General features: G+C 38.7%; 54 protein-coding genes and 2 pseudogenes (1 of these 56 running past the window's edge). 37 read left to right on the top strand and 19 right to left on the bottom strand.

The genetic code is table 11. The features are described from left to right. The 8 genes from DI076_RS20185 to DI076_RS16910 form a co-directional block, all read left to right on the top strand. On the top strand, window positions 1–483 hold a 483-nt coding region (locus DI076_RS20185; RefSeq protein WP_167396549.1), incomplete at its 5' end, for a hypothetical protein. Next, complete coding sequence (locus DI076_RS16885; protein WP_167396550.1) at window positions 458–805, top strand: hypothetical protein; 348 nt, start codon at window positions 458–460, stop codon at window positions 803–805. The genes DI076_RS20185 and DI076_RS16885, both read left to right, overlap by 26 nt. Before the next feature lie 112 nt (window positions 806–917). Then, window positions 918–1,655, top strand: coding sequence for an ankyrin repeat domain-containing protein (locus DI076_RS16890; protein ID WP_245918526.1), 738 nt, complete (start codon window positions 918–920; stop codon window positions 1,653–1,655). A gap of 49 nt (window positions 1,656–1,704) precedes the next feature. Then, complete coding sequence (locus tag DI076_RS16895) at window positions 1,705–1,896, top strand: hypothetical protein (RefSeq protein WP_135358397.1); 192 nt, start codon at window positions 1,705–1,707, stop codon at window positions 1,894–1,896. Then, window positions 1,893–2,132, top strand: coding sequence for a hypothetical protein (locus DI076_RS20360; RefSeq protein ID WP_245918529.1), 240 nt, complete (start codon window positions 1,893–1,895; stop codon window positions 2,130–2,132). The genes DI076_RS16895 and DI076_RS20360 overlap by 4 nt, the downstream gene beginning before the upstream one ends. 6 nt (window positions 2,133–2,138) lie before the next feature. Further along, the gene (locus DI076_RS16900) at window positions 2,139–2,648 is read left to right on the top strand and encodes a hypothetical protein (protein ID WP_245918531.1); all 510 of its coding nucleotides are present in this window, start codon (window positions 2,139–2,141) and stop codon (window positions 2,646–2,648) included. An 18-nt stretch (window positions 2,649–2,666) separates the two neighbouring features. Continuing rightward, on the top strand, window positions 2,667–4,673 hold the full coding sequence (locus DI076_RS16905; protein ID WP_108961048.1) for a hypothetical protein: 2,007 nt from the start codon (window positions 2,667–2,669) through the stop codon (window positions 4,671–4,673). Window positions 4,674–4,915: 242 nt separating this feature from the next. Then, on the top strand, window positions 4,916–5,566 hold the full coding sequence (locus DI076_RS16910; protein WP_108961049.1) for a hypothetical protein: 651 nt from the start codon (window positions 4,916–4,918) through the stop codon (window positions 5,564–5,566). 452 nt (window positions 5,567–6,018) lie between these two features. On the opposite strand, the pseudogene DI076_RS16915 reads toward DI076_RS16910, so the two are convergent. Further along, a pseudogene (locus DI076_RS16915) lies at window positions 6,019–6,474 on the bottom strand (zinc-binding dehydrogenase); the annotation flags it as partial. Between the two features lie 424 nt (window positions 6,475–6,898). Between DI076_RS16915 and DI076_RS16920 the strand changes: the two are divergent. Then, complete coding sequence (locus DI076_RS16920; protein WP_167396551.1) at window positions 6,899–10,942, top strand: PAS domain-containing protein; 4,044 nt, start codon at window positions 6,899–6,901, stop codon at window positions 10,940–10,942. Window positions 10,943–11,009: 67 nt separating this feature from the next. Here DI076_RS16920 and DI076_RS16925 read toward each other — a convergent pair whose 3' ends face one another. Beyond that, entirely contained in the window at window positions 11,010–12,032 is a 1,023-nt protein-coding gene (locus DI076_RS16925; protein WP_108961051.1) for a zinc-dependent alcohol dehydrogenase family protein, read from the bottom strand. A gap of 92 nt (window positions 12,033–12,124) precedes the next feature. Here DI076_RS16925 and DI076_RS16930 point away from each other — a divergent pair, with 92 nt between their 5' ends. The 3 genes from DI076_RS16930 to DI076_RS16940 are packed head-to-tail and all read left to right on the top strand — an operon-like array spanning window position 12,125 to window position 14,875. After that, on the top strand, window positions 12,125–12,934 hold the full coding sequence (locus tag DI076_RS16930) for an SDR family NAD(P)-dependent oxidoreductase (RefSeq protein ID WP_108961052.1): 810 nt from the start codon (window positions 12,125–12,127) through the stop codon (window positions 12,932–12,934). 34 nt (window positions 12,935–12,968) lie between these two features. Continuing rightward, a complete protein-coding gene (locus tag DI076_RS16935; protein ID WP_108961053.1) occupies window positions 12,969–13,787 on the top strand; it encodes a DUF1295 domain-containing protein in 819 nt (272 codons plus the stop codon). Between the two features lie 17 nt (window positions 13,788–13,804). Next, entirely contained in the window at window positions 13,805–14,875 is a 1,071-nt protein-coding gene (locus tag DI076_RS16940; RefSeq protein WP_108961054.1) for an SAM-dependent methyltransferase, read from the top strand. Here DI076_RS16940 and DI076_RS16945 read toward each other — a convergent pair. Next, window positions 14,854–16,449 (bottom strand): DEAD/DEAH box helicase, encoded by a 1,596-nt coding sequence (locus DI076_RS16945; RefSeq protein ID WP_108961268.1) that lies wholly within the window; start codon window positions 16,447–16,449, stop codon window positions 14,854–14,856. The two genes, DI076_RS16940 and DI076_RS16945, sit on opposite strands and share 22 nt — an antisense overlap. A gap of 69 nt (window positions 16,450–16,518) precedes the next feature. After that, window positions 16,519–18,180, bottom strand: a complete 1,662-nt coding sequence (locus DI076_RS16950) for a hybrid sensor histidine kinase/response regulator (RefSeq protein ID WP_108961055.1) — start codon at window positions 18,178–18,180, stop codon at window positions 16,519–16,521. A 116-nt stretch (window positions 18,181–18,296) separates the two neighbouring features. Here DI076_RS16950 and msrB point away from each other — a divergent pair, with 116 nt between their 5' ends. After that, the gene (gene msrB / locus DI076_RS16955; RefSeq protein ID WP_282432608.1) at window positions 18,297–18,776 is read left to right on the top strand and encodes a peptide-methionine (R)-S-oxide reductase MsrB; all 480 of its coding nucleotides are present in this window, start codon (window positions 18,297–18,299) and stop codon (window positions 18,774–18,776) included. 3 nt (window positions 18,777–18,779) lie between these two features. Here the strand turns inward: msrB and DI076_RS16960 are convergent, their stop codons facing one another. The 4 genes from DI076_RS16960 to DI076_RS16975 all read right to left on the bottom strand — a co-directional run bounded on the left by DI076_RS16960 (window position 18,780) and on the right by DI076_RS16975 (window position 21,452). Then, window positions 18,780–19,565, bottom strand: coding sequence for a nucleotidyltransferase family protein (locus DI076_RS16960; RefSeq protein WP_108961057.1), 786 nt, complete (start codon window positions 19,563–19,565; stop codon window positions 18,780–18,782). A 3-nt stretch (window positions 19,566–19,568) separates the two neighbouring features. Beyond that, entirely contained in the window at window positions 19,569–19,775 is a 207-nt protein-coding gene (locus tag DI076_RS16965; protein ID WP_004787999.1) for a hypothetical protein, read from the bottom strand. A gap of 83 nt (window positions 19,776–19,858) precedes the next feature. Beyond that, complete coding sequence (locus DI076_RS16970) at window positions 19,859–20,404, bottom strand: hypothetical protein (RefSeq protein ID WP_108961058.1); 546 nt, start codon at window positions 20,402–20,404, stop codon at window positions 19,859–19,861. Beyond that, window positions 20,388–21,452 (bottom strand): KamA family radical SAM protein, encoded by a 1,065-nt coding sequence (locus DI076_RS16975; RefSeq protein ID WP_108961059.1) that lies wholly within the window; start codon window positions 21,450–21,452, stop codon window positions 20,388–20,390. Before DI076_RS16975 ends, DI076_RS16970 begins: the two co-directional genes overlap by 17 nt. A 68-nt stretch (window positions 21,453–21,520) precedes the next feature. On the opposite strand from DI076_RS16975, the gene efp reads away from it, so the two are divergent. The 5 genes from efp to DI076_RS17000 are packed head-to-tail and all read left to right on the top strand — an operon-like array spanning window position 21,521 to window position 25,999. Further along, window positions 21,521–22,087: an elongation factor P gene (gene efp, locus DI076_RS16980; RefSeq protein ID WP_100715848.1), complete on the top strand. Its 567-nt coding sequence runs from the start codon at window positions 21,521–21,523 to the stop codon at window positions 22,085–22,087. A 2-nt stretch (window positions 22,088–22,089) separates the two neighbouring features. Next, the gene (gene mtnB / locus DI076_RS16985) at window positions 22,090–22,719 is read left to right on the top strand and encodes a methylthioribulose 1-phosphate dehydratase (protein WP_108961060.1); all 630 of its coding nucleotides are present in this window, start codon (window positions 22,090–22,092) and stop codon (window positions 22,717–22,719) included. Next, complete coding sequence (locus DI076_RS16990) at window positions 22,716–23,438, top strand: SDR family oxidoreductase (protein ID WP_108961061.1); 723 nt, start codon at window positions 22,716–22,718, stop codon at window positions 23,436–23,438. Before mtnB ends, DI076_RS16990 begins: the two co-directional genes overlap by 4 nt. Window positions 23,439–23,443: 5 nt before the next feature. Continuing rightward, window positions 23,444–24,181: an SDR family NAD(P)-dependent oxidoreductase gene (locus tag DI076_RS16995; protein ID WP_108961062.1), complete on the top strand. Its 738-nt coding sequence runs from the start codon at window positions 23,444–23,446 to the stop codon at window positions 24,179–24,181. A 3-nt stretch (window positions 24,182–24,184) separates the two neighbouring features. Beyond that, window positions 24,185–25,999 carry a hypothetical protein gene (locus DI076_RS17000; RefSeq protein ID WP_108961063.1) on the top strand — a complete coding sequence of 605 codons (1,815 nt, stop codon included), beginning with the start codon at window positions 24,185–24,187 and terminating at the stop codon, window positions 25,997–25,999. A gap of 3 nt (window positions 26,000–26,002) precedes the next feature. On the opposite strand, the gene DI076_RS17005 is transcribed toward DI076_RS17000, so the two are convergent. The 4 genes from DI076_RS17005 to DI076_RS17020 all read right to left on the bottom strand — a co-directional run bounded on the left by DI076_RS17005 (window position 26,003) and on the right by DI076_RS17020 (window position 31,495). After that, window positions 26,003–26,962, bottom strand: a complete 960-nt coding sequence (locus tag DI076_RS17005; RefSeq protein WP_108961064.1) for a magnesium transporter CorA family protein — start codon at window positions 26,960–26,962, stop codon at window positions 26,003–26,005. Then, entirely contained in the window at window positions 26,962–28,743 is a 1,782-nt protein-coding gene (locus DI076_RS17010) for a M61 family metallopeptidase (protein ID WP_108961065.1), read from the bottom strand. Before DI076_RS17010 ends, DI076_RS17005 begins: the two co-directional genes overlap by 1 nt. Window positions 28,744–29,012: 269 nt before the next feature. After that, the gene (locus DI076_RS17015; RefSeq protein WP_108961066.1) at window positions 29,013–31,088 is read right to left on the bottom strand and encodes a methyl-accepting chemotaxis protein; all 2,076 of its coding nucleotides are present in this window, start codon (window positions 31,086–31,088) and stop codon (window positions 29,013–29,015) included. Between the two features lie 50 nt (window positions 31,089–31,138). After that, window positions 31,139–31,495 carry a VOC family protein gene (locus DI076_RS17020; RefSeq protein ID WP_108961067.1) on the bottom strand — a complete coding sequence of 119 codons (357 nt, stop codon included), beginning with the start codon at window positions 31,493–31,495 and terminating at the stop codon, window positions 31,139–31,141. Window positions 31,496–31,561: 66 nt separating this feature from the next. On the opposite strand from DI076_RS17020, the gene DI076_RS17025 reads away from it, so the two are divergent. Then, complete coding sequence (locus DI076_RS17025; RefSeq protein WP_012476661.1) at window positions 31,562–31,840, top strand: TIGR04454 family lipoprotein; 279 nt, start codon at window positions 31,562–31,564, stop codon at window positions 31,838–31,840. 37 nt (window positions 31,841–31,877) lie between these two features. Here DI076_RS17025 and DI076_RS17030 read toward each other — a convergent pair whose 3' ends face one another. Next, on the bottom strand, window positions 31,878–32,132 hold the full coding sequence (locus DI076_RS17030) for a hypothetical protein (RefSeq protein ID WP_245918534.1): 255 nt from the start codon (window positions 32,130–32,132) through the stop codon (window positions 31,878–31,880). Between the two features lie 65 nt (window positions 32,133–32,197). Between DI076_RS17030 and DI076_RS17035 the strand changes: the two genes are divergently transcribed. From DI076_RS17035 to DI076_RS17090, 12 genes and pseudogenes are all read left to right on the top strand, one after another. Beyond that, complete coding sequence (locus tag DI076_RS17035; RefSeq protein WP_108961069.1) at window positions 32,198–33,118, top strand: DMT family transporter; 921 nt, start codon at window positions 32,198–32,200, stop codon at window positions 33,116–33,118. 53 nt (window positions 33,119–33,171) lie between these two features. Further along, window positions 33,172–34,299, top strand: coding sequence for an Lsa36 family surface (lipo)protein (locus DI076_RS17040; RefSeq protein ID WP_108961070.1), 1,128 nt, complete (start codon window positions 33,172–33,174; stop codon window positions 34,297–34,299). Window positions 34,300–34,373: 74 nt separating this feature from the next. Next, complete coding sequence (locus DI076_RS17045) at window positions 34,374–36,914, top strand: methyl-accepting chemotaxis protein (protein ID WP_108961071.1); 2,541 nt, start codon at window positions 34,374–34,376, stop codon at window positions 36,912–36,914. 98 nt (window positions 36,915–37,012) lie between these two features. Further along, window positions 37,013–37,975: an ArsR/SmtB family transcription factor gene (locus tag DI076_RS17050; protein ID WP_108961072.1), complete on the top strand. Its 963-nt coding sequence runs from the start codon at window positions 37,013–37,015 to the stop codon at window positions 37,973–37,975. A 9-nt stretch (window positions 37,976–37,984) separates the two neighbouring features. After that, the gene (gene ahcY, locus DI076_RS17055; protein ID WP_108961073.1) at window positions 37,985–39,304 is read left to right on the top strand and encodes an adenosylhomocysteinase; all 1,320 of its coding nucleotides are present in this window, start codon (window positions 37,985–37,987) and stop codon (window positions 39,302–39,304) included. Between the two features lie 48 nt (window positions 39,305–39,352). Beyond that, window positions 39,353–39,652, top strand: coding sequence for a ferredoxin family protein (locus tag DI076_RS17060; RefSeq protein WP_002980754.1), 300 nt, complete (start codon window positions 39,353–39,355; stop codon window positions 39,650–39,652). A gap of 78 nt (window positions 39,653–39,730) precedes the next feature. Next, the gene (gene metH, locus DI076_RS17065; RefSeq protein ID WP_108961074.1) at window positions 39,731–43,447 is read left to right on the top strand and encodes a methionine synthase; all 3,717 of its coding nucleotides are present in this window, start codon (window positions 39,731–39,733) and stop codon (window positions 43,445–43,447) included. A gap of 68 nt (window positions 43,448–43,515) precedes the next feature. Next, window positions 43,516–43,809, top strand: a complete 294-nt coding sequence (locus DI076_RS17070) for a hypothetical protein (protein WP_108961075.1) — start codon at window positions 43,516–43,518, stop codon at window positions 43,807–43,809. 233 nt (window positions 43,810–44,042) lie between these two features. Next, window positions 44,043–44,786 (top strand): methylenetetrahydrofolate reductase, encoded by a 744-nt coding sequence (locus DI076_RS17075; RefSeq protein WP_108961076.1) that lies wholly within the window; start codon window positions 44,043–44,045, stop codon window positions 44,784–44,786. A 209-nt stretch (window positions 44,787–44,995) separates the two neighbouring features. After that, entirely contained in the window at window positions 44,996–45,232 is a 237-nt protein-coding gene (locus DI076_RS17080) for a hypothetical protein (protein ID WP_108961077.1), read from the top strand. Beyond that, the gene (locus DI076_RS20480; RefSeq protein WP_108961078.1) at window positions 45,219–45,737 is read left to right on the top strand and encodes a YcxB family protein; all 519 of its coding nucleotides are present in this window, start codon (window positions 45,219–45,221) and stop codon (window positions 45,735–45,737) included. Before DI076_RS17080 ends, DI076_RS20480 begins: the two co-directional genes overlap by 14 nt. Before the next feature lie 345 nt (window positions 45,738–46,082). Continuing rightward, a pseudogene (locus DI076_RS17090) lies at window positions 46,083–46,238 on the top strand (transcriptional regulator); the annotation flags it as partial. A 359-nt stretch (window positions 46,239–46,597) separates the two neighbouring features. Here the strand turns inward: DI076_RS17090 and DI076_RS17095 are convergent. Continuing rightward, a complete protein-coding gene (locus DI076_RS17095; protein ID WP_108961079.1) occupies window positions 46,598–47,422 on the bottom strand; it encodes a hypothetical protein in 825 nt (274 codons plus the stop codon). Window positions 47,423–47,506: 84 nt separating this feature from the next. On the opposite strand from DI076_RS17095, the gene DI076_RS17100 reads away from it, so the two are divergent. Next, window positions 47,507–48,814 carry an ATP-dependent 6-phosphofructokinase gene (locus DI076_RS17100; protein WP_108961080.1) on the top strand — a complete coding sequence of 436 codons (1,308 nt, stop codon included), beginning with the start codon at window positions 47,507–47,509 and terminating at the stop codon, window positions 48,812–48,814. Window positions 48,815–48,824: 10 nt separating this feature from the next. Here the strand turns inward: DI076_RS17100 and DI076_RS17105 are convergent, their stop codons facing one another. The 3 genes from DI076_RS17105 to argB are packed head-to-tail and all read right to left on the bottom strand — an operon-like array spanning window position 48,825 to window position 52,062. Next, complete coding sequence (locus DI076_RS17105) at window positions 48,825–49,415, bottom strand: hypothetical protein (RefSeq protein WP_108961081.1); 591 nt, start codon at window positions 49,413–49,415, stop codon at window positions 48,825–48,827. Between the two features lie 16 nt (window positions 49,416–49,431). Further along, complete coding sequence (locus tag DI076_RS17110; protein ID WP_108961082.1) at window positions 49,432–51,177, bottom strand: SpoIIE family protein phosphatase; 1,746 nt, start codon at window positions 51,175–51,177, stop codon at window positions 49,432–49,434. 6 nt (window positions 51,178–51,183) lie between these two features. Then, window positions 51,184–52,062 carry an acetylglutamate kinase gene (gene argB / locus DI076_RS17115; protein WP_108961083.1) on the bottom strand — a complete coding sequence of 293 codons (879 nt, stop codon included), beginning with the start codon at window positions 52,060–52,062 and terminating at the stop codon, window positions 51,184–51,186. 20 nt (window positions 52,063–52,082) lie between these two features. Between argB and DI076_RS17120 the strand changes: the two genes are divergently transcribed. After that, window positions 52,083–52,898 (top strand): carbon-nitrogen hydrolase family protein, encoded by an 816-nt coding sequence (locus DI076_RS17120; protein ID WP_108961084.1) that lies wholly within the window; start codon window positions 52,083–52,085, stop codon window positions 52,896–52,898. Here DI076_RS17120 and DI076_RS17125 read toward each other — a convergent pair. Together DI076_RS17125 and alr are read right to left on the bottom strand one after the other, a co-directional pair. Beyond that, complete coding sequence (locus DI076_RS17125) at window positions 52,895–53,788, bottom strand: alpha/beta fold hydrolase (RefSeq protein WP_108961085.1); 894 nt, start codon at window positions 53,786–53,788, stop codon at window positions 52,895–52,897. The genes DI076_RS17120 and DI076_RS17125 overlap by 4 nt on opposite strands. An 8-nt stretch (window positions 53,789–53,796) precedes the next feature. Then, complete coding sequence (gene alr, locus DI076_RS17130; RefSeq protein ID WP_108961086.1) at window positions 53,797–54,927, bottom strand: alanine racemase; 1,131 nt, start codon at window positions 54,925–54,927, stop codon at window positions 53,797–53,799. 55 nt (window positions 54,928–54,982) lie between these two features. Between alr and DI076_RS17135 the strand changes: the two genes are divergently transcribed. The 4 genes in view from DI076_RS17135 to DI076_RS17150 are tightly spaced (at most 34 nt apart) and all read left to right on the top strand, a layout consistent with a single transcriptional unit that may run on beyond the window. Beyond that, window positions 54,983–56,185: an aminotransferase class V-fold PLP-dependent enzyme gene (locus tag DI076_RS17135; RefSeq protein WP_108961087.1), complete on the top strand. Its 1,203-nt coding sequence runs from the start codon at window positions 54,983–54,985 to the stop codon at window positions 56,183–56,185. A 6-nt stretch (window positions 56,186–56,191) separates the two neighbouring features. After that, window positions 56,192–57,136: a bile acid:sodium symporter family protein gene (locus DI076_RS17140; protein ID WP_108961088.1), complete on the top strand. Its 945-nt coding sequence runs from the start codon at window positions 56,192–56,194 to the stop codon at window positions 57,134–57,136. Window positions 57,137–57,170: 34 nt separating this feature from the next. After that, on the top strand, window positions 57,171–57,332 hold the full coding sequence (gene rpmG, locus DI076_RS17145; protein ID WP_100715880.1) for a 50S ribosomal protein L33: 162 nt from the start codon (window positions 57,171–57,173) through the stop codon (window positions 57,330–57,332). An 8-nt stretch (window positions 57,333–57,340) separates the two neighbouring features. Continuing rightward, a protein-coding gene (locus tag DI076_RS17150) for a TraR/DksA family transcriptional regulator (RefSeq protein ID WP_108961089.1) crosses the window boundary here: on the top strand, window positions 57,341–57,671 show its 5' portion. The gene runs 134 nt beyond the window's last position; the window shows 331 of its 465 coding nt (coding positions 1–331); its start codon is at window positions 57,341–57,343; its stop codon lies off the right edge, out of view.

Below are 57,671 nucleotides of genomic sequence, written 5' to 3' on the forward strand. Positions count from 1 at the left end.
AGACTCAAATTGTTCCATATTGTTGTATTGTGCACAATACTGTCACAAATCAATTGTTACAAAATCACAAGTAGTTTCAAACGTGTTGTTGTTTCCAGACACTTACAAGAACCTGTTGACCCTCAGGCATTGACTATAGGTTCTAAGAGTGACTATCGAGTTTTCCAAAGAACACCTGTTTGGGATCTTGCATACGCGCTAGCTGTCGGAGATCTTGGGGAAGTGGAAGAACTCGCTAAAAAACACAAAGAAATCATTGATATCATACTGGAACATAGTGGAGATCCCAACCTTCATTCTCATATCAAGTATTCACATACAGACTATAACGGCTATTCGTATACAATCATGGGAGGATACTCTCCCTTATTGTATGCAAAGAATCTTGAAACCTTACAATTGCTTGTGGAGGCAGGGGGGAAATATCCATCATCAAAACAAATATGGTGGAAGTCTCTTGCTTGCAAAATATATGATCTATGATCGGCTGGATTTAGTTCTGTATCTTCTGGAACGTGGTGTCGATTACAAAGGGGTAATGTCTTACACCGGTGGTTCAAATTATGGTAAACCGAACGAGGAAAAGGTTTCACTCTTTTTGGTTGATAAGCTAAGATATAAAGTTTATGGGCTTGATACAAAATGGTACCAAGAAAAAATAAAGATCATTCGATTTTTGGCTTCCCAAGGCATCGATTATTGGAAAACTCCGATCCCTCAAACAATCATAAATAGAATTAGCGAGATGTCTAAAACCAACAACTGGTCTGAGAGGAAAAAAAATGAGTTTATCTCAAAGTATTAAATTGTTTCGAACCACCTCACTGGTGTTCCTTGTTCTACTTTCCTTTTTACTAGAAGGTTGTATTTGGACAAAAACCAAGTCCTATTATTTAAAACTAACAAAGTCGAATGTATTGGACAAAGAGGTTGATAAAAGTCGACTTATCCATTTAGATCCACGACAATTCCAAAACACACCCTTATGGGAATTAGCCAGGTCAATTTATCTCTATGATGACGCTCAGTTAGAAACGTACCTTTCCGAAAATAAATATGATTTGAATGTTCCAAACGATTTTGGCATTCCGATTTTAAGTATGGCAATTTTTTGGGACAGAGAAGGGGCGATACTTCCTTTGCTAGAACATGGTGCGAACCCCAATTTTAAATCGGAATTAAATCCACGGCCCCCTATACTTTTTGCCGCTGCTAGAAATTCCTCTATACTAAAATTACTATTGGAACATGGAGGGGATCCCAATGCAAAGGAAATTTATGATGAAAGTATGATCGACGAGAATCATCCACCTGCGACAGCATTGAGTGTTGCAGCAGAGGATGGGCATTTCAAAAGTGTAGAAATGCTTATTGCTCGAGGTGCTGATGTCAATTTTGGTCATGGTCGTGCCGTAGCCGCTTCAATTACGCATAATCATCTTAGTATTACTTACATGTTGTTACAAAATGGCTTTGATTTAAAAACTGAATTATATCCTACTACCTTTCGAGTTAAATCTATTCAAGAAAGAATGCAAATATATGAGCTAGACAGAAATACTCCTCGTTTTAATGAAAGAGACTTCAATAAGATCGTGGCTTTTCTCAAAGAAAAAGGGATTGTCTACCAACATGTGAAACCAAGTAAAAATTGATAAAATTTGCGATATGCAGTTTGAAAAAATTCTCGTGAAAACAAATGATATGATTCAACCCGGACAAACAATCTCAATCTCTAGTAACAGCGGTCGATCCATCGGAAATCCAGGGGATCAAACACATGTTGAGTTTAGTATTTATGAGAAAGATCCAATCACTGGGAAAATGGGATTTAGAGATCGAGTCCCAACTGAAGCTGATATTCCTCGCTTAAAAAGATTAGGATTGATCCAATGAAAAAAATTCTTTTAATAATAATCTTTTTCTTATATGTGATCAGTTGTAAAAAAGAAGAAAGTTTCTCAGATGTATCGAATCTTCAAAGTACGAAATTAAATTTGGAAAAAATTAAAGCAGACGTCTCAATATCTGAAGGTACGATATTACGAGTTTCAAAAAAGAACTTTGAGAAATTAGAAAGTTATGATTTGGAAGTTCTTTTAGAAGATTTTAACTTTTTTCTTAATAATTGAAATCCCTTGGTTCGTATCAATGGAATTGACAGTTCTTTAATTGCCTTGAATCGGTTTAATGATTCTACAAATTGGTTTCAGTTTTTTCTTGAAAATAATAAGTATGAATATGATATTCAAACTCATTCTTCTTTTGATTCAGCTGGCAGTAATTCAAAAGGTACCATTAAAGAAGTTAAATGTTCGAGTTACACTGCTACATTAATCAAATGTAAATTTTATTTCGAGACATCCAATCCTGAAAACGGAATGCTTCCGATGTCCTGGGCAATTGTGACAATCAAGGACCGAGCCTTAGTAAACGTGGAAGATGATTTAGGTGCTAGTTTTCTTGGATATATTGATACAGATGAGACGACTCCAGAACGGTATCTATCGAATCTCAAAAAAGCCCTAAAAGTGGCTGTGAAAGATCCAGAGATAGGTTTAAAGGATGTGCAGTTGCGCGGTTTTACGATAGAAGAATTGGATTTGTTAACCGATGGATTGGCGTCGCAGGTGAAGGCGGGGAAGTGAGAAACGATATTGCCACAAATGGTCCAAATGGACGAATTGAACTTCGCCGAACAAAACATCAACTCAGCTCAAGATCAAACACAAGCAACCAAAGATGCAAAGATCCAATTAGCAAAAAATGAAGGTTATATACGAGATCAGTTAAAAAAAGAAGGATTCAACGATTCGGATATTACAAAAAAACTAAATGAAATGGGACCTTCTGAAATCAACCAATTGGGTAATCGTATTAGCGAAGCAAACCAAATGCTCAAGGATAGAGAACTGCTTGCGAAGGAAAACTATACAGAAGACGAAATCAATGGTATGACTCCAGAAGATATAGCAGAGAAAGCCGCAAAAATTCGACAAGACCAAGTCTCCATCTTTGATAATTTTGCAGATGCTGGAGTTGCGTTAGGTGGGCTTCTTATGAGTGGTGGGGCAATCGCATTTGGTTTAGCAACTGGGAATTTCCCAAATACAAATCCGAATGCTCCGCAGAATCCAATCCCAACACTTCCAGTGGCTACTGAACCGAAGCCAACAAGAAAAGAGGAAGAGGGGGATTCGCATAATGATCTATACTCTGAGAAAACTAATGACTCCCCTCTCAGTGATTACACAATGGATAGCGGAAATGACGTTCTTTCACAGCCAGCGAAAGATGGTATTCTTAATATACTTGATGGATTCATTCCTGATTTTTCCCTACCAAATCTAGGTCTTGCTGATAACATATTGAATCAAATTGCTTCTTTGTTGGCCCGTGAAGGTTTAGGTTCTCCTATGGCAGGACCAACAGAGAAAACAAGTTTGATAAAACGAATACTCCCATCTCTAAGATTTTCTTTTACGAATTCTGGGAATGGAAATATTCCTGATGATTCTCTTTTCAGTAACAGAGGTGATACACATACTCGTGAAAAGAATAAATTTGGAGAATTTGTATTCACAAAAGATGAAGTAAATGCCTTCAACAAAAGTGATAAAATTAACATTTATGGTTATGAACTTGTTAAGAAGAATATTAATGGAACGGAATACTTTGTTAGAGAGAAGAATGGTGAATTGCAAGCTTTAATCATAAGAGAAGATGGACGTATCATGGAGACCAGTTTCCAAATCAATCGATCTATTTTTGGTACTAGCTATTCAAATGGGAAAATCAAAATTCTTGATGCGGTAGGTAAAGAAATCACGAGTAGCGTAAGCGGATACTATAATCCAAATATCACAGCAAGCGAAGCTTCTTTGAATTTAACTAAAATTGATGACTTAAAGAAAAATATTTTAGATGGATTTTCAAAGGATAGTCGACTAACTACAGAGAAAAAACTCCTCGAATTAAGGCTATTGGGAGCAGATACTTCGGATTTAGAAGGTGTTTTGACCAAAATGAGAGGTAAAGAAATTCCGTTAAAAGGAGCTGCTCTCGTTGAATTTGAAGAGTATAAACGTATGCGTGAGAAAAAGCCTTTATGGGATGAACCGGCTGGCGGGTATAAAACATCAACTGAAGCTCTTTCTTCTGTGAAAATAACTAAGTCAAAAGAAGAATCGAATGCTGAATATTTCAAAAGATTAGGAAACGAAATCCGGGAAGCATCCAAAACTGTTGATCTATCTAATCAACAGAAATTGAATGAACATTTGGCTAGTGTGGCTAAAATGCTAGGATCTAATTTGGATGGAAAAATTGGATATTCAACGGGAGAAGAAGTAAATAATATTCCAGGAGTAAATACTGTCGGATCGGACGGTTTTAGACAGATAGATAACACTGATTGTATTCGTTGGATTGGTGGAGTATTCTCTGCTGCTGGATATACTGGCTTTGGTTCCTTTGCTAATCTAAATACGAACACTTATTTACTCACTGATGATGTTGATCGCATGAATAAAATGATTTCTGATAAGCAAGCTCATGGGAACGGAGTGGAGTATTTAAGACAGGCATCAAATTTATTAGAGAGGACAAGTCCACTCATCGAAAAGGATGTTGGAAAGCAGAAAAAAACGATGGTTTTAAAGTTCCTGATTTAGAAGTTGGTCAAATTGGAATAACAAGAAAGCCTGTACCTAAAGACGGTCCGATGAAATCGGACCATGTGTATATGATTATAGATAAGAGGTTAAACGAAGAGACTCGTCAATTTGAATAGTTGATTTCTGAGAGTTATGAACCTCATGGGCCAGTAACCCGATGGATCAGTCATCCCGGAACGTATCTTCATCGCAGTGAATTTTATAAGGTAAAACCACAAGATCAATAGGAGATATTCTATATGAGGTTGCATACAGAGGTTCTTATAAGATTTTTAATTACTATTGTCGTGCTATCTTTTTCTTGTAAAGAATATATAGCACAACCTAAAAATGAGTTTGAACGGATCAAAACTGAATGTCCTAAAATCGTTCAAGGTGATTTTTATTGGGGGAAGCCCTGTGTAAAAGAAAAACAATCACTCACTTGTGTGAAAGCTTTAAATGAGATTAAAGCAAAAGGAATTGAAGCTTACTTTTTTGGAAAGACATGGGATATCGGCGATTATGGAATGAAGTTTCATATAGATCAAAAGGGTATAATTAAAATTGTAGATCATGGTCCTGATGGTACAATAACGGTCTGGAATCAAAAAGGGAAAATCTATCGTAAAGATGATATTTACTTTTTTGTAAATCCTATTGATCGACTGGGGACGAAAACTGAACAATTTATAATAAAACGTATTGACTGTGAGATAAATAATTTGAATGTCGAAAGGCAAGGAAGCTTTATTTATTTTACATTTGCAAATAATGAGATAAAAGTTTTACGTCATTCCGTAATTGACAACACACCGGTGTATGGGGATTCAAAAACTTTTGTTTTAGCAGAAACGACAAAGCCCATCAAGACATTAGAAGTTTGGCATAAAATATCTTTATTCCTTTGAGTGTAAGTTCAGGGGATAATACTTTTATTAAGATGATTGCAGAATTAACTTCGCAAGCGATATTCCAGCAGAGAACACGGGAGCGAGAATTCAAGCAAACTATTGGTTTGAAATGGTTGGTGCTTAAAACAAATCCAATCTTAACCAAGTGAAGTTTCTCTCACGGTGGCGTGGCCATGGATGGCCGTAGCTCACGAGTCGAAACAGGAAGTTCCGCAGGCAAGGAGTGAGGGATACTGAACGTCAAAGTACTCAGTGAAATTGATGAGCTTCCTGAGTTAAAAGGGAAACGGAATCCGTATTAGGATGGGTGTAAGGTGGGTCTTTGCTTCTGGCAGGAAGAGAAAAGGCAAAGATCCATTTGCCCCAAATGAAAAATAGCAGAAGGATCGCTTAACGAGGATTAGAACAGTCACAATAACAGTAACCGGGACACTGAGTCCATCGAAGTGTCACTCCCAACTCACCACCACTTTCCCAAAATGTTTCCCTGTTTGAAGGTATTCTAAGGCTTCCGGAACTTCTTTCCAACCGAACACTTTGTCCACGACAGGTTTCATTTTGTTTTGTTCGATGGCTCGGTTCATGTGAACAAAGTCACTACGGCTTCCCACAATCACCCCTTGTACTTTCACACCTTGCATGAGGATGGGATAGAGTGATAAACTCGACTCACCACCAGCAAGGACACCAATGAGGGCAATGGTCCCGTAGGGTTTCACACTCATAATCGACTTTTGCATAGTGCCAGCACCACCCACTTCAATGATGAGATCCGCCCCTGCCATTTTGGTATGTTATCGGACATCCCGTTCCCAATTGGATTTTGTACTGTAATTGATGGTTTCATCGGCACCTAAGGTTTTGGCACGAGCCAGTTTTTCATCACTTGAGGAAGTCGCAACCAATGTAGTAACCAATAAAAATTCAATTAATTTCAAGCAAACTAGAAAGGCGGAATCAATGGGGTGAGTCACTTTTAAGGAACGATTGTCATGATTATCTGATATTTTTCGTTTAATAAGTCTGGTAGTAGATTCTAAAATCTATGATCAAAATAATTTGGTGAATGGAGCTAACGATTCGATGAGCTCACTAGAAAGGAAAAGTCAAATTGATAGATTGGTTCGCATCATTTCGTCAGTTTGCGAGGTATCGAATGTTGCGATCATCAAATTCAATCAAGTTAATAAAAAATTAGTCTCTAAATATGGGTTTCACCTTCTAGAGGAAGAAGAAGTTCTTTCCTTATGCCAATCCTTGGAAACAAATAACAAAGTATCTACTCAGATTTTGGAAAAGCTAAACCCAGACTTCTCTGACAAACCAAATTTGATTCCAACTCCTTTCTTTGATTCAATCTCAATGGATTCTGCTAAAGGACAGTGGTTTGGAAAACTATATCTAATCGATTTTCAAAAAGAAATACATCCAATTTCTCCAAACAAACAAGAATCTCTTCACTTATTATTACAAGAAATTGTTGGCATAATCGACACTTCTGATTTTCAATTCTCAGAGAAAGTTCCTTCACCAATATATGAGCATGAATTTGCAAATCAGTTATTGGCTAAAATGGCAGATGGGTTTTCAGTCATTGATTCAAATGGCAAACAAATTCTAGTGAACCAAGCCTTTCTTGGTATGACTGGTTATTCTGAGGAAGAACTAATTGGTCAATTTCCACCTTATCCATACTGGCCAGAAGAAGAACTTGAAAAGATTAACTTGGCATTTACAGAAACATTCACCGCACAAAAAGGAAATTTTGAATTAGTCTTCAAAAGAAAAAGTGGTGAAAGATTCCCAGTTGTGCTCTCGATTGGGACATTAAAAAATTTTGCAGGTAAGACTGATGCATTTTTTGCAAATATAAGAGAAATCACAGATCAAAAACGCAAAGAAAACCAAGTTACAATCGCTTACAAAGAACTAGAAGATATCACAGAAGCAGTAAATGAAAATTCATTAGTCTCGGTTACAGACAAAAATGGTATTTTAATCAAAGTAAACCAAAAGTTTTGCGAATTATCTGGATATTTAGAAACTGAATTAATCGGGAAAAATCACAATATTCTAAATTCAGGGTTCCATAGTGCTGAATTTTGGCGAGAACTATGGAAAACAATTTCACAAGGAAAATATTGGAAAGGCGAAATCAAAAACAAAACAAAAGATGGAAAGGAAATTTGGGTTTCTTCTGTTATCAAACCAATTCTCGATTCCAAAGGACAAATTGTTCGTTATTTATCGATTCATCAAGACATTACAGATGTAAAACTTGCGGAAGTTGCACTGGAAGAGAGCAGATCACGTTATGCATCGATTGTTCAAGTATTACCAGATATTATTTTTCGCGTGAGTAAAGATGGAGTCTATTTGGATTATCATGCAAATGATGTGACAAATTTAATTTTACCACCTGAAAAGTTTTTAAATAAATCAATCCTAGATACATTGCCAGAATTTCATGCGAAACAAGCACTTGAAAAAATAGAGGAAACATTAAGAACCAATAAGTTAGTTACATATGAATATGAATTAGGCGAAGGCAACCAAACTCGTTATTGGGAAGGTCGAATGGTACCAGCTGGTAAAGAGGAGGTATTATTCATTGCAAGAGATATAACAACAAAAACGATCGCATTAAAAGAATTAGAGAGAAATAAAAGTTTTTTAGCTCAAACGAATCATGTTGCGAGAGTAGGTGGTTGGGATTACAACAATCTTACAGGTGAAATCACTTGGTCAGACATCATTTGCGAAATTCATGAACTACCGCATGGTTTTATACCAACTTACAAACAAATGGCCGATTTTTATACAATCGAAAGTTGGTCCAAGTTGGAAAAATCTATTCATCTTGCTATGACAGAAGGAACTCCTTATGACATGGAGTTACAAATCAGAACATCAAAAGGCAAATTGTTATGGGTTAGAGCCATCGGAAATGCTGAAATAAAAGATCAGATTTGTGTTCGATTATTTGGAGTATTACAAGATATAGATATAGAAAAGAAAAACCAGTTACGAATTCAAAAGAGCGAAGAGTCATTAAGACGTGCACAACAAATAGCTAAAATGGGTAGTTGGGAATTGGACTTAAAGACTAATCAAGTTGTTTGGACAGAAGAGTTATATAATATCTATGGATTCGATCCATCAAAACCTCCACCTCCATATGAAGAACAAATGAAATTATTCAAAACTGATAGTTGGGGTATGTTAAAAAGTGCACTAGATAAAACAGCTAAAACAGGAGAACCGTATGAATTAGAACTCGAGACAATCCAAAAAGATTCTAATAAAGGTTGGATGTGGGTCAGAGGAGAAGCTGTAAAAGAAAAGGATAAAATCATCGGACTTAGAGGGATGGCACAGAATATCACGGATAAAAAACTTCGTGAAGAAAAAATCATGGAAACTTCTCTTCGTCTGGATCTCGCAACAAAAGCGGCTAACGTTGGAGTATGGGACTTCGACATAAATGAAAATCGACTTATCTGGGATGACCGGATGTATGTTATTTATGGAATAACTCGTGAGTCTTTTACAGGAGTGTATGAAGCTTGGAAATCCGTTCTTCATCCAGAAGATATAGAAAGAGTTGAATCCGAACTCCAAGAAGCATTGCTTGGCCATCATGAATTTAATACTGAATATCGAATTTTCTGGCCTGATGGATCATTACATCATATTCGTGCATCCGCGATTGTTATATGGAACAATGCTGGTAAAGCCACTAGAATGATTGGAGCGAATTGGGATATTACGATGGAAAAATTATTCCAAGAATCTCTAAAATTAGCAAAAGAAGGAGCAGACAGGGCAAATAAAGCTAAAAGTGAGTTTCTAGCGAATATGAGTCACGAAATTCGAACTCCACTCAATGGAGTAATTGGTTTTACGGATCTCCTAAAAAGTACGGATTTAACTCCTATTCAAAAACAATATGTAGACAATGCGATTATTTCTGGACAGGCATTGTTGGAGATTATCAACGATGTACTAGATTTCTCAAAAATAGAAGCAGGTATGTTGCATCTGGAAATTATTAAAACAGATCTTCTTGACCTGGCTGAAAAATGCATAGATATTATAAAATTCTCCGCATCCAAGAAAAACATAGAAGTGATTCTGGATTTTGATTTTAGTATGCCAAGAATTTGTTTCACCGATCCGGTCCGTCTCAAACAAATTCTTACGAATCTATTAAGCAATGCTGTAAAGTTTACTGAATTTGGTGAAGTTGAATTAAGAATTAACTTTGAATATATAAATGAGAAAGAGGGGAAGTATAAATTTTTTGTTCGAGATACTGGAATTGGTATTACCGAAGAACAGAAAAATAAGTTATTCAAAGCCTTTACACAAGCGGATACATCCACAACGAGAAAATTTGGCGGAACTGGTTTAGGATTGGTAATTTCAGAAATGATTGCAAATAAATTCAATAGTACAATTATCCTGGAAAGTGAACCTGGTGTAGGATCAACATTTTCATTAGAAATTCATTCTGAAATAGTGTTAGGTGAGGTAAATGGTTTTAAGAAAATTGATACATTCAAAAAATGTTTAATCCTGGAAGATAATGATAAATGTAGGATGATTTTGGAGCGTATGATGTCATTATTCCGAATAGATTACGAAACTGCTCCATCTGTTTCTTCAGCTCTCCAAAAAATAAAAAATTCAGGTCCGTTTGATTTGATGATATTTAATTATGATCTTCCTGAATTTAAAGCCCTTGATGGATTAACTTCCATTAAGGAGATTTCTATTTTAAACAAAGAGAAATTAAATATGATACTGATGCAATCAGCATCTAATGAGTTTTCCTTAAATGAAGAATTGCGGAATCTAGGCATTGGTTTAAGTTTACTAAAACCAATTAAGTTAAGAGAGTTATACAATTATTTATACATGGGAAAAATCAAAAATGATGATTCTATTCCCTCTAATATTGCTGAAAATTTAGAACTCAATCATATTAACAAATTTGGTACTGTGTTGATTGTTGATGATATTGCCTTAAATATTCAATTACTTAAAATGATTATTAAGAAAATTACACCGAACCTCAAAATATATGAAGCTAGCAATGGCGCGGATGCCGTTGACACATACAAAAAAATTCTACCTAATTTAGTTTTTATGGATGTTCAGATGCCTGAGATGGATGGTTTTGAAGTCACAAAGAAAATTCGGGAATGGGAACAATCTCAGGGAATTCATTGCCCCATAGTTGCATTAACTGCTGCTGCATTCCGAGAAGATGAAGAAAAGAGTATCTCTGCTGGAATGTCGGGATTCATCACAAAACCCATTGCTTCAATTGAGATTGAAAAAATATTAAGTAGGAATCATCTTTTATAACTTCTGGTAAAAATTCCTAAAACTAAGTTGATAAATAATTTGATTTTCAAATTTTTTACTTAACCACTCACTCCCAACTCACAACCACTTTTCCAAAATGTTTGCCTGTTTGTAGGTATTCTAAGGCTTCCGGAACTTCTTTCCAACCGAACACTTTGTCCACTACAGGTTTCATTTGGTTTTGTTCGATGGCTCGGTTCATGCGCGTAAAGTCACTACGGCTTCCCACAATCACCCCTTGTACTTTCACACCTTGCATGAGGATGGGATAGAGTGATAAACTCGACTCACCACCAGCAAGGACACCGATGAGGGCAATGGTCCCGTAAGGTTTCACACTCATCATCGATTTCTGCATGGTGCCAGCACCACCCACTTCAATGATGAGATCAGCCCCTGCCATTTTGGTATGTTTTCGGACATCCCGTTCCCAATTGGATTTTGTACTGTAATTGATGGTTTCATCAGCACCTAAGGTTTTGGCACGAGCCAGTTTTTCATCACTAGAGGAAGTGATGATGACACGAGCACCCATCATCTTGGCAAATTGTAGGGCAAATAAAGAAACTCCACCCGTGCCAAGGCAAAGTACGTCACTTCCAGGTTCGATCCCACCAAAATTCACTACCGCATTATAAGCGGTAAGGCCAGCACATCCAAGGGTTGCGGCTTCTTTGTCGTTTAAGTGGCTTGGGGTTGATACAAGTCCTTCTTCGGAAAATTTTCCATAATGCGCCAAACAACCGTCATTTGGCCCACCTAAGGTCGAACGCAAATTGTCCATATTGGGTGCTCCATCTAACCACTTTTGGGCAAAGATAGGAAGGACTCGGTCTCCTTTTTTCCAGAGTGTGACCTCAGATCCAACAGCTTCCACAACACCAGCACCATCCGAACAAGGGATGAGTGGGAGTTTTTGCCTTGGGTTGTAAGTCCCTATCACCATTAAATAATCACGATAATTCAGTGAAGTCGCTGTTAGGCGAACAAGTACTTCTTTGGGTGCAAGTGTTTCTGGTATTTCACGATCTGTTTCTTTTAAATTTTGGATCCCAAAATTGCCTTGGATTTCCCATACTTTGTTTCCCATCAAAACTCTACCCACTCAAATTGAAAATTCACTCGTCAGATATTCACCGCAGGTTTTCCTTTGTCGAGTGGGAATTGAAGAGAAAGGGTAATATGAAAAAAGAATTTTGGAACGATACCGTCGTAGTGATCACTGGTGCATCCAGTGGAATCGGAAAGGCCTTACTCGAAGAACTCGCCATTTTCCCATGCCAATTGGTTCTTTTGGCAAGGCGGGCAGGAGACATCCCCGAACCAACGGCAAAACACAAAGACACAATCCTCCATAGGGTCACATGTGACTTGTCCGACCCAAGTTCTGTACAAGATGCCATTGATTGGATCTCCAAACGAATCGAACGTGTGGATGTCCTGTTTAATAACGCAGGCATTACTGCCCATGGTCGGTTTGATTCCCTTTCGATGGAAGTGTACAGGAAGACCTTCGCTACCAATTTTTTTGGTCCCGTCCAGTTCATAAAGGGACTCCTTCCCTTGGTAACCATTGCCAAAGGCAATATTGTCACCACATCCACAGTTTCTGCTTTGTATGGAGTGCCTGGGCGCGCAGCTTACTCTGCCTCCAAGTCAGCACTGCATGCAGCACTCGAATCCCTTCGCATTGAAAGTTTAGATTTGGGAATTGGTGTCTCACTCGTTTGTGTCCCTTATACGGATACGGCACTCCGCACTTCTGGTCTTGATTCTTTCGGAAATCTTCTCACCGAAGCACCAGCAAAAGGCAAACGAAAGTCGGCAAAAGAAGTGGCCCATGTTCTCATGGAGGTTGCAAAGGACAAAGAAGCAAGGCTTGTTACGTTCAATTTGAGCGGTAAGTTTTTGGAATGGATGCGATTTTTCTCTCCCAAGTTTTTAGAAAAAATTCTCTATAAAAAACTCTACGACGACTTCAAAACACATTGAACTCCGTCTAAACCAAGGTAGAGGAAAATCCCACTTGGACAATATTTTAATTCCGTATTTAACGGCTGTTATTTTTACATTTTGTTTTATGACACTCATGTGGTTTTGGGGAAAAACCCGAGACAATTACGCTGTCATTGATGTGGGTTGGGGTCTTGTGATTGCGGGTATCGCCACTGTCCTTTCCTATTTTGGAAAAGGGACTTTGGTTGCAAAGTTAGTTGTCCTCATCCCTGTGTGGGTTTGGGCGATTCGGTTATCGGGTTTTCTTTACTTCACACGGATCCGCACAAACCACCCAGAAGACAAACGTTATGCTGGGTTTCGGAAAGACTATGGCGACAAAGTCCATAGTAAAATGTTTACCAATGTTTTTTTATTACAAGGGGCTTTAGCACTTATATTATCCTTACCCTTTTATTTTGCCTCTCAGTGGAATTTATATCCGAATGTGGGGCTCTTTGGTCCCAATGGAACTCTGATGGTTTGGATTGGTTGGGCACTCTTTCTATTGGGTGTGATTGGCGAAAGCGTAGCTGACAGAGACCTACACAAATTCCTTTCCGTTCAGGCAAACAAAGGTAAGGTGTGTAATCTTGGCCTTTGGAAGTACACAAGACACCCCAATTACTTTTTTGAATGGGTGATTTGGCTAGGGATTGGAGTAATTCCCATCCTTTCCACACCAGAAGCAATGGCTTCTCTTTTCACTCCTGTATTTATGTTTGTGTTGTTACGATTTGTATCTGGTGTCCCATTTGCTGAAAAATATTCACTTCAGTCGAAAGGAGATTTATTTCGCGAGTACATGCGCACCACAAACGCATTTTTCCCTTGGTTTCCAAAACAATAAATAAAAAAGGATAAAACATGAATTTCACTGATTCTAACAAAAAGGAAGAGTCATCTTCGTTTAGTATCAACTCACTTTTAGAAAAGGATATTTTCCCGGATTGGCTCATTCGTTTCCGTATCCGGCAGTTACTTGATCTCCGTATCAAACAAGAACGTAAAGAAAATGCCACGGCACAACTAACGCATAAAATGAATTATGTGAATTCACTTAAAAATTCACCGATAGCAGTGCATACGGATGCCGCAAACGAACAACACTACGAAGTCCCAAGTGAATTTTTTACCTATGTTATGGGACCGAGGATGAAATATTCATCTGGGTATTGGCCAACACTTGATACCAGTTTTGCTGAATCGGAAGAAGAGATGTTACGCATCACTGTGGAACGTGCGGAAATCAAAAATGGGATGCGTGTCCTTGATCTTGGTTGTGGATGGGGCAGTATCTCTCTTTACATTGCTGAAAAATTTCCAAAATGTAAAGTAACGGGTGTTTCCAATTCCCGCACCCAAAAAGAATTCATCGACAAACGTGCCAAAGAACGAGGATTAAAAAACCTCACTATCATCACCAAAGACATGAATGAGTTCACCACAAAAGACAAATTCGATCGCATTGTGTCTGTGGAAATGTTAGAACATATGAAAAATTATGAGAAACTCTTTGAAAAATTATCCAAGTTTCTTGTGGCGGATGGAAAGTTTTTTGTACATATCTTCACACACAAAGAATTTGCCTATCCCTTTGAAGTGATTGATGAAACCGATTGGATGGCGAAGTATTTTTTCACAGGTGGCCAAATGCCTTCTGATGATTTGTTTTTGTATTTCCAAAAAGACTTTCTCATTGAAAACCACTGGGTAGTCAACGGAACGCATTATGCAAGGACATCTGAAGCTTGGTATGAAAACATGATTGAAAACAAGGATAAGCTCTTGCCTATCCTTGCCAGTACTTACGGCGAAAAAGAAAAAACCAAATGGTTTGTTTATTGGAAAGTTTTCTTTCTCGCCTGTGCAGAGTTATGGGGTTATCGAAACGGAGAAGAGTGGTTTGTGAGCCACTACTTGTTTCGAAAACGCTGAGTTTTTTTCCCTGCCGCTTTTACAAACACTCCACCTTCTTTTTTAGAAGAAGAGGGGGTGCTTGAACGGCGGTTATCTCCACCACGTTCTTTTCTTTCTCCGCGTTCACTTCTTTCTCCACGTTCGCTACGATCACTGTTGGACCTTCCACCACGGTAACCACCGCGACTTCCCGATCCACCACCATCATCACGACGACGTCTGCCACCACCAGAACCACCACCAGGAGGCATTTCGCTCCATTCCGCTGGGGTTTTTCCGATTTTTTCAGGGCCACTGATTTTTGCTTTATCGAGTAGATTGGATAGGAGTTTTAAAGCCACAGCACGTTTGTCGTCTAACTTCAAAAGTTTTTCCAATACTTCTTCGGCATCGGCATGGACTTCAGTTTCGACAATTTTGTTCAGGAAATCCTCTTCTCGTCTTGCGTGTACTTCCTTTTTAGTGGGAAGTGCTGCAATTGTTAAGTTCGTTCCCGAAGTTCCTTTTAGTCGGAGAAGGGCTCTTGATTCTCTTGTTGTTACAAGTGTCACAGCCTTACCCGATTTCCCTGCTCGGCCAGTACGACCAATTCGGTGCGTATAACTTTCGCTATCAAAAGGAAGGTGGTAGTTGATCACAAGTGACAAATCTTTTACGTCAAGTCCACGTGCCGCAACGTCTGTTGCCACAAGGATTTTAACTCGGCCATCATGTAGGCTTTTTAAAACTTGTTCTCGTTGTTTTTGGTTTAAGTCTCCGTGAAGAGCTTCAACTGGATATCCTTTGAAACTAAGGGTTGCTTTCAGATCATCAGCTTCTTTTTTCGTTTTTGTGAAAATGATCGCCTTAAATGGGCTTTCAAAATCCAAAATCCGTACAACAGCTGTTTCGCGTTCTGCCTCATCGATTATGTAATATACTTGTTCGATGTTTTTAGAAGATTTCTCTGTTGCTGCAATCTTCACATGAGCTGGGTGCGTTTGGTATTTACTCGCCAATTTTTTAATTGGTTCGGGCATTGTTGCAGAAAATAATAATGTTTGGCGTTTGGTGGGAAGTAAGTTAAAGATGGATTCGATATCATCCATAAATCCCATATCAAGCATTTCATCTGCTTCGTCTAAAATCACCATTGATGGTTTGAAATTTTTAAGTTCCTTACCTTTTAATAGGTCAAGGAGTCTGCCAGGAGTTGCGACAGCAACTTGGGCACCTTTTGCCACTTGAGTGATTTGTTTAGAATAGGAACTACCGCCGTAAATCGTGGTGGTTTTGATTCCTAAATGTTTTCCCAATTTGAACAATTCATCTGATACTTGCAATGCAAGTTCCCGAGTGGGTGTGAGGACGAGCACTTGCATGCCATCTTCTACATTGATTCGGTTCAAACAGGGGAGTCCGTAAGCTGCAGTTTTTCCGGTACCGGTCTGCGCTTGTGCGATTAAATCTTTTCCTTCCAATACGAGCGGAATCGCTTGTTTTTGGATAGGGCTTGGTGATTCGAAGCCTGCTTCAGTGATTCCTTGTAGTATTTCAGGACGTAATCCGAAGGATTGGAAGTCATTTCCAACTTCGGTGTCATTCTTAGTCATGAAAATAGGATACAATAAAAAAACGGCCTAAAAAAGAAAGGGAAAAACTACCATACCTCCCAAGCTGTGTTACGGGTGTTTTTTGGCGATTTCTGCCAAATGGGAGTACAATTCTTCTTTCAAATAGGGTTTTGGCATAAAGTACTCAAACCCAGAGTTTAAAATATGTTCTTTTTCTTCTGGCATACAAAGACCCGTACAGGCAAACAAAATGGGTCTCGTTTTTTCCGAGGAAAGAGCCTTCGCAATTTCTGTCCCATGTTTACCTGGCATCTCAATGTCAAGAAAGGCAATGTCAAATTGGTCCGATCCTAAAATCCTTTCCGTTTCGATCCCGTTATTTGCCTCCACAATATCAAAAGGCAGTGGTTTTAAATAATTCTTCAAAACTTTTCGGTTCAGTTCATTGTCATCTGCGATGAGAACTTTTTTGCGAGTGATAAAATTGGGAAGATAAGAATCTTTTTGGTTTGTAAGGTTTTTTTGTTCAGAGGATAATTCTTCCCGTTTCCAAACGGTAGGAATTTTCACTTTGAATGTACTACCTTCGCCTATTTTAGATTCCACATTGATCTCACCATTCATCTCTTCTAACGAAAGTTTAACGATGGATAAACCAAGGCCGGAACCCGAAATTTCACACCCTTCTGGAACAAATTCATTGTACTTTTGGAAGAGGCGGTCTTTGATCTCTGGTGAAATTCCAGGCCCTGTGTCTCTTATTTCTATTATTAAATTGGCATTTTCATCTGCTTTTGTTTCTAAGTAAACATGACAATCAACAGAACCATGGTGAGTGAATTTGACAGCATTCGCTGTTAGGTTCCAAATGATTTTTTCCAGTTTCCGTTTGTCAGAAAGTAAGTATACTGTTTCTGAAATTTCATTCTTCAATTGGAATTCAATTTTTTTTCGTTTGGTTTCTTGTTTGAAAAAATTATGGTACACATCCAAACATTGGCTTAAATGAAACCACTCGTTATTTAAGACAGATGCGTTTTCTTCTAATCGAGATAACTCAATCGTATCGTTTACTAAATTGAGAATCACGTCCCCTGCATTTTGGATATGGTCTACATAATTAAGAATTGATTCAGACATCGGTTGTTCCCGGATCATTTCCGACATTCCAAGAAGGGAATTTAAAGGATTCCGAATGTCATGGCTAATCGCCGCAATAAAATCTCGTTTGGCTGCGTTTGCTCGTTCAGCCGATCTTTTTTCAATTTCGAGTTTGTCTCTGTCTTTCCGCATTTGCAGAAGTCGAACCGTTTGTTTCCCAAGAAGGCGTAACATGTGTAGTTGTTCTTCGTTCAGTTCTCGTGGTTTGTTATCGATGACACAAAGTGTTCCCAATTTGATTTGGTCATCTAAAGCAAGTGGGATCCCTGCATAAAAAATCACATTGGGATCCCCATTCACGAGTGGATTGTTTTTGAATCGATTGTCACTTTTAGCATTGGGAATGACAAACAATTCGTCTCCCAAAATCGCATGGGAACAAAAGGCTAAGGAACGTGGAGTTTCCCTAGCTTTTAGTCCATGGTGGGATTTAAACCACTGTCTAGTTTCATCGATTAAGCTTACCAAGGAAATGGGGACATTGCAGATCATCGAAGCAAGTTTGGTAATTTCATCGAACATTTCCTCTTCAGGAGTGTCGAGAATCTCAAGGCCTTTTAGGGCTGAGAGTCTTGCGGCCTCATTTTTCGGTAAAGGTGCAATCTGCATAGAGAATTAGACGAATGCATTTTCGGATAAATGAAAGTAAAAAAACAAATTCTTAAAGTCTAACGATCATGAAACGAAATTTAGTGATTTCTTTCCTTTCCATTGTGGTTTTATCAATGTTCACTTCTTTTTGTTGTTCTCCGTCGGCAAAAGAACAGGCAATAAAACCAGAAAATCCCGAGTTACGTAAAAAACTGACCGATCTGCAATACCGTGTAACACAAGAAGACGAAACTGAACCTCCTTTCCAAAATGAATATTGGAACAACCATGAAGAGGGGATTTATGTCGATATTGTTTCCAAAGAACCACTTTTTAGTTCCAAGGACAAATTTGAATCTGGAACTGGATGGCCAAGTTTTACAAAACCACTTGTGAAATCCAATGTCGTTGAAATTGAAGACAATTCGTATGGAATGATACGAACAGAAGTTAGATCAAAAGCGGGAGATTCTCATTTGGGGCATGTTTTTGATGATGGTCCAAAACCCACTGGCAAACGGTATTGTATGAATTCGGCTTCGATGGAATTCATTCCTAAATCAAAACTGAAAGAAAGAGGTTATGAAGCTTTTTTAAAAGATTTTAAACCGTAAAATTTATGCCCAAAGGTTCATCATAAACTCTTCGTCATTTCGTAATGAGATGAGTTTGTATTTGGTTTCGTGGATGTCTTCTCGAGATACATCTCGTTTCCAACGAATGTCCACTTTCAGTTTCCGCACTTTGGTTTGTAATTCGAGTAATTCCCATATTGGTGCTTCTAATTCTTTTCTGTACAAATTGGTAAAGAGAGGAACGAGTTGGTCAGGAGTATCCATTTTCAAAAGTTCAATATGAGTGAGGTCTTCGATATTCTGTAAGGCCCAAATGTGTAATGTGAGTGTTGTGATCCGTTCTAATTGAGCAATTTCATCCTTCGCATTTCGGGTCACTTGTTGTTTGAAAAACCGAATGCGTTTTTCTAAGTATTGGATGAGATCAGATTTTGGGATTTCACGTTCCTTCCACTTGTCCCAATCTGATTTCAGGTCTTCAAAAATCCCCTCTCCAAAAAATACGGAAGAGGCTTCGAGAAGTTGGACCGATCCTGGTTCTGAAATTTTCAGTCGATGGCGAAGGGAATCGGCATCTCCCGCAATCATATTCACAGGAGCCACATCTTCTAATCTTTGTAAGGCTCTGGAAATAGAATCAATGAATTGAGACTTCATTTGGTCTGTCGAATGGGCCACCAGGTAAAAATTTAAGTCGGAGTCTGGGTGGTAATCCCCACGTTCTCTTGACCCATAAAATAGAATTTGGTAGGGTTTTGTGGATGGGATGAGTTCGAGTTCATCCAAGACCTGCGCATAGAGATTCGGGTTTAGTGCTTCAAATTCCATAATTCATTCAAAGTATAATTTCATTCGAGAAAGGTTTTCTAGTATGGCTTTAAAAGCACGATCACGTTCTTCTTTGCCTGGGAAAGGGAGTGATTTTACATTGTTTAAGTCTTGGTAAATGATTTCGATAGAAGGTTGGTTTGGATTTTTTTTGATCGATGCAACATAGTCCAAATTGATCACTTCTGATTCGCCAAGTTTTAACCACATAAAATTTCTCCTCAAAGCCTAACGGTGGCTTTCCATTTGCCTAATCTTTTTTTATCAAAAATCTCCTCTTTCGGAAAAATCGATTAGTACACTTCCAAGGACCCAAGGATCAGGTTATGAAAGGATTTAGCCAATTCTTTGGGTGAATCTGTTTTTTTTGTGGAAGATTCAAAGACGAGTAAAAAACCATTGTGGATTCCTTCCCAACGTAGGTACAATTCTCCCTCTGGCATGTGGTAGACTTGTACACTGCATTTTTTTTGTCCCCATACAAAATAAGAGACCTCGGGATTTTGAGTTTCGTCCTTGAAGAAATAACGGAACTGGGATTGGTTTTCTCTGTCTGTGGAAGACAATCGTAACCATGAAAATTCATTTGTTTCAGAAAATAAAATTTTGTATTGGTTACCGGTTCCAAAAAGCGAGATAGATTCTTTCAGCTCAAAATTTTCTTTGTTCACCCAGACTGCATGATAGGTAAGCCGTAGTTCCTTTGTTAGGGGACGAGTTTCTTTTGATTCTACGGGTTTTGAAACTGTCTCTTTTGGCATTTTGGTTGGACTGGTTGTTTTACAATATAAAATTCCCAATGATAGTAAAATGATTAAATACTTAGTGGCCCACTTCATATTCATCTCCTAGATAATTTTGAAAGAGGTACCCATTCTCTGTTTTTTTTTGTAAATACTCTGGGGATAATAATACTTTCCCACCACCACCAGTTAGGTCTTTTACATAACTTGGGATTGTGATCCCAGAGTGGTATCCTCGGAGTTTACGATAAATCTCAATCCCTTTTTCCATAGGCACAACAAAATCAGAACTCCCAAATACTTCATCACACTGGTGGAGGTAATAAGGTTTGATTCCGATGGATATCAGTTTGTAATTTAAGTCAGATAAAATTTCGGCATCATCATTTATGCCAGATAATAAAACCGATTGGTTAAAAACCGAAACATGTCCTTCTTTTATCATTCGCATAACATAGAATTTCGTTTCTTCTGAAATTTCATTGGGATGGTTAAAATGAGTGACCATGTAGAGTGGGAAGTGTTTGGAAAAAACAGAATTTAAACTTTCGGTGAGACGCATGGGCATGGTCACTGGGTGACGAGAGTGGATTCGGATTTGGTTCAAATGAGGAATTTGTTTGAGTTCGGAAAGTAGAGTATCCAAAGACGAATCGGAAAGGGTGAGTGGGTCACCACCAGAGAGGATCACTTCTCGGAGTTTGGTTTGTGTGCGAAAGTAATCCAAAGCCTTTTCCCATTCCATACGGTTCGGAGTTTCTTCCGGATCGGATACCTTTCGTTTCCTTGTACAAAAACGGCAATACACCGCGCAGACATGAGAGATGTACCAGATCGCACGGTCAGGGTAACGGTGGGTCACACCTTTCACAGGCATATGTGTTTCTTCGGCGAGTGGATCCTCGGTTTCGTTGGGTTTACGAACTAGTTCTCCTGCCCGTGGCAGGATTTGTTTGCGGATGGGACAATGGGGGTTGTTTTTGTCCAATAGTTGTAAATAATAAGGTGTTACTGCAAATTGGAACTGTTCATAGGCGCGTGCAAAGGAATCCCTTTCTTCCTCTGTGAGAGTGATTTCTTTTTCCAAATCCGCTAAGGTAGTGATGCGGTTTTGCAATTGCCATTTCCAATCGGACCAAGTCATGACTTATGACCATACTTCGGTTGACACTAGGCCAAGTCCCTCGGATTTTGTTTACGAGTAACGAAATTATGAACTTAGGCATTACAGAAGTAAAAAAAGGAATGATCCTCAAGATTGAGAATGAGCTTTATTCCGTCGTCAAAACAGAATTTGTGAACCCAGGAAAGGGTTCTGCATTCATCCGCACCAAACTCAAAAACATTGTCCGTGATTCTTCCATTGAAAGAACCTTCAAAGCAGCAGAGAAATTGGAAAGTGTGGATTTGGAACGTCGTAAGATGCAGTATTGTTATGCTGACGGTGACCAAATCATTTTTATGGACGTCAACGATTACGAACAGATCCCTGTTTCCAAAGATTATGTGGAAGACATCCTTCCCTTTATGAAAGAAGAAACACCAGTGGAAGTTTCATTTTACAATGACAAACCAATAGGTGTAACACCTCCTAACTTTGCTATCTTGGAAGTGACTTACGCGGAAGACGGATTAAAAGGTGACACCACTGGTCTTGCTCTCAAACGAGTGACTGTGGAAACGGGTGGCGAAGTCCAAGTTCCGATTTTTATCAAACAGGGGGATACGGTGAAAATCGATCTTCGTGATTTGAGTTACGTGGAGCGCGTTAACAAATAGATTTGGATTTGATCAGTTCTTTACAGGAAATCACCAAACTTTCCCATCTCTATTATTCACGGCAGTGGATGTTTGCCACTGCTGGGAATCTCTCTACCCGAGACAATCTTGCCCACAATCAATTTTGGATCACTGCCTCTGGCAAACACAAAGGAGAACTAAAAGAATCCGATTTTGTTTGTGTATCTACACTTGATGGCAGTCTCGTCCAAACAAATGATGGATTAAAACCATCGGCAGAAACTTCCATCCACCAAGTATTGTATTCCCAGATGCCTGAAGTTGGATCTTGTCTCCATGTCCACACGATTGATTCCAACTTACTCGAGTTTGGTGTCGGAAAAGAAGAAGGATTCAAAGAAATTTCCCTTCCTCCCATCGAAATCATCAAAGCCTTTGGGATTTGGGACGAAAAACCAAACCTGACAATGCCCGTTTTTTATAACCACACACATGTGCCGACCATTGCAAATGAAATCAAACATTACTTAATGAACCATGGAATTCCCAAAGTTCCCTTCCTCCTCATCGAAGGACATGGCCCAACGGTATGGGGGAAAACGATCGCGGAAGCCAACAAACACTTAGAAGCCGTTCATTTTCTTTTGCAAGTGATGGCACGTAGGATATGACAAAAAAGACCCACGTTTTTATATTTGGAATCGGTTCTGGTATTGGTGAGGGTCTTTACAATCGATTCCAAAAAGAAAAGGATCCAAACCGATTTGTATTTGGATTTTCTAGAAAAGGGAAAAAGGAATTATCCTCGTTTACGTTGGGATCCCCTGGCACTTATCAGTTTGATGCAAAAGACAACCAAACATTTGTTCAATTCGAATCATTGTTAAATGGATTGTATAGCGAAAAATCCAAAGATTCTGTTTCCATTCTCGTATACTTCGCGTTAGGTGATGGGGTCTTTGGCCCGATAACGAAACTTTCCGATGCAGATTTACAGTCACATTTAGATTTAAACGTTGTTTCCCTTCTCAAACTTTCCCGCAGTTTTGCCGAGCATTTGCCAAAATTGTCCGAATCTACGTTTGTATTTTTAGGTTCCACTGCTGGGAAACAAGGTTTCCCAGAATCCGCTCTCTATTGTGCTTCCAAACATGCGGTGCTTGGGATCTGTCGGGCCTTACGGGAAGAATGGAAACCCTTTGGTACAAAGGTGGTTCACGTAAGCCTTGGGGCAGTGGCAACCGAGATTTGGGACACAAGACCCGCGTTTGACAAGAAAGACATGGTTTCAGTTTCGGACATTTCCGAGTATTTGTGGTGTATTTCGCAGTTGCCAAAATCTATCTTTGTGGATGACTTATCCATTACCCCAAAGAAAGGAATTTTGTAGGTCCGATGGAACTCAAGGAATCGATTGTTCTTGTGACAGGTGGCAGTGGTGGGATAGGACGTGAGATCGTGAGAACTTTAGTCCTTGCGGGGTTTTCCGTCTGGAATCTCGACAAAGTTCGGCCGAGAGAACCTATTTTACAAGAAACCTACCGAGAAGTGGACCTTTCCGAAACACCATATGTGGTCGAAAGGAGTTTGTCCAAAATCCTGATGGAGTCCTCCGATATGGGGGACATATATGGAATTGTTCATACCGCTGGTTTTGGTGGACCTTACCATCCAATCACGGATGTATCCATTGAAGAGTGGGAATCTATTTTTCGCATCAATCTCACGAGTTTGTATCTGCTTTCTAAAATTGTCCTTCCAATCTTTAAAAAATTAAAATTTGGAAGGATTGTTGCCATTGCATCCTCATTGTCCATCGTAGGATCTGGGAATTCAGTTGCATATTCGGCCTCCAAACACGGATTAGTGGGGTTTATCAAATCGATTGCGGATGAATGGGGAAAATTTGGAATCACCGCCAATGCAATTAGTCCAGGATATGTTGATACAAATATGGGTATCCAAGAAGACCAAATTTCTGATCATAAATCAAAAATCATCAACCAAACACCCGTAAAACGAATTGCGGACCCTTCAGAAATCGCCCGTGTTGTTAATTTTCTTTTGCAAAAAGAATCTGGTTATATCACTGGAGCCAATTGGACCGTTGATGGTGGAATCACAGCCATTTAATTTATGAGAATTTCTCCTCCACACGATCATTTTTTACAACTCACTACCAAAGAAAATTTGGGAAGGTCTTCTGGGATCATCTTACAAAAAGAAGCACTATCCATCATGAAGACTGTAGAAGCCCAAAGTTCCAGGGAAAATATTGAAGCGGGTCATTTGTTTCGTCCTACAGATTCAAATTTTGAAAAACTCAAAATGGATAGAGAAACCGCCCTAGACCAAATGTGGGAACTCATTGACTATGGGCTCGCAACACAACTGTTCGAGATCAAATACGATGCTGATATCGGTGAGTTACGTCTTGTTCCTTTTTTAGTTGGATTGCCTGGTGGCATGCCTCTAGAGGAACCTTATAAACTACTGATTGGACGTTCAACAGAACATTTATACGAATACATTCAAAACAAACGGATCTTAACAGAAGATACTTGGCGTAATGTTTTAAATAAACTAGCTGATATCGATTATAAAGAAGACGAAGGACCAGGTGACGAACTAGATCGTTTACTTGATCCCAAACAATTTCCACTCCAACCTTCTAGCGAAATGTTAAAACGTTCTCGGGGTCTCATAATTGATGAATTGGCAAAAGAATCAAAAGTAATTGTATTACCACATATTGGTTTTTATTTCCTACCTGAATCCGAAGCTGCTAATTTTTTGAATATTGCAAATGAGTATTTGATGACAAAGGTCGAACCACTTGCCAAAGCATTTGATTCCGAAATTCGATTGGCACTCGATCGTTTGTTTGCACCTGGTTCGGGAGATGTGGAAATCAATGAAGTGGAGATCATCCGAGCTAAAGTTGATACTTTGTATGAATTCAAAGAAATCCTTAAAGAAAATGGATTTTATGCTTTTATTCATAACCTAAAAAAAGTAACAGAAATCGCAGTTAAGTTTGCAGAGTTAGAAAAGAAAAAGGAAGTTGATCGATTATTAAAAGTCTATATGAAAATGTTAGACAGTCAATTTGATTTTGATTCAAGACTCCTTCGTATCAATTTAGAAAAAGATGATGAACATAATTTGGTGATCGTTGACTTACTTCGTAAAAATCCAAAAGTATTATCAGCGGAATGGCATGATGCAGATTCTAAAATTGCTGTATTTGTCAATAATAACCAAAACAATATCAAAGAAATCAATACTTTAATTTACCAAAATTATCGGTTCACCACCGAACACATCTTATATCTAAAGGCAATTTTAGAATTAAATGAAAAGGAACTCAAACCAATCTTTAAAGATGAAGAGTTTGTGAAGACCTATGGTAAAAACCTACAAGCGGTGTATTTTAATTACATTCCTTGGTTTTATAAATTATTCTATTTTTTGGGAATCACACCAATCGTAAACTCTGGTTATGCGAAAGCAAAATCAATTCTAACTTTTTTACAAATGGATCGCCAGTTTTTATATCAAAAACGTAGGGAAAACTTCTTTAAGAAAAAACTAAGAGATAGAGAAGAGCGAATTGAGAAAGAGAAAAAACAACAGTTAAAAAAAGCTCTTGTATCTGCGCTTTCAGATGCGTATTTTAATAAAAATTGTTTACCCTCTGTGGATTGGCTTGGAATGAACTATCCTGCTTTTTCTGCAGAAACATTGGAAAAAATGATTCCTGATTTTGCTTTTTTATCCACAACAGGGAAGTCCATTAAACCACATTCTGTGATACTATTCCCGAATTCTCCTGAATTTGATTCTTTGAACAAAAAACTGAAAGATTTACTCAATCAATGGATCCGTGGCGAAATTGATTCACCACAGGAAGACCCAGAATTATTGGCTCAAATTCGAAGTTTGGTTTAAAAATTAATACCAACGTTTGATTCTAAAATAAACTAACATCAGTAAACCGAGAAGTCCCATTGCAGCAATGGCTGAGATAAAACCATATTCCCATTCCAATGTAGGCATATGTCTAAAATTCATTCCATAAATTCCAGCAACAAGAGACATCGGTAACATAATAGCAGTCATAATCGTTAGAATTTTCATGATTTCATTTGTTTTTCGCGTTGAGATGGCAATATGGGCTTCGAGAGCTGATGAAATAGATTCAATATTACTATCCACAAGTTCTAAAATACGAATCGAATGGTCACGTACGTCACGAAAAAAAGCATCCGCTTCATCACTAAAAAAACTATTTTTGATTTTTTCTAAGTCTTCTAAAACTTCTTTGTTTTGTAACATCCCTTTTTTGATAGAGAGTAAACTTGAACGTAAACTATATACGTTACTGATGTCCAAAGACTTTGCATTGCTAAAGATTTGATCCTCAAAATGTTCGATACGTTCTTCGATTTTTTGTGTAATGGCTAACGTGTGATCCGTCTCAATATCCAATATTTTATGTACGATGAACTCATATCCTTTGGATAAAATCTTATTATTTGTTTTCCAGTCCTCAATCATATTCCCAATGCTATCACGATAGTCCAAGGTGAGTGAAATGATTTGGTTTGGAGTAAGGATAAAGTTAAAATTTTTCTGGGTGAGTTGGTTTCGTTCGAAATGGAATCCTCGAAAAATGAAAAATATATAATTGGGAAATTTTTCTAATTTGATCCGGCTATTTGGATTTAGGATGTCCTCAATTGTCAATTGATGGATATTATGTTTTTGGAATAAAAAAGTGAGTTTTTCTTCGTTTTCGGCTGTTAAATGAATCCAATGTTTTGGATGTTTATGAGTAAGTGGAAGTGGGGTATCTAATAAAACTTCTTCCTTGGAAGAAGGAGTAAGGATGTAATTAAATATAGCTGGCATTAGACAATGTTCCTTAAAAAATATTCTCTGAGTTCTTTTTTTTCAGCACTACAATCTTCTGAGACCACGAATTTTCTTGTTTTGTAAAAACCAGATGCGGTCACCATCGTTTCTTTGATTTTCCCAGCTCTGGATAGGATCAAATGAAACTTTTCACCTGGCCTAAGGTTTTTTTCTAATTTTTGTAAGATGGAATTAGTTGCTCGTTTCCCATTAATCGCCAATATTTCATCATCTAACATTAAATCAATGGATTCGTAATTTAACTTATGAAGGATTTTTTGAACATAAAGGTTCCCGTTTTTTTCTTTTGTTTTAAATCCTGTATCACCAACTAAATCCGTTTGTATCCGATGGATTCCAATATGATCCAAATAAACATCGACTGGGATTGGTTTAGGGGATTCAAGATATTCATTAAATTCTAATTTTAAATCTACACCAGTAACTTCTTTTGTCACATCAAAAAACTCTTGTTTGGTGAAACCTCTCTGTTTTTCTTTTACAAAAACTTCATTTAGTTTATGGAATACATGCCTGATTGTCTTTTTATCTTTGGATTCTTGTAATAAGAATAAATTCATACACAATGCAAGGACTCCACCTTTTGTGTAATAAGAAACCGTTATATTATGACTGTTTCCATTCCTTTTATAATATTTAGTCCAAGCAGTGAAAGAAGACTCTTCTAAACTCATCCAAAAATCAGCATCATTGTCTTCCAAAGAAAAGATATCAGATTGGAGTTTGTTTAAATATTCTTCTAAATTTAAGAAACCTGCGTGGTATAAAAAATACGCATCGTAAAAACTTGTAAAACCTTCTGCGATCCAAAGTTCCCGTGTTAAATTTGGTTTTTGGTAATCAAATGGTCCAAGAGCTATTGGGCGAATGCGTTTGATATTCCAAAGGTGAAAATATTCATGGGATAAAAGTTCTAATAATCGTTTGTATTCTTCATCATCGTGAATGAGTTCTGGATTAAAATAATTGATACTGGATGCTTTGTGTTCTAATCCACCATAAGCAGGTAAACTTAAATTCAAAACAAATAGGTAAGATTGGTTAGGACTTTCTTGCATCCATTGGATTTGTGTTTCAGTGATTTTTTGTAAATCGTTAGAGAGTTTTGTTTTGAAGTCGAATGAAACATCTCCTTCAATCAATAATTCATGTTTGGTGGATCCAGCAGTAAAAAATACTGAGTTTTTTTTGCTGAGATGGAATGGTGAATCAAAAAGTTCATCAAAATGATTGGAATAAAATTTATGAAAATTATTTTCGTCTCTTGGTAAACTTGTATAAATGTTTGGAAAAAATTCGGATACTTTAAACTCTACTGTGGTAGGTGTATCCAACCTCCCTTCTGGGTATAAAAAGAGAGCGGGTGGGTTAATGAATCCAAACTCTGTTTCTAAATAGTTGGTTCTGACAGTAAAATCTTCAAATGCATAAATGATATAAGTGATTTCAAATTTTGGAGGCAGGTTGTTTAATTTCCAGCGGTGTAAGTCCACCATTTCCCAAGAAACAGGTTCCTGATTAGTAAAGTTTATGGCTTCAAATTTATGTAAGTGGGTTGCATAATCGCGGATCATGTATGACCCAGGAGTCCAATTAGGTAAACAAAAACAAATTTGATTTTGATTGGTTTCGACTGTCAATCTCACTTGGTAATAGTGTTTGTATAAGTCAAATACACTCACTTCAAATTGTAATTGCAGTGATGGCTTAGACTCTGTTTCCGAGGAGATTGTTTTACCTTCTAACTCTTTTCCCATAGTACACTATCTTGTTTTATTTTAGTTTTAATCAAATGTTTTCTTGACCAAAAATCTGAAGAGTACTAGAAAAGGTTTAGCTAAGGTATAAGCAAAGGAGGTGGTCCATTTGGATAGTAGTTGTTACAACAAAAGATTTTTGACCCGCGAGGTGGCTGGGCAATAACGCCTGTGCTTTGTTGCAAAACCGACCAGACACAGTCTTTCCAAGTTCCGAATGGGTGGTCTCCTTCGGGCATTGCAGTCGCTTGGAAAGCACTTCTTCTCCCTTACACTTCTTTTTCAATCCGAAAGGTTTTTAATAACTCATCCAAAGTATTTGTCACCTGTCCCAATCTTTCTGCATTTTCTGCCATAGAAGAAGATTGGTCTGATAATACTTGAGAGCCATTTGAAATGTTGATTGTCATATTCGCCAATTCGTTAGTTGCCCTTTGTTGTTCTTCCGTTGAAAGTTGGATGGACTTGACTTGTTCTGTGATTTCAACCACTTCTGTGTAAATACTTTCCGTGCGAGAACTTTGGTCTTCTATGAGGGGACCAATTTCATTGGAAGAGATGAAGATGAGTGAAACCTCGTCCGTGATTTTTTTTAATACTTCCACTAATCGTTCTACTTGTTGGTTCCCACGTTCAATGGAGTCCAATGCTTCTTGAGAGAGAGTATTGATTTGGGAAACTGATTCTGCCGATTGGCTTGCTAATTTTGTGATTTCTTCTGCAACCACAGCAAATCCTTTTCCTGATTCTCCAGCTCTTGCAGCTTCGATAGCAGCATTTAATGCAAGTAAACCAGTGCGTTTTGCAATATCGGAAATTACATTGGAAAAAGCAGTGATGGTTTTGGATTTTTCCTGGATTTCTCTGATTGCAAGAGATGTTTCCTTTGCCATAGAACGACCTTCTTCTGCATTTTGATTGGCTCGAACGGAAATCTCTCCAAACGTATTCACTTTTTCTAATATTTTTTTCATTAGGTTTTGAATGTCACCTAACGATTGGTGTATGGTTTCTGTGTTTTCAACTGCACTCAATACATTGCTGTGAATTGTTTCCGAAGATGCATTTAATTCTTCAACAGTGGCACTTGCTTCTTCGGAAGAGGCTGCTTGGTTTTGAGCTAAATCAGTCAGTTCCGTAATTGTATTTTGAATTTTTTCAGTTGTCTCGCTAATTTTACCAGATGATTTTTGGGCAATCCGAATCAGTTTTCGCAAGTGTTCGATCATTTGGTTTAAAGTAACCATGATGCTACCCAATTCATCCATCTGGTCGATTTGTATGAGGTGCCTTAAGTCCCCTGAGGCTACTTTTTTGGTAGATGAATTGATGGATTGGATACGGCGATCAACCAACTTTTGGAAACTAAAGTAAATTGATAAAATGGAAAGTGTTACTCCTAAGATTCCAAGTCCAATGGTCACAAAGATGATGGAATTGAGTGTGGATTGGATTTGGGATTTTGGTACAGAGATGCGGGCAAACCATGGATCATTTTTTTCGATAATGGAGATGGGAACTGCCACATGGAAGTAATCATTAAACTCGTAAATGTTTCTGTCTTTATTTTTGATTCGATCATAAAAATAGGGATCAGCTGCCGATCGAAAATCCAATCCTTCTGAAAGGTGAGTAAAACCATCATATAAAACCAAATGATTGTCTGAGATCAGTGTGATTTTTCCTTCACCATCCGCAAATTTTAATGAATCCAAATATGATTTAATTGTTGTTAGGCTTATATCAATTCCTGCAATCCCTATGAATTTTCCATTTCGTAAAATTGGTTCCATGATGGACACGATGAACATGTCGGTTTTCCCTACCTTATATATGTAAGGTGATGTGATGCTGGTTTGTAAGGTAGTTTTTGGTTTTTGGTAAAATTCTCCCTGAATGGGATCATCAACATTCTTCAATGGTTCTGAGGATAGTTTATCTCCATCTCGAAAGATATAGGGAATGAATCTACCTGTTCCATCATGGTCTTTTGTGTTTTTATAAAGTGAATCTTTCCCATCAAATGCATTGGGTTCAAAACCACAATACGCCGCAAAAGCGATATCGTTTTCTTTGTTTAATGATTTAAGATAATTGATCGCATCTGCCCTAGAAATGATATTCCCATTTTCGTATGACTTACGAAAGGCGAATGTTTTTTTCAAGGGTGACTTGAGAGTGTTCGAGATATCACTAGTGACTTTAGAAGAAATGTATTTTGTATCTTCTTCTAAATTATGTTGTAGAGTTGATCTAACCACCATCGAAAGGACAATCATAATCCCTGCAATGATGATAGAGATGACAGCTAGCGATATCAGTATGATTTTCTTTTTGATCGACATAGATTACCTACAATCAAGTGACGTTTAGAATAGATTTGGGACATGTTTACTCAACTCATTTCTAATGAAGGGGAAAGTTTTTCTGGGTAGGTACTAACACCTAGGCCATTCCCATCAGGATCTTGGAAATACAATGTAAAATCTGTACGCGAAATGATGGTGATGGATCTCAAAAATTCTTTCCATTCTGCTACTTTCGAAGTTTCCAATGTAAATACTAGGTTTTTGGGTGATTCCCTTTTTCCATCTTCCAACATCAAGAGAATGGAACCAAATTGGATCCAGACAGAACGGATGGATCCAGATTCATAAAAATGTTCCTTTATGAGGGTAGAGCCTGGAATCTTCAGGTAAAAGGCCGCTAATTGGCTTGGATGGGTCGTTCCTATGGCAATGTGATGGATCATTTTTTTGTTTTCAAATCCCTTTGTAAAAAAGAAACTATCAGGAAATCTATTTCATCGGAGTTTTTCATGAAAAAATCTCTTATCCTTGCGCTCGCTCTCGGGCTATTTTTGGCGAATTGTAAATCCAAAGTGTATACCCAAGAAGAGTGTGAATCTGCGCTTGCAAGTACTTTCACTCAAATTGAGGAAGAAGCTAAAAAGAACCCGGCAGCAGCTCCTGTTCTTGCAGGTTTACAACAAGGCAAACAAAAAATGATCGACCAATGTATGGAAGGAAAATTTGATCCAAACTGCTTAAAAAATGCTCCAGGAATCGCTGGCATTATGGGCTGTGTAAAAAAATAATTCGCTACCATTACCGGGAGTTTCGATTCCCGGTTTCTTATTTTTCTTCTAAAACTTCAAATCCTTTCTTCTCCGTATAACAACCGTGAGTCCGATATGGACCATCTTCAAAAAAACGAATTTGTTGTGCGTAACGTTTCCCTTCCCACAAACATCGTTTGCAAACAAAAGGCATTATGGCCCAATCTTCACATTCTTCTGGGCGAAACGTTGGGAATACACGTAACAATGGTTTGGATAATTCCTCATTTTGATCGGAAAGAATGGAAACACTTCCCAAAAGAAAAATCATAAAAACCAAATACCGGATCATTCATTTAAACTATCGGGATTTTCACACATTTTCAGGATGGATTTGTGAAAGAAAATACAAATGTAGAATGGAAAGGGGTGGCGTTTGTTTTAACTGGAGCGTTACTTTTTAGTGCCAAAGCGGTGGTTGTTAAATTGACTTATCGTTATGAAATTTCTGCTATTGGATCATTATTTTTTCGGATGTTATTTGCCTTCCCATTTCTTTTGTGGATGGCATGGTCCGCAGAGAAAGAAACTGATAAACCTTCCTTAACAAAAAAAGACTATTGGAATGTAATTCTTATGGGAGTAGTCGGTTACTATCTTGCCAGTTTGTTTGACTTTATAGGACTCAAATTCATCAGCGCTGGTCTTGAACGAATCATTTTATTCATTTATCCAACTCTCGTTGTCATTTTATCTTTTTTGTTTTTAAAAAAGAAAATTCACGTAAGGGAAATTTTTTCACTCATTCTTACCTATACAGGTGTATCATTGGCATTTGGACAAGATGTACAATTGGGATCACCTAAGGATGTCAGTTTAGGTGCCTTTTTTATCTTACTTTCTGCGTTAACCTATGCGATTTATCTCATGGGGAGTGGATCCATCATACCTAGGTTAGGTGCAAAAAGATTTACAGCATGGGCACTTATCATTTCTTCCATCGTAGTGTTCCTTCATTTTTTGATTTTTGGAAGTTATAAAGAACTCATCCAACCAATCTCATTTTATTTATTGGCCTTTTTTATGGGAACTGTGAACACCGTTGTTCCGGCTGTTTTAGTATCAGAAGGGATCAAACGAGTGGGCAGTAAAACAGCAGCAATTGTTGGTTCAATTGGACCAATGTCGACTTTATTTTTAGCGTATTGGTTATTGGATGAGCCAATCACCATCCTACATAGTATTGGAACCTTGTTTGTTCTTACAGGTGTTTTTTGGATTAGTACGGGAAAAAAACCAAAAGAAGTCTCAGTTTGAGAGAGAAAATTACTTTCCAATTGTTGATTCAGAGTAGAGAATAAAGGATCTATATGAAATTTAGAATCGTTTTCCTTTCCACAGTTTTGGTCACCTTGTTTGCACAAACGGAACTATCTGCCCAATTTACCTGCGAAGGATCAGCTTGTAGTTTTTTACCTTCACAACTCACAGAAACAGGAAATGCTACACTTAAAAAATTCGAGAAAGGTTATCTCGACGAAGTATTAAAAACAAATTTAGAAGCAGGATTTTTGGCCAATGTAGGAGCAAGTAACATTGGAACAGGTACGGTCCGCCGTATCCAAATTGGTGTGAGTGCATCTGCCGCTGGTTATAAAAAAGACGATATCCAAATCCAAGATGATTTAATCAAATACCCAAAACTTCCGAATGTCGGTGGAGCTGTCATCCCTTCCTTTCATTTGGATATTAATCCTGGATGGTTACTTGGAACTGATGATGGTAGTTTTCTTCGTCGATTTGGAATTTTTTTGCATGGAATGAATGTAGCGGTGACACAAGACCAACTCCAAGCCGCATCGAATAACAAAAATTATGAGGGAAGAATCGCCGTACGCTCGTATGGTGGAATGCTTCGTTACCAATTGGTAGAAAAAGAAGGATTTTTAATGAACCTCATCACTTGGAATGGGATCAATGTGGGAGTGGGCCATCATGTGATGGAACAAAACATGAGTCTCAGTTATTTAGAAGGGAAAGCGGCTCAAATTGAATTCCAAGGTGTAAAAGGGAAATGGGGTGGTGACACTAATTTCCTTTTTAATACAAAGGTCCAAACAACCAATGTGGACTTACGAACAGGGATTGGACTCTTTTGGGTGGCAAATTTAATCGTTGGTGGTGGTTACAGTTGGAATTCTGGTCATAACTCTGCCTCCCTCTCTCGTCGAGGTCCTTTCATCATTTCAGCCAACCAAGATTTACCATTGGAACTTCCTAGAGAATACCAGACAGTCCTTGACCAACAACTCCTTGCCCAAAATCCAAATGCCACTCTTGGTTTTCGTGCCAGCGGAGAATCCAATTCGAAACGTGGGATTGGCTATGGGATTGTTGGTTTGGAATTGGACTTGTTCATGCTAAAAGTCATTGCCGAGGGATTGTATGGTGGCAAAGACCTCTACTCGGCAAATTTAGGACTCAAACTCTCTTTTTAGAAAACTTCGGGGAAAACCATAAAACCTTGCCGTACTTGGTATCAAATTTACCATATGCCAAGGTCTAAGTTTCAATGAATTTGTATAAACGTTACACACGTTCCTTCATCATGGCCTCCCAAGTATTTTCCTTGGGAGTAGTGGTTCCCATAGGGATTGCTCTCATCTTATTTTATGTCGATTTAAGTTCCACTCAGATTAAGACCTTTTTAGGTGCAACGGTAATTGCAGCTCTCATCACGTTACTGCTTCCCAGTTTGATCTTCCCGAAAAAATTAAAGTCCATTAAAGAGGGTTTACTCGAACTTGAGTCCCAGTCGGAGAAAAACCCAGAAACGTATACAAAAGTATGGGATACCATTGCCAGAATGCCAGTGATTGGAGCAACTGTTGGTGCCTCCCAATGGGCATTGGCAATTCCGATAGTTCTCGTTCCGGTATTATATTTACCCGAAACAAGTAAATCGGATGGATTTTATATCATTTGTAGTTTGATTCTGACTGCACTTCTCAATATCATCATTTCGTTTGTATTTTTAGAGAAAGCATCTCACATTGTACTCGATGATGATATCTTCCAATCAGAACTCAATGATCGGATCACTCCTTATTATCGTAATTTAAAAAATACAGTGCCCGTGATGTTTTCTTTTATGGTAATGGTACTCTCCATTTTTCTTTTGATTTATTCATTTAATGTAAATGCAAAGGCATTGGAAAAAGCATTTTCAAACCAATTGTACAATTTTAACCAAAGTAATGAAGCAGGGATTAATGTTTATTTTGAAGCAGTCGAAAATACATTAAAGGATGTCGCTTCTTTGCCTTCCGTCAAACAGGCGCTAGAAACACGTAATTATAAATTAGCAGTACCTGCTTTGGAAAAAGCTTACGGTGATACGCAGTTACTCCTTGAAAATGCGTTTATTGCAACCTTTGATGAAGGGTCTCCAATTGTTGCTTCAGGACTACCTGGCGGAGGAAGTGTTGGTTACAAACTTGTGGCCAATCCCGAAATTTCCGAAAACATCAAAGCCTCCAAAGAAGGTAAGTCACATGTTGGGGTTGCTGTTAAATCACCATTTAACGGTCAGATTGTGATCATGATCACAACCCCTGTGAAAAATGCAAATGGGACAGTGGTGGGATTTGTTGGAATGCCATTTCTCGTAGGGAAGGCAATGGAATCCTTCCTAAAAAATGTGAAAATTGGTACCACAGGTTATTCGTTTTTACTCGACCGAGAGTCCACGATGGTTTACCATCCAAATCCAAAATACTTAATGAATAGTTTCAAAGGTTCTGAATTTGAAAAGCTTGCCCTGAATGCTGGTGAAACGGATTCATTTCGTAACCCTTGGGAAGGTTCAACATTCTTACTCCGAAGAAAAGTCAGCACAAAGTATGGAATTCAGTTTTTTTCTACCATAGATCTTAAAGAAATTGAAGTTGAAAGTTTGTCATCTTTACGAGGTTTAACGGTCATTAGTTTGATTGGTTCCATTATTATTGCACTTTCGATTTATATGTTGTTTTCTGCAAGGTTTCATCCAATGAAAACAATCGGAAAGGTTTTACAAAATGTAGAAGTGGGAGACTTGCGAACCAAAGTAAAGTTGGAATCTTCTGATGAATTTGCTCGCCTTTCTCGAGGACTGAATGCAACACTTAAACAAATTATAGAAGTAGTTGGCTCCAACCAAGCATTCTCTGAAGATTTGGCTTCTTCCGCAGAACAAATGTCAGCTTCACTGAATATGTTGTCATCGAATGCACAAACTCAAGCTGCATCTGCTGAAGAAATCTCTGCTTCTATTGAAGAAATTTCTGCTGCAGTTCAGAATGTAGATGCCCAAGCAGAAGACCAATTCCGCAAAGTTGATTTTTTAAAAGCAAAAATGGCGGAACTTTCAAGTCTCATCGAAGCGACAGGCAAACAGGTTGGAAAGGCATCACAGGATGTGAATCAAATTTCAGAGGAAGCAAAATTAGGGCAATCATCACTTGATTCAATGCGGAATTCCATTTCAAAAATCAGTAATAGTTCGGAAGAAATTGGAAGTGTGATTGAAATCATCAATAATATCTCGGAACAAATCAACTTACTCGCGTTAAACGCCGCTATTGAAGCAGCAAGGGCGGGAGTTTATGGTCGTGGGTTTGCCGTGGTGGCAGATGAAATTGGGAAACTCGCCGAAAAAACTGCCATTTCAATCAATGACATTGGCGAACTCATCCAAGCAAACGAGAAGGAAATTGAAAGTGGTCGAGATACAATTGAAACCACAATTTCTCTCATCCAAAGGATCATCCAAGGTGTGAGTTCGTTTGATGAAATGACGGACACCATTGAAAAAAGTACCAAGGAACAGCTCATCATCAACCACAAGGTAGGGGAAGAGGTGGACAAGGTGAACCAAATCAGCCAAGCCATCCGGCTCTCCATGGAAGAGCAAAAAAATGCGATTGGAGAGGTTGCCCAAGCTATTTTTAGCATCAATGACCTCACCCAAGGGACTGCTGCAGGCCTTGAAGAAATGACTGCGACTGCCAATGGGATCGCAAACTTAGCGGAAACCCTAAAAAGAAAGATCAATTTCTTTAAAATCTCGTAGATCCCAGCTGTCAGATGTTCCTATTTTTAGGAACATTGTTTTTTTTGGTTGCTCAGAATCTACATATCAAGATTTCTTGATATGTAGATATCTTGGTAATGGCAACGGAAACCCTTCAATCCATCCGCAGTGCTTCACAAATCCTAGCAGCCACCAAGGCCATTTCTGATGAAACCAGGATTCGGATCCTCCATATCTTAAGTTTTGGGGCATTTTCAGTGAATGAAGTGGTGGAAATTTTGGGTATGGGTCAATCACGGATCTCCCGCCATTTAAAAATCCTAACAGAAGCAGGGCTTATCGGTTCGAGACGTGAAGGCAGTTTGGTTTACAGTTTTTTACCAGATGAAGAGGGATTTGGATTTAAATTCCCTTTAGAGCTCACCAAATTATTGTTATCTTATAAAGAAGAACTGCCTTCCAGAGAAAAGGACCAAAAAATGGTTCATCAAATTTTAGAAGCACGTGAGAAAAAATCGAAATCATTTTTTGATGGAGTTGCAGAGAGTTGGGAAAAATTACAAGAAGAAACCTTACACCCAAAACTCTATCGTTCCTGGATTTTACAAGAGTTACCCCTTTGCGAAAACATTGTAGACTTGGGATGTGGGCCTGGGAGTCTTATCCCTTTTTTGCTCAATAAAGCAAAACATGTTACGGGAGTTGATAACTCTTCCCGTATGATTGAAAAAGCATCCATTCATTTTGCAAAAAATCCAAGTGTGAGTCTCATCCAAACACCTATGGAACATTTGCCACTTTCATCTAACTCCTGCGATGCGGTAGTAGCGTCTATGGTTATGCATCATATTTCTCATCCACCTACAGTTTTAGAAGAGATTGTTCGTGTATTAAAACCTGGTGGAGTATTGTGTATTGTCGATTTAGAGAAACACAATTCAGAATACATGAGAGATAATTTTGCAGATTTATGGCTTGGGTTTGAACCAGAATTATTTGAATCATGGTTATCAAATGCAGGTTTCAAAGTCGAATCCATTGGAGAAATCCAAACAGAATCAAGTTTTAAAATTTTAACAATCAAAGCAACAAAGGAATAAGGAAACACAATGTCCACAGCAACTGAAACAAAATCGGAACGATTGCCATATAAAGTGAAGGATATCTCTCTTGCAGAATGGGGAAGAGAAGAAATCATTTTGGCAGAAAAAGAAATGCCAGGTCTTATGGCTCTTCGTAAAGAATTCGGAACTTCTAAACCACTCAAAGGTGCAAGAATTTGCGGATCTCTTCACATGACAATCCAAACAGCGGTTCTTATTGAAACCTTGGCTGCATTAGGTGCTGACATTCGTTGGTCCTCTTGTAACATTTTTTCAACACAAGACCATGCTGCAGCCGCTATCGCAAAAGCAGGAATCCCTGTATTTGCATGGAAAGGTGAAACAGAAGAAGAATACTGGTGGTGTATTGAACAAACACTATTTTTTGATGGTGGCAAAGGTCCAAACATGATTCTAGATGATGGTCATGACCTTACACATTTCATCCATGAAAAATACCCACAACTACTTGCAGATATCAAAGGTGTTTCTGAAGAAACAACTACAGGTGTAATTGCACTTCATAAAAAATTAAAAGCAGGAACTTTGAAAATCCCTGCAATCAATGTAAACGACTCTGTTACAAAATCAAAGTTTGATAACCTTTATGGTTGCCGTGAATCACTTGCTGATGGAATCAAACGTGCGACTGACGTTATGCTTGCTGGAAAAGTAGCTCTCGTTTGCGGATACGGAGATGTAGGAAAAGGTTCTGCTGCATCCCTTCGAAACTTTGGAGCACGTGTGATCGTTACTGAAATCGATCCAATTTGCGCACTCCAAGCAGTGATGGAAGGATACCAAGTACTTCGAGTCGAAGATGTGATTGAAAACGCAGACATCGTTGTAACAGCAACAGGAAACGATGATATCATTTCTCTTGAACACATGAAAGCGATGAAAGATGGTGCAATCCTTTGTAACATTGGTCACTTTGATACTGAGATTCAAATGTCACGTTTGAATTCTGAAAAAGGTGTTATTAAAAAAGAAATCAAACCCCAAGTGGACAAATACACTTTCCCAAATGGTAAATCAATTATCGTTCTTGCGGAAGGCCGTCTTGTGAACTTAGGTTGTGCAACAGGCCACCCATCATTTGTAATGTCTAGTTCCTTTACGAACCAAGTTTTGGCTCAAATTGAACTCTATACTACGAAATATGAGTTGGGTGTGTATCGCCTTCCAAAACACTTGGATGAAAAGGTAGCTGCACTTCATTTGGAGCAGTTGGGTGTTCGTTTGACAAAACTAACTCAAAAACAAGCTGATTACATCAGTGTTCCACTAGAAGGTCCTTACAAACCGGACCACTACCGCTACTAAAAATATTGCCCTTTTTGGTGAATCCGAAAAGGGCTTTGGGAGTTTCTCATGGCGTATGTTGTAACTGAAATTTGCGTTGATTGTAAATACACGAGTTGTGCTGCGGTTTGTCCAGTGGAAGCTTTTCACGAAGCTCCGGACACTTTGTACATCGATCCAGATACTTGTATTGATTGTAATGCATGCCAATACGAGTGCCCGATTGATGCGATTTTTCCGGACTATGATGTTCCAGAAAAACACAAACCGTCAATTGAAGTGAACGCAAAAGAAGCAAATAAATTCCCGGTAATCGTAACAACAAAACCACCTCTAAAGGGTGCCAAATGTTCCGACCCGAGTAAATAATTAACCTTGTGGGTGGATTCCGAAAGTAATCACCCACTTTTATTTTAATCTACTGATCTAATTATATACATAAATATTATGAAATTTGAATATACCAATCCTTCTTCCAAAACCCTCTTAAAGTTACTCACGGAAAAAATCTTAGTTTTAGATGGTGCCATGGGAACCATGATCCAAAGGCACTCACTTGAGGAGGACGATTTCCGAGGTGACAGGTTTAAGGATTGGCCTGTTTCGATTAAGGGGAATAATGATGTTCTTGCGATCACAAGACCAGATATAATCGAATCTGTCCATTTAGAGTATTTGGAAGCTGGTGCGGATATTATCGAAACCAATACCTTTAGTTCCAACATTGTCTCGCAAGCAGACTACAAAATGGAATCTGCCGTAAGGGACTTAAACCTAGCAGCCGTTCAGTGTGCAAAAAGTGCAGTTGAAAAATTCAAAGCAAAAACTGGGAAAACAGATGTTTTCATTGCCGGTTCGATTGGACCCACTGTCAAAACAGCATCTCTCTCTCCTGATGTAAATAATCCAGCATTTCGCGCTGTCACCTTTGATGAATTAGTGGATTGTTTCTATGAACAGGTTTCAGCATTACTCGATGGTGGTGTGGATTTATTGTTACCAGAAACCAATATCGATACTTTAAATCTCAAAGCATGTATTTATGCCATTGAAAAGGTATTTGAAGAACGAAACATTCGTATTCCTGTTGTTTTATCGGTTACGATTACAGATGCATCTGGCCGAACCCTTTCTGGTCAAACGGGTGAAGCCTTTTACATTTCCATCAAACATGCAAAACCACTTGCTGTCGGCATTAACTGTGCGCTCGGTGCAGGGGAGATGCGTCCCTATATTGAAGAAATATCTCGTGTTGCCGATTGTTATGTATCTTGTTATCCAAATGCAGGCCTTCCCAATGCGTTTGGTGGTTATGACCAAACACCAGAAGAGTTTGGTGGTTGGATGAAAAATTTTGCAGAAGCGGGTTTCTTAAATATAGTCGGTGGGTGTTGCGGAACCACACCTGCCCACATCCGGGCTGCAAAAGAAGCGGTTAGTTCGATCAAACCTAGAGCTTTAAAAGAACAACCAAAACTCAGTGCCTTTGCGGGCCTTGAACCACTCAAACTCACAAAAGACCAAGGATTCATCAACGTTGGAGAAAGAAACAACGTCACAGGATCTCCGAAATTCAAAAAACTCATCTTAGATGGAAATTTTGAAGAAGCTGTGCAGGTTGCCTTACAACAGGTACAAGCTGGTGCCAATATCATAGACATTAACTTTGATGAGGCGCTTCTCGATGGGGAAGCTTCCATGACAAAGTTTTTGAATTTAATAGCAGGGGAACCGGACATTGCCCGTGTTCCTTTTATGGTCGATTCCTCGAAATGGTCGGTGTTACTTGCGGGACTTAAGTGCATCCAAGGAAAACCAATCGTAAACTCCATCTCCCTAAAAGAAGGGGAAGAAGTATTTTTAAACCATGCCCGCACCATCCAAAGATTTGGAGCAGCAGCGATTGTAATGGCCTTCGACGAACAAGGGCAGGCGGCAACTAAAGATGACAAAGTCAGAATTTGTAAACGTGCTTATGACTTACTAGTTTCGAAATTGGACTTTGAACCAACTGACATTATCTTTGATCCAAACATCCTTACAGTCGCAACGGGAATAGAGGAACACAATAATTATGCTGTCGATTTTATCGAAGCGACTCGTGAGATTAAAAAAGTTTGCCCAGGTGCGAAGGTATCTGGTGGACTTAGTAATATTTCCTTTTCTTTCCGTGGGAATAACCCTGTCAGGGAAGCGATGCATTCCGCCTTTTTGTACCATGCCATCCAAGCAGGAATGGATATGGCAATTGTCAATGCAGGAATGTTAGAAGTTTATGAACAAATCCCGAAAGACTTACTTGAATTAGTTGAAGATGTGTTACTCAATCGAAGACCAGATGCCACAGAACGTTTGATCGATGCTGCTGGTAGTTTCCATGGTGAAGCAAAAGTCCAAAAGAAGGATGATGTTTGGCGCAGTGGAACGGTTGAAGAAAGGCTTACACATGCCCTTGTGAAAGGGATCGATGAATTTGTAACCCAAGATACAGAAGAAGCAAGGAAAAGTTTAGCGAAACCTCTTGATGTCATCGAAGGACCTCTCATGAACGGGATGAAAGTTGTTGGGGAACTCTTTGGTGCCGGTAAAATGTTTTTACCACAAGTGGTAAAAAGTGCACGGGTAATGAAAAAGGCTGTCGCATACCTCATGCCATTTATGGAAGAGGAAAAACGAAACCAAAAAGACGAAAGTAAACAAGCAAAATTCCTCATCGCTACTGTAAAAGGTGATGTTCACGATATAGGTAAAAATATTGTGGGTGTGGTCTTAGCGTGTAACAATTACGAGGTGATAGACCTTGGTGTTATGGTGCCTTGTGAAAAAATTTTGGAAACTGCCAAAAAAGAAAACGTAGCAGCCATTGGGCTTTCTGGTCTTATCACTCCATCTCTCGATGAAATGGTTTACGTGGCAAAAGAGATGGAACGATTAGAATTTAAGGTTCCTCTTCTCATTGGAGGTGCTACTACTTCTCCTGCTCATACTGCTGTAAAAATTGCCGAACAATACTCACAACCTGTTTTACATGTGATGGATGCGTCTCGGGTCGTGAATGTTATGAACAGTGTCTTAAATCCTTTAACTTCAAAAGACTATGCAAAATCCATCTCGGAAGAACAAGCGCGTATCCGAGAAGAGTTTTATTCTCGAGAAAGTGAGCGAAATATCCTTCCGATTGCTGATGCAATCAAAAACAAATTTGCAGCGGATTGGGATTCTTATACTCCACCAAAACCAAGTTTTACGGGCATAAAAGTTTTTAATGATGTCTCTTTGAAAGACTTACTACCGTTCATTGACTGGTCTCCTTTCTTTTTAGCTTGGGAATTAAAAGGGCGTTTCCCACAAATTCTGAAGGATCCAGTGATTGGGAAAGAAGCCACTTCTTTGTACAATGATGCACAAACTATCTTAAAAGAAATGTTGGAAAATCCAGACCTCAAACCAAGAGCTGTTGTTGGTATGTTCCCAGCTGTCTCACACGGTGAGATGGTTGAAATTTTTGAAGACGAAACCAAACAAAAATCATTGGGATTTTACCCAATGTTACGCCAACAAACAACAAAAATGTCAAACCAACCTAATTATAGTTTGGCGGATTTTATCGCTCCAAAAGAAAAGAACAAAAACGATTATATTGGTTATTTTGCAGTCACAGCAGGTCACGGCATTGAAGAATTAGCAAAAACCTATGAAGTCAAACATGATGACTACAATTCTATTTTGGTCAAAGCACTTGCGGATCGTTTTGCAGAAGCTTTTGCTGAATACATGCACCATAAAATGCGGGAAGAATGGGGTTTTGGAAAAGAGGAAAATCTAACCACAGAAGATTTGATCCGTGAAAAGTATCGAGGGATTCGACCTGCACCTGGTTATCCAGCTTGTCCAGACCATACGGAAAAACGCAAAATTTGGGAACTTTTGGATGTCGAAAAAAATGCAGGCATCAAACTCACTGAATCTTGTGCGATGTGGCCTGCCAGCAGTGTGAGTGGGTATTATTTTTCACACCCTGAAGCGCGATATTTTGCCATTGGAAAAATCAACGAAGACCAAGTAGAACCATACGCTAAAATGAAAGAAATGGAAAAATCGGAAGTGGAACGTTGGTTGTCTCCTATCCTAAACTATGACCCATCCAGGAAGTCTAAAGGATAAGACTTCAAACAAATGATTGTTATATTCTAACATTCATTTGTGATGGATGAGCTGAAATGGAGACCACTATGACAGTTTTGAAACCTTCCCACGAGCATGGCTGGAAATCTGTAACAAAAGGGAAACTTTCCTCAGGTTTTCCTTTCCATCCGAAACTTGCCGAGTGGCTTTCTACCTATACAACCATTCCCAAAGATTCGGAATTGGAAATCTTAGAAGTAAGTTGTGGGGAAGTGAGTTGTCCAACAGAAGAAACCTTGATTGTTTGGGGCAAACAAGAGTTTCGCATCTCGCGTAAAAAAGAAATGATTTCTAAAATGGATGTGGATTTGTCTTGGAAACGGTTTGTTGAGAAATCGTAGAGGTAAAGAGATTATGGAAGCAGTTTGAAAAGAAATTATAACCATAGGAAAACCTAATTATTTTCCCGATTATATGATTTCACGTGAATTAAGAGGATATTCCGTCGGGAACAATGGGATCAATGAAAATTTCAATGAAGAGATAACGTGGAAACAAGTTGGATTCTTATTTACAATGTAAAATTGAATAGGACGAGCCAATGCAAATTAGAAATCAATCATCAGGATACTAAATGAATCAAATTCTATTAGAAGTAGTTCCACGTGATGTATCTGTTGTTTTGCAGGAAGTAAGTTTTGTTAAAAACAATTTTAATCAAATCACAGGCATTAATATCCCAGATTTATTACGTTTTGAAAATAGAAGTTGGGACGTGGCCTCCGTGGTTCGACCAATCTTTCCGAATGTAATCCCTCATATTCGCGCAATTGATTTTGACTTAGACAATTGTGAACCTTTAGTAAAAACTTTACAACAATCCCAAGTTCCCTCAGTTGTTGTGATCAAAGGTGATCCACCGACCGATATGTCAAAACAAGTTTACCCAACTACTTCCATCAAACTCATCAAAAAACTAAAAAAAGAAATACAACACTTGAAAGTGTATGCAGCTGTCGACCAGTACCGTGTTGGGATCAAAGATGAGTTTGATTACATTGAGATGAAAAAGGACGCAGGTGCAGATGGATTTTTGACCCAACCTTTTTTTGATATGAGACTGGTTGATATATTCACAGAAAAACTGAAAGGGATGGAAGTGTATATCGGTGTAAGTCCCGTGGTCACTGATAAATCACAAAGTTATTGGGAATCTAGGAATCGGGCCTATTTCCCAAGAGAGTTCCGACCGAGTTTGGAATGGAATGTGAAATTTGCAAAGGATGTAATTACATATTGTTCGGAGAATGGAATGAATGCGTATCTTATGCCAATCCGTATCAATCTCGAGGAGTATTTGCGTCGGATATTTGATTGAGACAATTGAAGTTGTCTTTGTTTAGGTTGGGCGGCGGCTGATAACATGCTAGAGTTGGGGTGATAAACGAAAAGAGTAAATCCCGTAAATTCCCAGCAGTTATCTGATTTCTGATGATTGTACGTCAAAAAATGGTAATATGTATATCAATTAAAAGCTGTGTTATGCGAAACAGTCTTAAATTATCAAAAAAATAAATTGAGGATAAAATGAAGGAAAAAACTTATTTAATAATAGCATCCGTAGCTCTAGGAATTTCAATCCCATTAGGAAAATATTTGATTAAAAATGGATTAAACGATAATTCCTTTACTCTTGTATTATTTAGTGTTTCTATAGCAAGTTCACTAATTTTATTTTATCTAAGAAATAAAATAATCAAAAGAAATGAGATTAGCATTTTTGAAAACAAAAATCACATAAAGAAAACAAATGAAGGAAAATAATTCTTCCAATTTTGAATACAGTATAAATCGAGATGATATTAGTATTTTCAATAATTATATTCATAATTTGATTCCTTACTATATCAAAATTCCATTATACATAATTCAAATTATAATAATAGGTATATTATTCCTGGGATTATATGAATTAATTTATGATATTAATATTTTCTTCTTAAACATAAAGTTTTACATTTTAAGTACCTCGTTGGTTATATTTTCAATTTTTACAAATATTCTAAATAAATTTATTTTCAAAAAATCTAATTTCACTTCAACAAGAATAGGTAATTTTACCATTTCATTCAATCACGATAGAATTATTAGGTCTAATGAACTATTTACTTCCGAATTTAAGTGGAATTCTTTTAAATATTACGTAAAATTGGAAAGTTATTATTTCCTTATGTTATCCGAGTTCGAAGGTATAATTATACCTACATATAGTCTCCCTACTAATATAATCGTCCATTTAGACAATACTATAAAAGACTGCTTCGCATAACAGAAGCGGAACGCTTCGTTTCGGGACAAGCCATTGCTCGGCCTCCGGCAAATTGTCCTCATGGCATTCGCCTTGCTTACGCAAGCTACATGCCAGTCCCTAACGTCCCGTTACCTGGACTCAGGGCCAGCTAAATCGTTTAATCTAGATCGGTTATGCGAAATCGCAAGAAAACTTTCCTTAAATAATAAAATAGAATTTGATATATCACATTTTGAGATATCCCTGTACTAAGTGCATATTATTAGCTGAAGGAAACTTGATGATTTTATTAATAAACATCCAAATTCTGAATCTTCCCTGAAAAGCTGGTATAAAATTATTATAAATACTTTTGGAGAATTTATGATTCAAGAATTTGAAAAAGTTAAGAATGTTTGTCATGATATTAAAGATATTCTCTCTGTTCCGCACACTTATAAACAATACAAGAAATTAGTGAAAGTCTTGGATGAACTTATTGATGAAGTTGGTAATAATGAAACATATCAACTTGCTCCCAACTGACATGGAAAATTGTGAAGGAGTTGTCCCACTTGTATTATAGAGCCATCTGTTGCACATTGAATTGTCTCGGGTCATCCCCAAGTTATTAGATCCATGAACCGTATCTTTTTTCGTACAATTCTATATTCAGAATTTTTGACTCAAAGTTGCCTGCGCCAGCGATTGTAGCGGAAATCTTTTCCATTCAGGTAGGATTCTGAAAATCTCTCAACGTTGGAAAAATTGGAGCGAAAAGCGCGGTCGTTATAGAATTGTGTATCAATCATCTAACGGATACGAGGCGCCCCTATTGATTGAAGGAAACGACGTTGTTACGTTAGAAATTTGAAAGGTGGATTAGAAACTTGTTCCCTTTACTGGTTGGAACGACTAGGAGTGACCGGCATGTAGTATTTGAGTCCTAAGTTTCCTTGGATCTCTGGTGCCCATAGTTCGTCGAGTGTGCGACCTGCTTCTCTTGCATTGATGGGAACTCGCACCATACCTTCAAACGTAATATTACTATTGGAAATACTGATCCCTGGTGTAACATACACTTGTCTTCCTACGAAGTTTGTGCGCGAAGGTTCTTGGGCACGGATGGAAGTGTTAAAACGATTGGTGTAATCTGAAGATTCAAACCTATGTAATTCAGAAAGTTGTAAAAACAATTCCCAACGTGAATTTTTAATAAAGGAAAATAGATTCCTGTTGAGGCGGTATTTGATTCGCACTTTTGATTCTGCCACATCCACATACCCATTGGATCCTTGGTTGAGTGACATACCAATGCTTAGTCCTAAATCAAGTGTGAATCCATTTCGGTAATACACATAGGTTACATTCGGTTGGTATGATAAAAGTGCTGCATTGGAACGTTCTGGTCTTACATCAAAATTCCCTTCAGGATTTCGGTAGGGGTTTGAGGTAGTAAAAGGGATCACGGGTGAAAAAATTTGAATCCCTGCCATTGGGTCATTGGATTTGGAAAAATCAGTATTAGATCCCAATTCGAGTTCTTTTGGGAAACGAAAGGGAATAAGTATCGCCAAATTTCCGTTATGTGAATTGCCAACTTGGAAAAGGGACGAACGAGGATCAGTAAAGGAATAACTAGAAAAAAAGGGAAGTCCTTGTGCTAAAATGGTAAGGCTCGTCATAAAGACGAGAAAGGAGATGAGAAGTATCTTTTTTACCATCTAAAAGCATTTCTGCCTGATTTTCCTTTGTTTGGCAATGAAATTTGCTTTCTTCTCTGTCTTTTTTTGTTATAAGTGAGACCGATGAATCAAAACGATACGAAAGTAGAACAATTTGGACCTTGCACCATCCCAAACCCAGCGGGTTATGATTATTGGACAGAAGACAATTCCGTTGTCCTGTTTCAAACCATCTTTTCTGGAGCAGAAGATGCCAAAAAAACAGTTGAGACAAGCCCTGTATTTTTTGAACAAGCAGGCCCAAAAGAAAAAATCTACTTTAAACCAGAAGAAGTGACGGCAGGTATCGTGACCTGTGGTGGACTTTGCCCAGGTATCAATGATGTGATCCGTGCTCTTGTGATGGAATTACACTATCGTTACAAAGTTCCAAGAATCCTTGGATTTCCATTTGGGTATGAAGGTCTTGTGAAAAAGTTTGGTCACAGGCCGATTGAACTCACGCCTGATAAGGTAGCCCACATCATGAATTTTGGTGGATCCATCCTTGGATCATCTCGGGGGAACCAAAAGATAGAAGAGATGGTGGATACTTTATTCTTATATGGAGTGAAGATGTTGTTTTGTATTGGTGGAGATGGAACTCTTCGAGGTGCCCAGGCCATCCAAGAAGAAGTGAGAAAACGAAAAGAAGACATCGCCATTGTAGGAATTCCGAAAACCATTGACAACGATATCAATTATGTTCAAAAAACGTTTGGGTTTTCGACTGCGTTTAGTAAGGCGGTGGAAGCAGTCAACTGTGCACATGAAGAAGCAAAAGGAGCACCAAATGGAATTGGTCTTGTGAAACTGATGGGTCGTCACTCTGGTTTCATCGCTGTGAACTCAGCATTGGCTTCCAAAAATGTGAACTTTGTCCTGATCCCAGAACAAGATTTTGATTTAGAAGGAGAAGGTGCATTTTTACCAGTCTTAAAAGATCGAGTACAAAGAAGGGGGCATGCTGTTGTCATCATCGCTGAAGGAGCGGGACAAAAGTACTTTGAAGACAAAGGTGAAAAAGACCAATCTGGTAACAAAAAACTCGCTGATGTTGGTGTGTTTATGAAAGAGAAAATCACAGAGTATTTCAAAAAAGAAGGTGTGGCACTCAATCTAAAGTACATCGATCCAAGTTATATCATTCGTTCTGTTCCTGCCAATGCAGAAGATTCGGTTTTCTGTGGGTTTTTAGCACAAAACGCGGTACATGCGGCGTTTGCTGGCCGCACTGGTTGTGTGGTAGGAATTTGGAATAATGTATTCACTGTGATGCCAATCTCACTTGCCATTGCAGAACGAAAGGTGTTACGACCAGAACGGAGTACCTTGTGGCGAGCACTCCTTGCCTCCACTGGCCAACCAAATACGATGAAGGCGAGTAGCTGATCGGTTAAGATCAGCTATTCTCTACTTTTTTTTGGAACTTAAGGATATTGTCTCTGATTTCTTCTTCTTTTTTATGGAGTTCGTTTAGAAACTCCGTGTCCAAAATCATTTCTGGTTTTTTGATGAACTTACTTTCATCATAATTGTCAATTTCGTATAACAGGTCTTCGATGTTTGATTCAACTTTGACTAAACTTTGGATCGATTCCACTACCTTTTTATTTACAAATAGGATTTCTTTGAATCGTAAGATGTAATGTTGGAATCTGTTTTCGCGGATCATGGCTTGCCTTTGCATTTCCTTGACCACTTCGCGTTCTTTTAATACTTCTTTTTTTTCTACAAGAATTTGGTTTTTGAAGATTCGGATTAAATTTTCCGTCTCCAATTTATAATTTTCAAAACTACTATTGTGATTGTTTTGAAGATCTTCCATTTGTTTGCGAAATTCTTTTTCTCGCAATCTGTCTTGTTCTTTGCGTAATTTGTCAGATGTTTGGAGTGCGTTTTTAACTCGTGTTTCAATTACAGCATCTAACATCGCTTTGTGCAGTTTGTCCATTCGGAGAAACACTGCCATTGCATATAGAATGCGTCTCATAAAATCTCCTTTATCTTTAGTTTAGACGGATGATAAAGAGAGAAAGGTCATCATGTGGTTCCGCTTCTCCCACAAATTCACTTACTTTTTGCAAGATTGCTTGCCTGATCACTTCTGGTGGATCGTTAATATGAGATAGAATCACAGACTCAAGTCTTTCTTCTGAAAAGAGTTCTTCTTTTAGATTCATAGCTTCTGTCACACCATCGGTATACAGCACAAGTAAATCACCTGGCAAATAACTAACCGTATGTTCCGAAAATTCACATTTGCCAATGCCCATCGGTTGGCCTTTGCCTGATAAGTGTTGGATCTTATGGTGTTTTTTGCGATAGATGATTTGTAAATTATGACCAGCAGAGGAATAGGTTAATTCTTTTTTTGTCATATTGATCCGTACAAGCATCGCTGTGACAAACATTAGGAAACCAGATTTATCTTGTAGGATTTGGTTGGCATTGAAGAGAGCTTCACTTGTCGAAGTGGTTTTGGAAACTTCCTGTTGTAATACTGTTTTCGAAAATTCCATAAACAGTGCTGCAGGAGTTCCTTTCCCAGACACATCGGCAATGATGACAGACACTTCGTCTTTTCCATGTACCACCATATCATAAAAGTCTCCACCAATTTCACGAGATGCTTGGTAGTAGGTATCAAATTCGAGGAGTGAGTATTGTTTGGGAATGATAGGAAGTGAGTGTTTTTGGATCATGGCTGCGACTTGCATGTCACGATCTATGTTTTTCAAACGTTCACTTTGGATCTTCACTTGTAATGCGGTGTATGCTTCACCGACTTGGTTTGTCAGAGTACGAAGGATTCGAATGTCCATTTCATCAAAACGGGTCCGAGATGTTTTGTCCGAAACAACAAGAGAACCTAACCATTCTTTGTTTTTTAGAATGGGAAATAAGATCATACTGTGTTGGAAGAGTCCCTTATGAGTGAGTTGCATGCCTTGTGGTGAGTTGGCTGTAATGACCTTATACCCTTTGAACATCCAATCTGATTTATCATTGAAGAGAAGTCCTACCACATCCTCGTCTTGGATTTGGTCGGAAAACCCTTTGGATTTGGATCGTGGTAATCCTCGTTTTTCAATCTTTTCAAAGTTGAGGCAAACTCTGTCTACTTGTAAAACTTCGGAGATCGTTTTGACGGCAAGGTCCATAAATTCATCTGAACTTTGGATATTGGCAAGTGCTTGTGAAATTTGGAAGAGGCAATTGAGTTCGTTAGCTCTTAGATTTAAGTTATCAATGAGAAGACGGTTTTTGACAGCAATGGCTGCTAAGTTAGAAAGGTAACGTAGGATTTTGATATCGGTTTGGGTGAAGTCACGGTTGTCTAGGGAGTTCACGGCTTCAAGTACACCTTGTACTTCACCTTGTGCGACCATTGGCACACAAATTAAATTACGAGTGACATACCCAACTTTTTGGTCAATCGCTTTGAAGATTCTCGGGTCGTTTGCTGCATCGTTTACGATTTCTGGTTTCAGTGTTTCAAGCACCATACCTGCAATTCCCTTGCCCCTAGGAACTGTTAGGTGAGCAAGAGATTCTTCTTTTAAACCACTTGTTGTATTAAACACAAGTTGGTCATTTTCTTTATCGTAGAGGAGTAGGGAGGAACCTTCCGTCTGTAACACATCACGAGTGATCCCCATAATTTCACTGAGAAGGGTGTTTAGATCTTCTTGTGAATTGATTCGACTCGTTATATCTGAAATCAGACTTAATGTTAAAAGTTTCGTAGGCATCCAAATCTATCCTTGTTCGATCAAACTTCCTATCCCTTGGTTAGTCAAAATTTCAATTAAGACGGAATGAGGCACTCGACCATCGATGATGTGGGCTCGTTTGACTCCAGAATCAATTGCACCCAAACAACACTCTACTTTTGGTATCATGCCACCAGAGATCTGTCCAGTTTTTATGTAAGTATGAATGTCGACTTTTTTGAGTCCTGTTACCAATTGGCCATCAATCAAGATTCCAGGTGTGTCTGTGAGTAAAATGAGTTTGTCTGCATGGAGTGCTTGTGCAATTGCTCCTGCCATAGTGTCGGCATTGATATTGAGAGTTTGGCCTTCTTTTGACATGGCAACTGGGGATATGATCGGAATAAAACCTTCACGTTGTAAGGTGAGGATGATATTCGGGTCAACAGATGTGATCTCACCAACAAGACCGAGGTCTACTTTTTGGGTTTTCCCATCTTCCCCTTCGACTTCCATCAGATATTTTTCTGCAAGGGCAAGGCCACCATCCTTTCCCGAAAGACCAACTGGTTTTCCACCTTTTTCTTGGATGAGGGAAACAATTTGTTTGTTTACTTTTCCCGTGAGAACCATCTCCACCACTTCCATCGTGGCCTCATCTGTCACACGATGGCCTCGGATGAATTGTGTGTTGAGATTTAAAGATTTGATAAGAGAGTTGATTTCAGGGCCACCACCGTGAACCACCACTGGATTGATGCCTAAGTATTTGAGTAAAACAATGTCTTCTGCAAAGGAAGCTTTCAATTCTTCCTCCACCATAGCAGCCCCACCATACTTGATGACGATGGTTTTTCCAGAATATTTGATTAAATAAGGAAGTGCTTCTAAGATATGATTGATTTTTTCTGATTGGTGGTTCATAAAAGTCCTCATTTATGATAATGAATTTTAAAGCCGCCGTTGTGCAAGTCACAAGTACAGCAAGAGTCTCAAATAACCTAACCAAGTGTAGGCAACTTGTGGAAGGTGCGGCTAAGGCCGGTGCCAAAGTAGTGGGCCTTCCTGAAAATTTTTCCTTTATGGGAAGTGAATCCGAAAAACAAAACCTACTTGGCCAAATTGAGGAAGAAACCTTTTCCTTTTTAAAAGAAACCGCGATGGACCTTGGGATTTATCTTTTGGGAGGAGGATTCCCCACAAAAGCACCTACAGGAAAAGTGTTCAACACGGCGGTCATTGTAAATCCCAAAGGTGAGGAAGTGTTCCGTTACCACAAAGCCCATTTGTTTGATGCAGTTGTGGGAGATGGATTCCCATACAAAGAATCCAATCACACCGAAGCGGGAGAAAAAGTCCCTGAAGTGATCCACACCGAATACGGAAATATCTCCTCTGCCATTTGTTACGACCTAAGGTTCCCCGAACTTTTCCGTGCCTTATCCAAACAAGGTGTTGATTTGTGTTTTTTACCAGCTGCATTTACGGTGCCAACAGGAGAAGCCCATTGGCATGTTCTCCTTCGGGCAAGGGCCATTGAAAATTTAATGTATGTTCTGGCACCTGGCCAGACAGGAACACATGATCCTCATGGCAAACGAAAGACCTTTGGCCACTCACTCATCATCTCTCCATGGGGAGAGATTTTAGCGGAGCTCGATTTCGAAGAAGGGTTTGCCATCGCCGAGATCGAAATGGATCGATTGTCTGAGATCCGTTCTACTTTACCGAGTTTGCACCACCGAAGGTTTGGAATTTAGAAAAAGGACTTCTTTGTCGTAGAAGATTTTTTCATCAAAAGAAAGTCCTTCATCACTTTCTCAGCTGCTTTTTGTTTTTCCATGTGTACAAAGTGTCCACATTCCGAAAACAATACAGCCTTTACATGAGGTGTGGTTCTTTCTAATTCCATCACATCCTTTCCTGGAATGATGGGATCTTCTTCCCCACGCATGATGAGAGTTGGTACTTGGTTTCCAAACACGATGGGTCGAATGTCTGTGCGGTCGAGCATCTCTAGGATCATGAGGATTTGCCTTGGGTTCAAACATTCAAATTGTGGGTTGTATTCTTTTAAGAATTGTTTGATGTCTTCTCTTGCATGGAACGCACTCGAATCATACACTCCATACGAAAAACCAATTTGTAAGGCTTTGGGTAATGATTTCCCAATTTTAAATCCGAGGTCAAAAAAAGTACCTAAATTAGCACGTAACCCCATCACTCCGATTTTTAAGATCCCAGGGACTGGGCCATGTACATAAGGGGCGATTGCGATCACTTGTTTGATGCGTTGTGGGAAAAGGGACGCAATGGCAAGGACTGCCATTCCACCTGTGGAGTGTCCAACGAGGGTGATGTCTTTTTCCCCGGCAGATGCCCATATCCCTTGGGCCTGTGTTTCTAAAAAATCTTGGAGAGTAAGGCCCTTTTTTTGGTCAAAAATTTCAGCTGGATAATGACCAACTAAGTCAAGTTCGATGACATCTCCCAAAGTTCGAAAAAATGGAATGTTGAGACCCCAATACCCTGCAGCAGAACACCATCCTCCAACGAGGACAATGGTTTCCTTGGATTTTGGATTCAGGGATTTGTGCCGAACGTATGTTAGCCTGTGGTTTTTCCAATTATATGTTTGTCTTTCTGACATATGGTCCTCTAGTCTTCAATGATACGAGGGAAGGATCCCAAAATTTTTGTGACTACTTCATAGTTGATGGTTCCAGTCCATGTGGCATGGTCATCAGCAGAGATCACTTCATTTCCTGACTTACCTAAAATCACAACGTCGTCTCCAATTTTCGCTTCTGGAATATGAGTGATGTCAAGCATACTCATATTCATACAAATTCTACCTAAAATTTTAGCTCGTTCACCGCGAATCAGCATATAACCATGGTTAGACAATTTTCTGTCCAGACCTTCATAGTACCCAACAGGCACAACAGCAAGCCTTGTTTCATGAGTGGTTTTGAAAGTGGATCCATACCCAACAAAGGTTCCTGGATTAAGGTTTTGGATGTGTTGGATTTGTGTTTTCCAACTGAGAGCCGGTTTTAACATCCCCACATCTTTTTTCATGAGAGAAAGTGAAAGTTTTGTTTCGAGACTGGGCCAAAGTCCATAAAGAGAAATTCCAACTCGCACTAAGTCCATTCGCGCTTCTGAAAATAACATCGCTGATGCAGAAGAGGCGCAGTGGCAAATGAGGTCGATAAACCCGTGTTTAGCGAATGTATCGATTGTATCTTGGAACCTTCCCAGTTGTAACATGGAATAACTATGTTCAGTAAAATCTTCCGTACTCGCAAAATGGGTAGCAATCCCTGAAAGGGGTAGTTTTTTTTCTGAAATTTCTTTGGCGAGGACTTCCGCATTTTGAAAGGGAATACCCAAACGGCTCATTCCAGTATCTACCTTTAAATGGATTTTCGGGACGGGAGAAAGTTTGGCCAAAATCTCAATTTCTTCAACCCTAGAAACCATCACCCAAAAGTTTTCATCCGCTAGTTCTACTTTTCTTTCCTGTAAATTGGGGATACTTCCCATAATAAGGATGGTCGCTTTCGCAAAGACACGCCGAATGGAAACCGCTTCTTCCAAGGAATTGACACCCAAATAATCAGCACCTGCGTCGAGGGCAATGGATGCGGTAGCAAGTAACCCATGTCCATATGCATTGGATTTTATAATGGCTGTGAATTTTGTTTTGGAACCAATGAGTTTGCGAAAAAGAGCGATGTTATGGCTAAAAGCGGAACGAGAGAGGTAAATCCGAGAAGATTGCACGGTCCCATTTTTTTTTACTTTTCTCTTCTGTCGCTTCAGATATTTCTATTTTTACATGTCTGAATCTCCATCTGTTTTCCCTCCCTTCCCAAAATTTTCCAACTGGAAAGGCATTTCCGAGTATTTTCCTGTTCAAAAAGAATCTGTGTGGTTGAACTATTGTGGTACCACTCCTATTTCAAGTTATGCCATTCAAATGATGAATGTGTATTTAGAGGAATATGCAAAATTTGGAATCTTTACTCCCAATTTTTCGGAACCCACTATCAAAAAAGAAATTCGCGGGTATCTCTCAGAAATTTTACACTGTGATCCAACAGAGATTGGCATTGTACATAACACCAGTGAGGGGATGAATTTTTATTCTCATAGTATCCAAATTCCAAAAGGAAAACGGATTTTGGTTTTGGAGAATGAATACCCAAGTAATGTGTATCCATGGGAACATTGGCAAAACAAAGGTGTAACATTAGGTTTTGTCAAAGTGGGAAACACTCCCAATGAATTTTTAGAAAACTTAAAACTAGAACTAGAAAAAAAGGATGTTTTTATCCTTAGTATATCACCTGTTCATTGGTGTACGGGTGTAGTGTTTGATATGGAAGTTGTATCCAAATTATGTGAAAGTTTTGGAACCAAACTTGTCATAGATGGAAGCCAAGCTGTTGGCCATATCCCGCTCGATTTTTCCAAAATCAAAGTGGCATTTTGTGCCTTCGCAGCTTGGAAATGGTTACTTGGTCCTTTGGGATTAGGTGTGATTTACATTTCAAAAGAAGAATCCAAAGGATTCCAATTGGTTTTCAAAGGACAAGCAAGTGTTGTCAACGATTCCAATTATTTTCCATATCGAGACGAATGGAAACCAGCTGCCGAACAATTTGAACAAAGTACCATCAATTTTAATGATTGGATTTATTTTTTTGCTTCCCTCAAAATGTTGTCCACTCTTGGGTTCTCACGAGTCCAGGAAAGGATTTATGAAGTAGCAGGGATGTTAAAAGACATGTTACATGGGTTAGGTTTTACACTGGAATCAGATGCTTTCCCCGACGTTAAAACAGGAATTTTAGCCATTACAAACCACAAAGACCCTAAAAAATTCCAACCAGAAGCCATCCAGGCTCATCTCAAACAAAATGGAATCATCACGGCGGTTCGCCTGGGTCGACTACGAATGGCTCCTCATATTGGCATTGAAGAAGAACATGTAAACCGTGTGAAAACCCATTTACAATCTTATTTGGAAAAGTTGTAAGGACTTGTGTTAACGAATCTCTCAAAACAAATCGTAAATGCATTCCCCCTTGTTTTACTGGGGATTGCAGGGATAGGGTTTTTGGAACCAGAGAAAATTTCTTGGTTTAAGGGGCCTTGGATCACTTATAGTTTAGGCCTCATTATGCTTGGGATGGGACTTTCATTAGAAGTGGATGATTTTCTTCGGATCTTCAGACAACCCAAACCAATTCTCATCGGGACGATCTTACAGTATACCATCATGCCTTTGTTAGGTTATTTTCTTGGGTTTTGGTTTCACTTACCTGAAGCATATGCAGTCGGACTCATACTTGTTTCCTGTTGCCCTGGTGGCACAGCATCCAATGTCATTACCTTTCTTGCAAAGGCCAATGTTCCACTCAGTGTTACTTTGACTTCTGTTTCGACGATTCTTGGTATCGTGTTCACTCCCATGTTAGTTGCCTTTTTCATTGGCAGTCGTTTGGAAATTGACCGTTTGGGACTCGTTCTCACCACCTTCCAAGTGATCCTAGTACCTGTTGGACTCGGACTTTTTCTCAAATCTTTTTTCCCAAAATCAACAGAGAAAACTAAAGGTATTTTTCCCGTACTTTCTGTACTCCTCATCGCGATGATTGTTGCTTCCATCATTGCCAGTGGGAAAGAGACCATCATCACGTCAGACTACAGAATCTTTTTAGCAGTGATTTGTTTGCATTTAGGTGGCTTTGGACTCGGGGGATTCTTTGCTTGGATCCTAACTCGGGATCCCAAAATTTCCCAAACCATTTCCATTGAAGTGGGGATGCAAAATTCAGGGCTTGGAGCAGTCCTTGCCAAGACCCATTTTATCGATCCAAACACAGCAATTCCTAGTGCTCTTTCGAGTCTCACGCATTCTTTACTTGGAAGTCTCTTTGCTAGCTATTTTCGGAAGGAATTGAAAAAACCCGCTATTGTCGATTGACTATATATGGGGTCGGTACGTCATGGCATAAATTATGAGAGAAATCATAAAACTAACCTGTGTCCCATGTGCGATACCTGGGCGGTCAAATTACTTCCAGACTAAAAACAAGAAGACAAAGTCGGAAAAACTTGTGACAAAAAAATATTGCAAATTTTGCAAAGCACACACGGATCACAAGGAATCCAAAGTCTAAGGAATAAGATGCCTAAACCAGCTGCAAAATCCTCCGCCGAGAAGGGAGTCGACAAGAAGTTCATCGAAGAGGTGCGTGAGCTCCTCCAAGAGAAAAAAGAATCTCTTCTCATCAAACTCAACCAGTGGGAAGATACAAGTTCTCCTTCTGGCCTAAAAGAAATGGGAGATATTGCAGACATCGCATCCGAACTCAACTCAGAAGCCCTCACTTCTGTTTTGACAGAAAACGAAATTGAGACTCTACGTGAGATCGAACTCGCTTTAGAGAAAATTGAAAACGGAACCTATGGTATCTGTGAAGGGACAAAGAAAAAAATCCCCCTTGCCAGACTCAAAG

Origin of the sequence: Leptospira ellinghausenii (assembly GCF_003114815.1) — a bacterium.
In the GTDB taxonomy this organism is placed as follows: Bacteria; Spirochaetota; Leptospiria; order Leptospirales; family Leptospiraceae; genus Leptospira_A; species Leptospira_A ellinghausenii.

Coding starts and splice junctions, on each gene's coding strand:
- DI076_RS16895 (WP_135358397.1), top strand. CDS start 1,705: ATGATTCAACCCGGACAAACAATCTCAATCTCTAGTAACAGCGGTCGA.
- DI076_RS20360 (WP_245918529.1), top strand. CDS start 1,893: ATGAAAAAAATTCTTTTAATAATAATCTTTTTCTTATATGTGATCAGT.
- DI076_RS16905 (WP_108961048.1), top strand. CDS start 2,667: ATGGTCCAAATGGACGAATTGAACTTCGCCGAACAAAACATCAACTCA.
- DI076_RS16910 (WP_108961049.1), top strand. CDS start 4,916: ATGAGGTTGCATACAGAGGTTCTTATAAGATTTTTAATTACTATTGTC.
- DI076_RS16925 (WP_108961051.1), bottom strand. CDS start 12,032: ATGGGAAACAAAGTATGGGAAATCCAAGGCAATTTTGGGATCCAAAAT.
- DI076_RS16930 (WP_108961052.1), top strand. CDS start 12,125: ATGAAAAAAGAATTTTGGAACGATACCGTCGTAGTGATCACTGGTGCA.
- DI076_RS16940 (WP_108961054.1), top strand. CDS start 13,805: ATGAATTTCACTGATTCTAACAAAAAGGAAGAGTCATCTTCGTTTAGT.
- DI076_RS16945 (WP_108961268.1), bottom strand. CDS start 16,449: ATGACTAAGAATGACACCGAAGTTGGAAATGACTTCCAATCCTTCGGA.
- DI076_RS16950 (WP_108961055.1), bottom strand. CDS start 18,180: ATGCAGATTGCACCTTTACCGAAAAATGAGGCCGCAAGACTCTCAGCC.
- msrB (WP_282432608.1), top strand. CDS start 18,297: ATGTTCACTTCTTTTTGTTGTTCTCCGTCGGCAAAAGAACAGGCAATA.
- DI076_RS16960 (WP_108961057.1), bottom strand. CDS start 19,565: ATGGAATTTGAAGCACTAAACCCGAATCTCTATGCGCAGGTCTTGGAT.
- DI076_RS16965 (WP_004787999.1), bottom strand. CDS start 19,775: ATGTGGTTAAAACTTGGCGAATCAGAAGTGATCAATTTGGACTATGTT.
- DI076_RS16970 (WP_108961058.1), bottom strand. CDS start 20,404: ATGAAGTGGGCCACTAAGTATTTAATCATTTTACTATCATTGGGAATT.
- DI076_RS16975 (WP_108961059.1), bottom strand. CDS start 21,452: ATGACTTGGTCCGATTGGAAATGGCAATTGCAAAACCGCATCACTACC.
- efp (WP_100715848.1), top strand. CDS start 21,521: ATGAACTTAGGCATTACAGAAGTAAAAAAAGGAATGATCCTCAAGATT.
- DI076_RS16990 (WP_108961061.1), top strand. CDS start 22,716: ATGACAAAAAAGACCCACGTTTTTATATTTGGAATCGGTTCTGGTATT.
- DI076_RS16995 (WP_108961062.1), top strand. CDS start 23,444: ATGGAACTCAAGGAATCGATTGTTCTTGTGACAGGTGGCAGTGGTGGG.
- DI076_RS17000 (WP_108961063.1), top strand. CDS start 24,185: ATGAGAATTTCTCCTCCACACGATCATTTTTTACAACTCACTACCAAA.
- DI076_RS17005 (WP_108961064.1), bottom strand. CDS start 26,962: ATGCCAGCTATATTTAATTACATCCTTACTCCTTCTTCCAAGGAAGAA.
- DI076_RS17010 (WP_108961065.1), bottom strand. CDS start 28,743: ATGGGAAAAGAGTTAGAAGGTAAAACAATCTCCTCGGAAACAGAGTCT.
- DI076_RS17015 (WP_108961066.1), bottom strand. CDS start 31,088: ATGTCGATCAAAAAGAAAATCATACTGATATCGCTAGCTGTCATCTCT.
- DI076_RS17020 (WP_108961067.1), bottom strand. CDS start 31,495: ATGATCCATCACATTGCCATAGGAACGACCCATCCAAGCCAATTAGCG.
- DI076_RS17025 (WP_012476661.1), top strand. CDS start 31,562: ATGAAAAAATCTCTTATCCTTGCGCTCGCTCTCGGGCTATTTTTGGCG.
- DI076_RS17030 (WP_245918534.1), bottom strand. CDS start 32,132: ATGATTTTTCTTTTGGGAAGTGTTTCCATTCTTTCCGATCAAAATGAG.
- DI076_RS17040 (WP_108961070.1), top strand. CDS start 33,172: ATGAAATTTAGAATCGTTTTCCTTTCCACAGTTTTGGTCACCTTGTTT.
- DI076_RS17045 (WP_108961071.1), top strand. CDS start 34,374: ATGAATTTGTATAAACGTTACACACGTTCCTTCATCATGGCCTCCCAA.
- DI076_RS17050 (WP_108961072.1), top strand. CDS start 37,013: ATGGCAACGGAAACCCTTCAATCCATCCGCAGTGCTTCACAAATCCTA.
- ahcY (WP_108961073.1), top strand. CDS start 37,985: ATGTCCACAGCAACTGAAACAAAATCGGAACGATTGCCATATAAAGTG.
- DI076_RS17060 (WP_002980754.1), top strand. CDS start 39,353: ATGGCGTATGTTGTAACTGAAATTTGCGTTGATTGTAAATACACGAGT.
- metH (WP_108961074.1), top strand. CDS start 39,731: ATGAAATTTGAATATACCAATCCTTCTTCCAAAACCCTCTTAAAGTTA.
- DI076_RS17070 (WP_108961075.1), top strand. CDS start 43,516: ATGACAGTTTTGAAACCTTCCCACGAGCATGGCTGGAAATCTGTAACA.
- DI076_RS17075 (WP_108961076.1), top strand. CDS start 44,043: ATGAATCAAATTCTATTAGAAGTAGTTCCACGTGATGTATCTGTTGTT.
- DI076_RS17080 (WP_108961077.1), top strand. CDS start 44,996: ATGAAGGAAAAAACTTATTTAATAATAGCATCCGTAGCTCTAGGAATT.
- DI076_RS20480 (WP_108961078.1), top strand. CDS start 45,219: ATGAAGGAAAATAATTCTTCCAATTTTGAATACAGTATAAATCGAGAT.
- DI076_RS17095 (WP_108961079.1), bottom strand. CDS start 47,422: ATGGTAAAAAAGATACTTCTCATCTCCTTTCTCGTCTTTATGACGAGC.
- DI076_RS17100 (WP_108961080.1), top strand. CDS start 47,507: ATGAATCAAAACGATACGAAAGTAGAACAATTTGGACCTTGCACCATC.
- DI076_RS17105 (WP_108961081.1), bottom strand. CDS start 49,415: ATGAGACGCATTCTATATGCAATGGCAGTGTTTCTCCGAATGGACAAA.
- DI076_RS17110 (WP_108961082.1), bottom strand. CDS start 51,177: ATGCCTACGAAACTTTTAACATTAAGTCTGATTTCAGATATAACGAGT.
- argB (WP_108961083.1), bottom strand. CDS start 52,062: ATGAACCACCAATCAGAAAAAATCAATCATATCTTAGAAGCACTTCCT.
- DI076_RS17120 (WP_108961084.1), top strand. CDS start 52,083: ATGAATTTTAAAGCCGCCGTTGTGCAAGTCACAAGTACAGCAAGAGTC.
- DI076_RS17125 (WP_108961085.1), bottom strand. CDS start 53,788: ATGTCAGAAAGACAAACATATAATTGGAAAAACCACAGGCTAACATAC.
- DI076_RS17135 (WP_108961087.1), top strand. CDS start 54,983: ATGTCTGAATCTCCATCTGTTTTCCCTCCCTTCCCAAAATTTTCCAAC.
- rpmG (WP_100715880.1), top strand. CDS start 57,171: ATGAGAGAAATCATAAAACTAACCTGTGTCCCATGTGCGATACCTGGG.